We start from the raw sequence: 55,970 nt of genomic DNA, 5'->3' as shown, positions 1-55,970 counted from the left end.
GGGCGTCGGCGCGGCGGGTGATCGCCTCGCCGACCACCGCCTGCACATCGGCGTCGCGCAGTACGGTCAGCGCGCCGCGCAGCGCGGTGGAGAGCTCGGCGGTGACCCGGTCGGCGTTCCGGGGCTCGGCGAGCCAGCCGCCGACCCGGCGGCCGATGCCGACGGAGCGCAGCCGGCGGCGCACCACCTCACCGGAGAGGAAGTTCTCGCCGACGAAATCACCCAGACTCCGACCCAGTTGGTCCTTTTTGGTGGGGATGATGGCGGTGTGCGGGATCGGCAGGCCCATCGGCCGCTTGAACAGCGCGGTGACCGCGAACCAGTCGGCCAGCGCACCGACCATCCCGGCCTCCGCGGCCGCCGCGACAAATCCGGTCCAGCCGCCGGCCCCCTGGGCTCCGGCCCATTTCGCCAGGACGTAGACCAGGGCGACGGCCAGCAGCAGGCCGGTGGCCGTCGCCTTCATCCGGCGTACGGCGCGCCGGCGCTCCTCGTCGGCGGCGCCGTACGCGAAGCCGCCGCCCGGTGCGGGCCGGCCCGCCGGCCCCGCGCCCGGCCCCGGCACCCGCTCCGCTTTCGGCGCCGTATCGGCATTTGTGCGTTCCATCCGCTCCACCGCTCCCACCGTGCCCCCGCCATCCTCCGGACCGTCCCGCTCCGCACACACGGCCGCCGGTACGGACCTATATCCCACTGTGACCTACTCCTGGAACGCACCACGAGTTCCCGGCGTCCATGCCGGGGAGGCATCGAGCGGGGCGCCGGGCGGCACCCCGGAGGTCCGTGGGATCATGATGGACCGATCGGACCGCAACGGTGCCGCTGATCATCCGCTGCCCTTGCCCGCCCGGAGCGTGCTGCTCCGCTTTACCCAGGAGACCCCTCCCGCATGAAGAAAAGTGTGGGTTACTCCCTGCTCGCCGGTCTGGCGGCAGTGGTGGTGCTGATCTCGACCGCCATATTCGTCGGCTTCGGCGGCGACGACGGCGGGCTCGGCAGTTCCTCGCACAAGCCGCGCGACCCGGCCGCGCCGGCGGTCTCCGGGCAGTGGGTCGGCACCTGGTCGGCGGCCGCGGCGGCGGCCGAGCCCGGCACCCTGAACGGCTATGCGGGGATGTCGATACGCAACGTCGTGCACACCAGCGTCGGCGGGTCGGGCGTGCGCATCCAGCTCTCCAACCTCTACGGCACGCGTCCGCTGGTGGTGAGCCATGCCACCCTGGCGCTGGCCGCGGCCCCCAGCAACCCCACGGCCGCCGACGGCACCATGCGGCGGCTGTCCTTCAACGGCAAGCCCGCGGTGACCATCCCGGCGGGCGGCGCCGTCACCAGCGACCCGACCCGGCTGAAGGTGCCCGGCGACGCGGACCTGCTGGTCACGACGTACTCCCCGTCCCCCTCGGGGCCCGCCACCTACCACCCGTACGCCCGGCAGACCTCCTACCTGGCGCGCGGCGACCGGGCCGAGGACGCCACCGGCGCGGCCTACACCGAGCAGAGCCCGTACTGGCGCTATCTGACCGGTGTGGACGTGTGGAGCACCCAGGCCCGCGGCTCGGTCGTGGCGATCGGCGACTCGATCACCGACGGCATCACCTCCACCGCCGGCGCCAACCACCGCTGGACGGACTTCCTCGCGGCGAGGCTGCGCAACGAGCCCGGCGCGCCCCGCTACGGCGTCCTCAACCAGGGCATCAGCGGCAACCGCCTGCTGGTCAACGGCTCCAGGTTCTCCCCGAACAACGGGCCCAGCGTGCTGTCCCGCCTGGAGCGCGATGCGCTGTCGCGTACCGGGGTGAAGGCGGTGATCGTCGAGATCGGGCTGAACGACCTCTTCAAGACCCCGCGCCAGCTCGACCCGCAGAAGATCGTTGCGGGGATGCGGGAGATCGTCCGGCAGGCGCACGCCCGCGGACTGCGCGTCACCGGCAGCACCCTTACCCCGTTCGGGGGGCACCGCGGTTACTCCGACCTGCTGAATTCGGTGCGCGAAAGGGTCAACCGCATCGTCCGCTCCGGCACCGTCTACGACGAGGTCGTGGACTTCGACAAGGCGCTGCGCGACCCGTCGGCGCCGGTGCGGCTGCGGCCCTCCTACGACTCCGGTGACCATCTCCACCCGAGCGACGAGGGCTTCCGGGTGATGGCCCACGCGGTGAACCTCGCCCACCTCAAGCTGGCCGCGCCCGCCGCGCTGTAACGCGAACGGAGCAGCGACCGCCGCCTCAGCCCAGCTCCTTGCGCGGGTGGCCGTCGAGGCGGCGCCGCTCCTCCTTCGCACGGCGCTGCTCCTCCTTCAGGCGCCGCTTGTCGGCCCTCGGCAGCTTGCGCTCGACGCCGACGCCGCCCATCATCGCCACGCCGCGGACGATGACGCGGGGCGCGCCGGGCTCGCCCGGCACCCCCTCCTCGCGCGAGTCGAAGCCGCCCATGATGCCCACGCCGCGCACCTCGATCTCGACGCCCGGCGGCACCAGGATGTTCACCCCGCCCATGAGCGCCCAGCAGGTGATGACGACCTCGGGCCCGGCGAAGTGCGCCTCGCGCAGATCGATCTCGCCGCCGCCCATGAGGCAGGCCGCCGTGAAGCGGCGCCCGATCGTCCACCGTCCCTTGCGCTGGAAGCCGCCCATGAGGGCCAGGCCGACCGACGAGCCTTCGGTGCCGTCCACGATCCGCTCCGCCCACGGCGTGGAGGCCGCGCTCTCCTTGCGCAGCGACAGCGGGGCCGGGGCCGGGCCCGCCGTGGCCACCGGCAGATCGGCAGTGAGCGGCTCCAACTCCCGGTAGGTGCGGGCCTTGTACGCCGTGTCGAGCCGCTCGTCGAACTCCTCCATCGCCAGCCGCCCTTCCGCGACGGCGTCCCGCAGGATCTCGGCGACCCGTTCACGGTCGGCGTCGGAGGCGCGCAATTCAGGGAGTTCTTCAGTCATACGGACACATTAGAGCGCCGGGCCCCCGTTGCCCCCGCTCCGCCCGGTTTCCGGCCGCTTTCCCCCGCCCGCGTACAGCTCGGCGATCAAGGTCTCGATGTCCGGCTCCCGCACCGACAGATCCACCAGCGGATAGCGCGCGGCGACCGCCGCGACCAGCGGAGCCGCGCTCTGCGACGCCGGGAACGCCAGCCACTGCCGGGGCCCGTCGACCTTGACCGTACGGGCGCCCGGTACGCCCTCGATCGGGGGCAGTTGCCGCTCCAGGTCCACCACCAGCGTCCGCTCACCCTCACCGGCCGCCCGCAGCCCGTCGAGGCCGCCGTCGTAGACCAGCCTGCCGTGGTCGATGACCATCACCCGGCGGCACAACTGCTCGATGTCGGTGAGGTCATGGGTGGTCAGCAGGACCGTGGTGCCCCGCTCGGCGTTCACCTCGCGCAGGAACTCGCGCACCTTCGCCTTGCTGACCACGTCGAGGCCGATGGTCGGCTCGTCGAGGTACAGCACCTCGGGGTCGTGCAGCAGCGCCGCCGCGAGATCGCCGCGCATCCGCTGCCCCAGCGACAGCTGCCGTACCGGTACGGCCAGCAGCGGGCCCAGGTCCAGCAGCTCGACACAGCGTGCCAGGTTGGCGCGGTAGACGGCGTCCGGGACCCGGTACATCCGCCGCACCAGCTCGTAGGAGTCCTTCAGCGGCAGGTCCCACCACAGGGTGGTGCGCTGTCCGAAGACCACCCCGATCCGGCGGGCGAGCCGGGTCCGCCCGCGGTCGTGGCCCGCGCGGAGACCGGAGCCCGGGGACGGGTCGATGCCCGCGATCCGCAGCCGGCCGCCGCTGGGCACCAGGATGCCGGTCAGCATCTTGATCGTGGTGGACTTCCCGGCGCCGTTCGGGCCGATGAAGCCGACCATCTCGCCGCGCGGCACCCGGAAGGAGATGCCGTCCACGGCCCGGACCTCCTGCCGTACCCGCCGCAGCCGGCCCGCCTTGCGCCGCACCGAGAAGACCTTCTCCAGGCCGTCCACCTCGATCAGCGGCGCCGCCCCGGCGGTTTCGCTCACCACGCGTCCTCCTCTTCCGTCGTCCCGTCCCGTCCCGTCCCTGCCCGCCCTGCCCCGCAGGTGATGCCCCGTCAACTGCCGGTGCTCCGGTACGCCCGGAGCCCCCGCCGCCACGCCAGCCCGGCCCCCGCACACATCAGCGCCGCCACCACGGGGCCCATGAAGTCCACCCAGCCCGGCAGCCCCAGCGGATCGGGGCGGCCCAGCAGCCGCAGCGCGGGCAGCCAGTTCACAAAGGCCAGCGGGACGAGGAAGGTGACCCCGCGCACCAGCTCCTTGGCGAACACCGTCGGCGGGTACTGCAGCATCGCGTTGCCGCCGTAGGTGAAGGAGTTCTGCACCTCGGCCGCGTCCTGCGCCCAGAACTGGAAGGCGGCGCCCGCCGTGAAGACCGCCGCGAAGATGGCCGTTCCGCACACCGCCATCAGCGGCACCATCAGCACCCGGCCCACCGTCCAGTCCACCGGGAGACGGGACAGCGACCAGCCGAGCACCAGCAGCGCCTGGGTGAGCCGGCCCAGCCTGCGCAGCGCGAAGCGGTCCGCCGCGACCTGCGCGAAGACCGGCGCCGGGCGCAGCAGCAGGACGTCGAGGGTGCCGTCCCGCACCCGCCGGCCCAGCCCTTCGATGCTGCCCAGCAGCAGATCCGCAAGTCCCAGCGACACTCCGGACGTCCCGTACAGGAAGGCCACTTCGGGCAGCGAGAACCCGCCGAGGGCGTCGATCCGCGAGAACATCAGCATGATCGCGACGAAGTCCAGGGCGTTGGCCGCGAAGTTGCCGAACGCCATCATCAGGAACGAGGTCCGGTAGGCGAGGGCGGAGCGCATCCACATCCGCACGATCAGCCCGTACGCGAAGATCCCCTGGGCGACGCGGCCCCCGCCGCCGGCCCGCTCCCCCGGCCGGCCGCCGGGGGGTGTCTCCCCGAGACACCCCCTATCCACCGTGCACCACCACCTTGCGGGTCGCCGCCGACTGCACCAGCCGCCCCAGCGCCAGCAGCGCCACGGCCCACCCGGCCTGGAAGACCAGCCCCCGCAGCAGCGCGCCGCCGCTGCGCGCACCCACCAGCACATCGGCCGGCACCTGCAGGACCGCCGCCCAGGGCAGTAGTTGGGCGACCTCGCCCAGAGCGCCGGGGAAGACCCGCAGCGGCAGCACCATCCCCGAGAAGAACATGCAGGCCAGACCGCTGATCAGGGCCAGCCCCGTGCCGTCGAGGAGCCAGAACGACGCCAGTGCGACGAGATAGCGCAACGTGAAACTGACCAGCACCCCGAGCAGCACCGACAGCAGGAAACAGCCCCAGGTCAGCGCATCGCCGGGCAGGGCGAGCGGAAAGGCCAGGGCGCCCACCGCCATCGGCGCCACCCCGCGGCCGATCAGCTGCAGCGAGGCCCGCCCCAGATCCGCGGCGAGCCACCACAGCTGCAGATCCGCGGGCCGGTAGAGGTCCACGGCGATATCGCCGCTGCGGATCCGCTCCTGCAGCTCGTCCAGACCGCCGCCGCCCATCAGGCCCGTGCAGGCCAGCAGCGCCTGCCCGGTCCACACGAAGGCCAGCGCCTGCGTCTGGTCGTAGCCGCCCAGCTGCGGCCGCTCGTCCCACAGCGCGATATACGTGAAGGCGACGATGAAGCCGAAGACGGTGTTGGTGAACACGCCCGCCACGGTGGCGATGCGGTAGGTGGCGTACCGCCGGAAGCTGCCGGCTGCCACCGCGACGTACCACACGACGCGTTTCCCCCAGCCCCGTAGTCGTCGGACGGCCAAAGCACCGGAGCCTAGGCCCCGAGCACGGCAACCCGCCATCGCATTATCACCGCTTCGGGTGAGCCGTGGGCGCCGTTCAGCCGGTCAGCTGGCGGACTTCGGTGCGCGCCACCCCGCCCGACCGGGGCACATGATGCGAGAGTTTCCCCACGGGCGGCAGTTGCCCTTGCGGCATACCGCGCGCATCCCCCGACACGACACGACCGCCGCAGTACAACCTTCGGCGGCGGCCGAGGAGTCCATACCTACATGAGCGGACAACGCACAGGCTGGCGCCGTGTCCTCCCCACCTGGCGCACGGTGCTGGGCACCGTGCTGCTGTTCCTGCTGCTCATCGTCGGCGGGCTGGTCGCCGGCTATCTGCTCGTCGGGATCCCGCCGGCCAACAGCGCCGCGAAGGCCCAGAGCACCGTCTACCTCTACTCCGACGGCTCCGAGCTGGCCCGCGACGGCGAGATCAACCGGCAGAACGTCACCCTCGGCCAGGTCCCGAAATCCGTCCAGCAGGCCGTACTCGCCGCCGAGGACCGCGACTTCTACGCCGAGTCCGCGGTCGACCCCGCCGCGATGCTCCGCGCCGCCTGGAACACCGTGACCGGCAAGGGCAAGCAGTCCGGCTCCACCATCACCCAGCAGTACGTGAAGAACTACTACCTCGGCCAGGAACAGACCGTCACCCGCAAGGCCAAGGAATTCTTCATCGCCATCAAACTGGACCGCGAGGTGAGCAAGGACAGGATCCTGGAGGGCTACCTCAACTCCAGCTACTACGGCCGCAACGCCTACGGCATCCAGGCCGCCGCCCAGTCCTACTACGGCCGCAACGCGGAGCAGCTGACCTGCGCCCAGGGCGCCTACCTCGCCACCCTCCTCAACGCTCCCAGCGCCTACGACATCAGCGCCCACCCCGGCAACCGTGCGCGGGTGCTGGCGCGCTGGAACTACGTCCTGGACGGCATGGTCAAGCAGAAGTGGCTCACCAAGGACGATCGGGCCGCGCTGGAGTTCCCCCTGCCCAAGCCCGCCAAGCCCTCCACCGGGCTGTCCGGCCAGCGCGGCTACCTCGTCGAAGCGGTCAAGAACTACCTCACCGACAACAAGATCCTCGACGAGGACACCCTGCGGACCGGCGGCTACCGCATCACCACCACCATCAGCAAGAAACGCCAGAACGCCTTCGTCAAGGCGGTCAACACCCGGGTGATGGACCGCCTCGACGACTCCCGGAAGGTCGACCGCTACGTCCGGGCCGGCGGCGCCTCCATCGACCCCGCGAGCGGCCGGGTCGTCGCCCTCTACGGCGGCATCGACTACGCCAAGCAGTTCGTCAACGGCGCCACCCGCGCCGACTACCAGGTCGGCTCCACCTTCAAGCCGATCGTCTTCGCCTCCGCCGTACAGAACAACTCCACCACCCAGGACGGCGAGCGGATCACCCCCAACACCGTCTACGACGGCACCAACAAGCGGATGACGGTCAGTCACGGCACCCGCACCGGCTTCGCGCCCGCCAACGAGGACGACCGCTCCTACGGCCCGATCACCGTCAGCGAGGCCACCGACAAATCCGTCAACGCCGTCTACGCGCAGCTGGGCATCGACGTCGGCCCCGGCAAGGTCAAGGCCACCGCCGTCGACCTGGGCATCCCCGCCGGCACCCCCAGCCTCGCCTCGTCCCAGGGCGCGATCTCGCTGGGCACCGCCACCCCCAGCGTCCTGGACATGACCCAGGTCTACGCCACCCTCGCCCACCACGGCAGCCACCGGCCGTACACCCTGGTCGACAAGATCACCAAGAGCGAGGAGGAGGTCGAGCTGCCCGAGCGCGAGGAGACCACCGCCATCCCGCGCGCCGCGGCGGACACCACCACCTCCATCCTGCGCAGCGTCGTCGACGGCGGCACCGGCACCGCGGCCCAGGGCGCCGGGCGGCCCGCGGCCGGCAAGACGGGCACCGCCGAGAACGACAAGGCCGCGTGGTTCGCCGGCTACACCCCCGATCTCGCCACCGTCGTCGCGGTGCTCGGCCAGAACCCGGAGAGCGCCGCCCAGGAACCCCTCTACGGCGCCGGAGGGCTGGCGCGGGTCAACGGCGGCGACTACCCGGCCCAGATCTGGGCCGACTACACCGCGGCCGCGCTCAGCGGACGCCCGGTCCGCGACTTCGACCTGCAACTGGAGGAGGGCGCGGAGCCGGTGTCGCCCTCGCCGTCCGGCAGCGACTCGGCCTCCCCCAGCGTCTCGGGCTCGCCGTCCGACGGCGCGACCGGATCCACCCTTCCCACACCGCCCACCGGCGCCCCGACCCGGCCGACCGGCGAACCTCCCACGCCCACCGCTCCGGCCGAACCCACGCCGACCGCCGAGCCCACCCACGAAGCCCCGACGTTCGAGCCGCAGAGCGACGATCTGGAGCAGCGGCTGCGGTGGCGGTGGGGCGAGGGCGGGTAGCGGCCAGGGCGGGTGGGGCGGCAGAGGGTAGCGGCGCCAGAGGGTAGCGGCGCCGGAGGGCAGGGGCGGCGCCCCGAGCGGATGCGTACGCCCGTCAGTGCCCTGACGTCGCCTTGAGCCCGACCACCGCCACCAGCAACAGGCAGATGAAGAAGATCCGGGCCGCCGTGGCCGGTTCGCCGAGCACCATCATGCCGACCACCGCCGCACCGGCCGCCCCGATACCGACCCACACGCCGTAGGCGGTACCGATCGGCAGGGTCCGGGCCGCGTACGAGAGCAAGACCATGCTGGCGACGATGCCCGCGCCGGTGAACACACTGGGCCACAGCCGGGTGAAGCCATCGGTGAACTTCATCCCGACCGACCAGCCGACCTCCAGCAGTCCGGCGATCATGAGCAGGATCCATGCCATGACGGGCACCTCCGCGACAAGAGCTTCACCAGGGGTGCGTCGTCTTGTCGTGACCCGGTACGGCGCGTCTCGTCGGGTGCTCCCGAGGCTAGCAAAGGGCAGCGAAACGGGCGGTGACCCGGGTCACCGCCCATGGGGTACGGACAGGACTGCCGATGCCGACGGGGCGACAGCTGCAGGCAGGGCTACAGCTGCCGACAAGGGCTACAGGTACAGCCCGGTCGCGTCCTCCGCGCCCTCCAGCCGCTCCGCGGCCACCGCATGCAGATCGCGCTCGCGCATCAGCACATACGCCACCCCGCGCACCTCGACCTCGGCCCGGTCCTCCGGGTCGTACAGCACCCGGTCCCCCACCTCGACGGTCCGCACGTTCTGCCCGACCGCCACCACCTCGGCCCAGGCCAGGCGACGGCCGACCGCCGCGGTCGCGGGAATGACGATGCCCCCCGACGAGCGGCGCTCGCCCTCGGGGATGTCCGTCCGGACCAGCACGCGGTCGTGCAGCATCCGGATCGGCAGCTTGTCGTGGGTGTCCTTGGTGTTATTCGGGCTCACGGCATGACCGTACCTGCCCGGCGGCACCCGGCACGCACCGCGGCCGCCCCGGGAGGGCGCTCAGCGGCGCCGCCGGACGCGCAACGTCAGCAGACCGACCACGGCCACGCCGATCATCGCCACCGGAACGATCCGCTCCAGCCGCGGTGCCCCGTCCTCCGACACCAATTGGGCCCGCACGTCCGAGAGCGCACGATTGGCGGCCACATACGCCCGCCCCGCCGTACGGTCCACGGCGGTCGCCGCCCTCGCCTTGGCATCGTCCATGATCGTCTTCGGGTGCAGCCGCACACCGATCTCGTCGAGCGTGACGGCGAGCTCCTGCCGCCTGCGGACGATGTCCGCCTCGATCTGCGCCGGGGTCCTGGCTTCCGCCACCGCGCTGCCTCCGTCGTCTCGCGCCGATGCGTACGGGGGCCGGGCACGAGGCCCCGTACGGAACCGGCCACACAACTGACTGCCGATTCGTGATGGACAGTCTGTCAGCTCACGCCCCCCTGCGCCCCACAGCACCCCCGTTTCGCACGCCCCGGGACGCCCCGGGCACCCCTCCGCGCCCCGGCTGGCTAATGTCGGGGGCGTACGGACCCACACTTCGGGGGCGTACGGACCCACGCTAAGGAGAGTCATGAGCGAGCGACTGCAGCCCGGCGACACCGCCCCCGCCTTCACCCTGCCCGACGCGGACGGCAAGCAGGTCTCGCTCGCCGACCACCGGGGCCGCAAGGTCATCGTCTACTTCTACCCGGCCGCCCTGACCCCCGGCTGCACCAAGCAGGCCTGCGACTTCACCGACAACCTCGACTTCCTCGCCGGCCACGGCTACGACGTCATCGGCATCTCCCCCGACAAGCCGGAGAAGCTCGCCACGTTCCGGGAGAAGGAAGACCTGAAGGTCACCCTCCTCGGCGACCCCGGCAAGGAGGTCCTGGAGGCCTACGGCGCCTTCGGCGAGAAGAAGCTGTACGGCAAGACCGTCACCGGCGTCATCCGCTCCACCGTCATCCTCGACGAGGAGGGCAAGGTCGAGCGCGCCCTCTACAACGTCAAGGCCACCGGCCATGTCGCCAAGATCATCAAGGACCTGGGGCTGTAGCGCACGCCGCCCACCCGGTCCGGCAGCTCCAGACCCGGTCCGGCACCGGTCCGGCAGCTCCGGCACCGCCGGCGCCCCGCGTCAGGGTGGCCCGGGGCAGGAGCCGTTGTCGGTTGCGGCGAGTGGAATACCGGTTCCCGGCGCCGTCGCCGTGGAGTCCGGCAGTTCCAGCACGGCCTCGGCGCCGCCGTCCGCGGCGGCGCCGAAGTCCAGCCGCGCCCCCAGCACATCCGCCTGCCCGGCCGCGATCGTCAGCCCCAGACCGTGCCCGGTCCCCCGCTCCGGCGCCGCCGTACGGAACCGCCGCGGCCCCTCCGCACACAACTCCGCCGGATAGCCCAGGCCGTGATCGCGCACCACGATCCGCGACCCCGCCACCACCACCTCGATCGGCGGCTTGCCGTGCTTGGCCGCGTTCGCCAGCAGATTCACCAGCACCCGCTCCACCCGCCGCCGGTCCGTCTCCACGATCCGCGGCTCCCCCTCCACGGACACCGACACCTCGTCCACCCCGCGCTGGCGCGCCGCCCGCTTCACGATCCCGCGCACCAGCGACGGCAGCTCACAGGCGTCCAGATCCGCCCGCTCCACCCCCGCATCCAGCCGCGAGACCTCCAGCAGATCCTCCACCAGCCGCCGCATCGCCTGCGCCCGGTCCCGCACCAGCTCCACCGCCCGCGGCTGCGGCAACAACTCCGAGGCCGCGACCAGACCGGCCACCGGCGTCCGCAGCTCATGCGCCACATCCGCGGTGAACTCACGCTCCGCCTGCGCCTGGGCCGCCAGCGACGTCGCCATGTGATGCACACTCCGGCCCAACTCGGCCACCTCGTCGCGGCCATGACTGGCCAGCGCATCCGCGTCCGGTGCCTCACCCGCCGCGATCCGCCGCGCCGCCGCCGCGCTCAGCCGAAGCCGCCGCGACAGCCGCTGCGCGACGAACCACGACACCACCGCCATCAGCACGACCGTGCCGCACCCCGCGATCAGCAGCGCCCGGTCCAGCGCCAGCTGCGACGGATCGTCGTGCGGGTAGGCCGCGGACACCGACAGCGTCCGCGGCGGAGCGCCCTCGCCGGAGACCCCGACCCCGGTCGCCGCCCACACCCGGGGATCCTCACCGCCGCTGATATACGTCCCGGACCGATTCTTGAACACCGCGTCCCGCAACGGCGACGGCAAGGTCGCATCGTCCACCTGCGCCCCCAGCGCCCGCGTGCCGTCCCGCTCGTAGATCTGCAGCGCCGAACTCAGCCGGTCGTCCTGATACGCCCGCGCCGACCGCTCCCGCTCGGCGTCCGCTATGTGGTGCACCGCAAAACCGAGCACCACCACGGCCAGCGCCGTCATACCTGAAATGGCCAGGGCGATCCGGCCTCGAATGCCCATCACGCGAGGTTGTACATCTCCGTCGTGTCACCGAGCGGCGTAGAGCCCTCGTACCGCACCTCGAGACCGGTGAACACCAGCCCCCCGTCGACCGCCTTCGGAGCGAAGAGCCGGAAGGTCGCCGGGAAGCCGGAATCCGCACCGCCCCCCGTGGTCTTCTCCACCTGCACCACGCCGACGCCGAACGCCTCCCGCGCACCGTAGGACTTCCAGGTGATCCCGGTCGCCACCGTCCCCGCGTCCCGGCAGGCCAGCGTGATGACGTGCGGCCTGGACACCGGCGTGCCGAAGCCGCAGTCCCGCACCCCCGGCAGGCCGGAGGTCGGCCGGCCGTCCTCCTTCACGTCCTGCACCGCCGCCGTCTTCGGCGCGGCATCCACCGCCGACGCACGGTCCGACGCCTGGCCGAACCACACCCCGCCGGCCGCCAGCACCGTCACCGCGGCAAAGGCCGCCAGCGCGGTACGCGCCCGAAGCCGGCGAGACCTCTCGCGGTCGGTCATCACGATCTCCTCCCGGGGACCACGCCCCGTACCCCCACCCGGCACACAAGAATGCCGGACCCGGCGCTCCACTCTGCCGCCCCCCGGACACAGGCTGATTGCCCGGACGCTGCGGTGACCGCTCGGCTGTGTACCAGTCCTGTAACAAGCCCTGTCACGCCCCTGGCGTGAACCCCGCTCCGCCCCTGCCGGAACCCGCCCCGGTGGCCCGGTCGGCCCAGCCACGCGTGACGAATATCGCTTCATCGCTCCAGAGTGGTTTGAACCGGCGCTCCGCTGCGCAGACGCACCTGTCGTATCCCACCGCGCACCGCGCGGTGACCGAACCGAGAGGACCGTCTCGTGCCGACCGGCAGCACCGAAGCCGACCCCGCTCCCGACCAGGACCGGGAAGCGCTCAAGCGCCACCGGGTGCTCTTCCGTGCCGTCGCCCGGCGCAAGAACCCCAAACTGCGGCGCACCGACATCACCGTCACCGACGAACGCGTGGTCAAGCGTGCCGTGAAGGCCGCCGCGCTCGGCAACGCCATGGAATGGTTCGACTTCGGGATCTACAGCTACCTCGCGGTCATCATCGGCAAGGTCTTCTTCCCCGGCGGCAGCGACACCACCAGCCTGCTGTCGTCCTTCGCGACCTTCGCGGTGGCGTTCCTGGTACGCCCCCTGGGCGGCGCCTACTTCGGCCCGCTCGGCGACCGTATCGGCCGCAAGAAGGTCCTCGCCTTCACCATGATCATGATGGCGCTGGGCACCTTCTGCATCGGCCTGATCCCGTCCTACGCCACCATCGGCTTCTGGTCCCCGGTGCTGCTCATCCTCTTCCGCCTCGTCCAGGGCTTCTCCACCGGTGGTGAGTACGGCGGCGCCTCCACCTTCATCGCCGAGTACGCCCCCGACAAGAAGCGCGGTTTCTACGGCAGCTTCCTGGAGATGGGCACCCTCATCGGGTACACCGGCGCCGCCGGCATCGTGCTGCTGCTCAACACCACCCTCGGCGACGAGGTGATGCTCGACTGGGGCTGGCGCCTGCCCTTCCTGATCGCCGGCCCCCTCGGCCTGGTGGGTCTCTACCTCCGGGTCAAGCTCGACGAGACCCCCGCCTTCCAGAAGTTCGAGGCCGCCCACACCCACAGCGCCACCGGCTCCGCCGTCGAGGCCGAGGCCGAGTTCTCGCACCTGTCCGAGAACGCCCCCAAGAAGAAGATCAGCGAGATCTTCGCCCGGCAGTGGCCCACCCTCATCCTGTGCATCGCCCTGGTCGGCGCGTACAACATCGCCGACTACATGCTGCTGTCGTACATGCCGACCTACCTGACGGACACCCTCCACTACGAGGAGTCCCACGGCCTGCTGATCCTTCTCGGCACCATGGTCGCCCTGATGTGCGTCATCAGCACCATCGGCAAACTGAACGACCGCTACGGCCGCAAGCCGCTCCTGATGACCGGCATGCTCGGCTTCCTCATCACCGCCATCCCGGCCTTCCTCCTGGTCAACCAGGGCAGCCTCGGCGCGGTCATCGGCGGCATGGCCCTCCTCGGCCTCTCCCTGGTCTGCCTGCTGGGCACCATGTCCGCCGCCCTCCCCGCCCTCTTCCCCACCAACGTCCGCTACGGCTCCCTGTCCATCGGCTACAACCTGGCCGTCTCCCTCTTCGGCGGCACCACCCCCCTGGTGATCACCGCCCTGATGGACGCCTTCCACGGAAACGTCATGGTCCCCGCCTACTACACGATGGGCGCCGCCCTCGTCGGCGTCATCGCCGTGGCCTGCATGAAGGAAACCGCCCAGCAGCCCCTCGACGGCTCCCCGCCCTCCGTCGCCACCAAGAAGGAAGCCGTCGAACTCATCGAGTCCCAGACACCGGATCCGCGCTTCTGAGCTGCGCTGCACGGCACGGAAGGGCCCCCGGGGAATCCCCCCGGGGGCCTTCCTCCTTCCCCGCCCCCCGTAACCGGTTCCACGTTCGATCGTTGTTCTGTTCGAGAGGGTGCGCGGGGAGGGGCCTGCGCGCGGGACGGGGGAAAGCGTGCCGGTCAGTCCGTACACCCGGGAGCGCCTGGAGAAGGCGGCGGCCTCGTCGCGGACGCTGTCGGAGGCGCTACAGAAGCTCGGAGTGGACCCGAAGGGGGCGTCGGGGCGATATCTCCATGACCGAATGAGGTCAATGGGCTTGGATACATCACACTTTGAGCGTGAAGGGACACGCTGGACCAAGGAGCTCCTCGAGGATGTGGTGGCGCTGTCAACGAATATGTGCGAGGTCTTACGGCGGCTCGGTCTCGACCCGGTAGGCGGCCAGCACACCCACATCAGCCGACGCATCCAGAGCCTGGGGATCGACACCTCGCACTTTTCTCCGGTCGGCCGGAGGAAAACCAAGGCCCGCCGGCGGTGCAGCCCTGAGGAACTCCTTGTGCACGCGGAGAACCCCGGTCGACGAATGCCGAGCCACCGGCTCAAGGCTGCAATGCTCGCGCTCGGGGTGGACGAGCGTTGCGCCGTCTGCCGTACCGGGCCCGTCTGGCGCAATCGCCCGCTGCCGCTGGAGGTCGATCACATCGACGGAGACTGGCGTAACAACTGTCGGGAGAATCTGCGGTTACTGTGCCCCAATTGCCACTCGGCCACGGATACTTACCGCGGGCGCAACAAGGGAAATTGCGCCCGTGGCACCGGAACGGTGCAATGAGCGACAGCGTGCGCTACACCCGGGAATTGTTGACCGAAGCCGCAGGGCGTTGCACGGACATCGACGAAGTTATCGCGTTCTGCGGCAGCCGCTCCTACCATCAGCTGCGGCGGCATCTGTTCAGGCGCTTCGAACACTTCGGAATTGATGTATCGCACTTCAAGCCCGTCACACGGCGCGCCGCTCGTCTCCGCCGCCCCAGCAGGGACGCCCTTCAGGAAGCCGTCAGCGCCTCGTCTTCCATCGCCGCTGCCCTGCGGCATCTGGAGAGGCCCGACAACTCTCGCACTCGCACGCTGTTCCACCAGTGGGTATCCGACTACGGCATCGACACGAGTCAGCTCCTGGGGCAGGCACATATGCGCGGGAAGCCGGGGACCACACCGGTCAAGGGTCCTGAGCAGCTCCTCGTGAAGCACTGCGGGAAACGCCGGACGAGAACCGTCATGCTACGGCGAGCCCTGCGGCAGGTCGGCGTGCCGGAGCGATGTGCCGAGTGCGGGACAGGCCCCGCCTGGCATGGCAAGCCCATGACTCTGGAGATCGACCACATCAACGGCGACTGGCGCGACGACCGCCCCGAGAATTTGCGGCTTCTCTGCCCCAACTGTCATGCGGTGACCGACACTTGGTGTCGCGGCGGCCGATACCGGCGGTAGACCTCCCGATGCACCGACCAACAAGTACTATGGCCGTGGCAAGCGGCCGTGATGGAATTGGCAGTCATGCTGGCTTTAGGTGCCAGTGGGGTAACACCCGTGAGGGTTCGAGTCCCTCCGGCCGCACACCTCGGATATGAAGGCCCGGCCCCCGCCGAAGCGTGGGGCCGGGCCTTCGTCCTTCGTGTACGGGCCGCCTCAGCCCAGCAGCTCCCGCACCACCGGCGCCAAGGCCCGGAACGCGTGGCCGCGGTGGCTGATCGCGTTCTTCTCGGTGGGGTTCAGTTCGGCGCAGGTCCGGGTGTCGCCGAGGGGCTGGAGGATGGGGTCGTAGCCGAAGCCGCCGGTTCCGGCGGGGGTGTGGCGGAGGGTGCCTTCGAGCCTGCCCTCGACGACGCGCTCGGTGCCGTCGGGGAGGGCGAGGGCCGCGGCGCAGAAGAAGTGGGCGGCGCGGTGTTCGTCGGCGATGTCGGACAGCTGGGCGAGGAGCAGGTCGAGGTTGGCCTGATCGTCGCCGTGGGTGCCCGACCAGCGGGCGGAGAAGATGCCCGGGGCGCCGCCGAGGACGTCGACGCAGAGGCCGGAGTCGTCGGCGACGGCGGGGTGGCCGGTGGCCTCGGCAAGGGCATGGGCCTTGAGGAGGGCGTTCTCGGCAAAGGTGACGCCGGTTTCCTTGACGTCGGGGATCTCGGGATAGGCGTCGGCGCCGACAAGGTCCACATCGAGGTCGGCGGCCTCCAGGATGGCCCGGAGTTCGGTGACCTTGCCGGCGTTGCGGGTGGCCAGGATGAGGCGACGGGAGGCTGCGGGGCGTCCACCGGTGTGAGGCTGCATGGGCAGTGATTATCCCGGTGTGCAGATCCTGGTCATGTCACGGGCCCCGTCGACGATCGGCTGTATGTCGGGGGCCTTGTTGTTGTCGAGGTCCTTGCGTGCGGCCTTGATGCCGCTGTTCGTCTTGTCGACGGCCTTGGACAGCTCGGGGTCGTTCGCTTCCTTGCTGAGCTTTTGCAGGTTGGTGTCGATGTTGTCGAGGGCCTGCTGAGCCTTCTGCGGGTCGGTGAGGGAGTTGTCCGCGGCCTGCTGGAGCTTGTCGACGGCGTTGACGACGGAGGTGGCGGTCTTGGCGCAGTCCATGGCCTTCTGGACCGCCCCGCAGGCGGAGAGCAGCGGTATCGCAAGGGTCGCGGCGACTAATGCGGCGCATGCGGTGGTGACGGGGCGACGGGTGCGCGGGGCCATGGTGCGGTTCCTTCCCTCGGGTCATGCTCGGGCAAAGGAAGAAACGCGGGGTGGGGCTGTTTGGTTGCCCGGATACCGGCGCCGGGGGCGAGGATCGGACACCGGGGCGGGAAGCGGGGCCGGACGCGGGAGCCGTCCCGGCGGTCAGACGAGGCCGGTCTGGGTGAGCAGCATGGCGAGGACGACGACGAGAGTCCAGCCGAGGATGTTCTCCAGGAGCCGGGAGTCGTCCTGGGGCCCGCCGGTGCGGGCGCGGATGCGGGGCGCGGTCGCGGCAGTTGTGGACATGGCTCCACCATGCGACGGCCGTGGGAGCTTTTCCAGAGCGGGACCTCCCCTGAGAAAAGCCTCACAGGGGGAGGGTGCGGGTCCTCCCCCTGTGGCGTGGTGGTTGACGCAGGTGGCCGCCTCACGCAGGCGGCTGCCACACCGTGGGCGCCTCGCGCGGTGGGCCACCACCTCACGCCGTGGGCCGCCGCATGCCGTGGGCCACCACCTCACGCCGTGGGCCGCCGCATGCCGTGGGCCACCACCTCACGCCGTGGGCCGCCTCACGCGGTGGGCCACCACCTCATGCCGTGGGCCGCCGCATGCCGTGGGCCCGCCTCGCCCACCGGATCGCCGGACAGAGCCGGATAGCCGCCGGCCCGCCGGTCCACCGTCAGAGGCCGGAGCCTGCGGGCCGGAGCCGCACGCCGGCCCGCCTCTCCACCGCTCGGCCGCTCCGCCGCTCCGCCGCTCCGCCCTCAGAGCGTGCGGGCCAGCGCCGCCTGCTGGGCCTCGTCGAGTTCGGCGCAGCCGGCGACGGCGAGGTCGAGGAGGGAGTTGAGTTCCTCGCGGGCGAAGGGTTCGGCTTCGGCGGTGCCCTGGACCTCGACGAAGCGGCCGTCACCGGTGCAGACGACGTTCATGTCGGTGTCGGCGCGGACGTCTTCCTCGTAGCAGAGGTCGAGGAGCGGGGTGCCGCCGACGATGCCGACGCTGACGGCGGAGACGGTGCCGGTGAGGGGCTTGCGGCCGTGCTTGATGAGCTTCTTGCCCTGGGCCCAGGTGATGGCGTCGGCGAGGGCGACATAGGCGCCGGTGATGGCGGCGGTGCGGGTGCCGCCGTCGGCCTGGAGGACGTCGCAGTCCAGGACGATGGTGTTCTCGCCGAGGGCCTTGTAGTCGATGACGGCGCGCAGGGAGCGGCCGATGAGGCGGCTGATTTCGTGGGTGCGGCCGCCGATCTTGCCACGGACGGATTCGCGGTCGCCGCGGGTGTTGGTGGAGCGGGGCAGCATCGAGTACTCGGCGGTGACCCAGCCTTCGCCGGTGCCCTTGCGCCAGCGCGGTACGCCCTCGGTGACGGATGCGGTGCAGAAGACTTTGGTGTCGCCGAAGGAAATGAGGACGGAGCCTTCGGCGTGCTTGCTCCAGCCGCGTTCGATGGTGACCGGGCGGAGCTGTTCGGGGGTGCGGCCGTCGATGCGAGACATGGCGTAGACCCTATCGGGAATGGCGAGGGCCCCACTCCGGGGCGGTGGATCGTCCGGGGCGGGGCCGTCGGGAGCGGCCTGGCGGCCGGCTCGTCAGCTCACATCATGTCTTCGATCTCGGCGGCGATGGGGTCGGCGTCGGTGCCGATGACGACCTGGATCGCGGTGCCCATCTTGACGACGCCGTGGGCGCCGGCGGCCTTGAGGGCGGCCTCGTCGACGAGGGAGGAGTCGACGACCTCGGTGCGGAGGCGGGTGATGCAGCCCTCGACCTCTTCGATGTTGTCGAGTCCGCCGAGCCCGGCGACGATCTTCTCAGCCTTGCTGGCCATGTCCACTCCTGCTTGTCTCGGCCGCCGGCGGTTCCGCCGTGCGGTTTTCACACCGTAACGCACGTTCAGCCCAACAATATGGGCGTTTGTCCGGGGTCTCGCGAAGGATGGCGATCACCGGAGTGCGCACCGGGAACGGTCCGCACCATAAGTGGTCTACACCACCAGTATGCGGCAAGCACGAGGCCGGTTGCCGACGGGCCGACTGCCGGGAGGACACGGATGAGTTCGGACGCAGCGGCGGCGGCACCGGGGAAGAACTGGGGGGCGAATCTCTTCCAGGGTCTGCAGAAGATGGGGCGCAGCCTGCAGTTGCCGATTGCCGTCCTGCCCGCTGCGGGAATTCTCAACCGTCTTGGCCAGCCGGATGTGTTCGGCGCGGACGGGCTGGGCTGGGACGCCGTCGGCAAGGTGTTCGCGGCCGCGGGCGGTGCGCTGCTGGATTCGGGGCTCGGGTTGCCGCTGCTGTTCTGTATCGGTGTGGCGATCGGCATGGCCAAGAAGGCGGACGGCTCGACGGCGCTGGCCGCGGTGACCGGATTCCTCGTCTACTTCTCGGTCATGCATGCGTTCCCGGCGGGCTGCGCCGCGGGCCAGACGTACACCCAGGCGGGCCTGTGGAGCGGGGTGTGCGTGGACCGGAAGCTGACGGTGACGCAGGCCTCCTTCCAGAATCCGGGGGTGTTCGGCGGCATCGTCATGGGGTTTCTGTCCGCCTGGCTCTGGCAGCGCTTTCACCGGGTGAAGCTGGTGGACTGGCTGGGGTTCTTCAACGGCCGCCGGCTGGTCCCGATCATCATGGCCTTCGTGGGCCTGGTGTTCGCGGTGCTGTGCCTGTTCGTCTGGCAGCCGATCGGTGATGCACTGACGAGCTTCAGCGAATGGCTGACGGGGCTGGGGGCGTGGGGTTCGGGGATTTTCGGTGTCGCCAACCGTGCGCTGCTGGTGATCGGCCTGCATCAGTTCCTGAACACCTTCGTCTGGTTCCAGTTCGGCAGTTTCACCAAGCCGGACGGCACGGTCGTCCACGGTGACATCAACCGGTTCCTGGCGGGCGATCCGACTGCGGGGCAGTTCACCACCGGATTCTTCCCGATCATGATGTTTGCGCTGCCGGCCGCGGCGCTGGCGATCGCGCACTGTGCCAAGCCGCACCGCCGCAAGGAGATCGCGGGCATGATGCTGTCGGTCGGTCTGACGTCGTTCGTGACGGGCGTGACCGAGCCGATCGAGTACTCCTTCCTCTTCGTGGCGCCGGTGCTGTACGCGATCCATGCCGTGCTGACGGGTGTGTCGATGGCGGTGAGCTGGGCGCTGGGGGTGCACGACAGCTTCAGCTTCTCGGCGGGCCTGATCGACTACGTCATCAACTGGGGACTGGCCACCAAGCCCTGGCTGATCATTCCCATCGGACTGTGCTTCGCGGTGGTCTACTACGCCCTCTTCCGTTTCGTGATCACGAAATTCCACCTGGCGACGCCCGGCCGCGAGCCGGACGAGGTGGGGGACGAGATGGAGCGGGAGAACGTGAAGTAGGGGGACGGGGGGACGGGCAGGGGGCGGGACGGGGGGACGGGCAGGGGGCGGGACGGGCGCGAAAGCGCCTGCCGGGGGCGGCCTCACCGACTCCCTTCGCCTGCCCCCCTCGCCTGCTCCCCTCGCCCGGCCGCTCACCGGCCGCCCCCTCCCCGGCCCCTCACCTGCCCCCCGCCAGGCGCCTCCCGGCCCCTCATCGCCCCCTCATCGCCCCCTCTCCGGCACCTTCGCCACCCCCTCGCCCGCCCGCTGTCCGGCCTTCCGTGCCGCGCCGCCGGCCCCCGGATTCCGCTACCCGGGGGCCGGTCGTCATGTGGTCCACACCACTTGGAAGAATGGATTCCTTTATGTCAGGTCTACGTGCTAAGAATGGTCTAAACCACTAGTGGTGTAGACCAAGGTGTAGACCAAACGCGGGCCGTCCCCCCTTTTGAGTGCCCGCCTCACCAGGAGGAATCCGATGAGTTCGGCCACCGCCACCAAGGCGGCCCCCGCGAAGAAGCGGGGGTCCGGCCTGTTCCAGGGCCTGCAGAAGATCGGCCGCAGCCTCCAGCTGCCGATCGCCGTACTGCCCGCGGCAGGCATCCTCAACCGCCTCGGCCAGCCGGACGTCTTCGGCGAGAAGGGCCTCGGCTGGGTCGACGTCAGCAAGGTCTTCGCCGCCGCCGGCGGCGCGGTCTTCGACAACCTGCCCATGCTGTTCTGCATAGGCGTCGCCATCGGCTTCGCAAAGAAGTCCGATGGCTCGACGGCGCTCGCCGCTCTGGTCGGCTTCCTGGTCTACAGCAATGTCCTCAAGGCATTCCCCGTCACGGAAGGCCATATCGAGAAGGGCAAGTGGGTCGAGCCGGTCCTCAACAACCCCGGGGTCCTCGGCGGCATCATCATGGGGCTGCTCGCCGCGACCCTGTGGCAGCGCTATCACCGCAAGAAGCTGGTGGACTGGCTGGGCTTCTTCAACGGCCGACGGCTGGTCCCGATCATCATGGCCTTCGTGGGCACCGCCGTCGGCGTGCTCTTCCTCCTGGTCTGGGAGCCCATCGGCAGCGCCATCACCAGCTTCGGCGAGTGGATGACCGGCCTGGGTGCGGCAGGATCCGGGCTGTTCGGCCTGATCAACCGGGCGCTGCTGCCGATCGGCATGCACCAGTTCGTCAACACCGTCTCGTGGTTCCAGCTCGGTGACTTCACCGACGCCGCGGGCAAGGTCGCGCACGGCGACATCGGCCGCTTCTTCGCCGGTGACCCGTCCGCCGGGCAGTTCATGTCCGGCTTCTTCCCGATCATGATGTTCGGTCTGCCGGCCGCCGCCCTCGCCATTGCGCACTGCGCCCGCCCCGAGCGCCGCAAGGCCGTACTGGGCATGATGATCTCGCTCGCGCTGACCTCCTTCGTCTGCGGTATCACCGAGCCGATCGAGTTCTCGTTCATGTTCATCGCCCCGGTGCTGTACGCCATCCACGCGGTGCTGACCGCGCTGTCCATGGCCCTGACCTGGGCACTCGGCGTGCACGACGGGTTCACCTTCTCCGCCGGCTTCATCGACTACGCACTGAACTGGAACCTGGCCACCAAGCCCTGGATGATCATCCCGATCGGCCTGGTCGTGGCGGCCGTCTACTACGTGCTGTTCCGCTTCGCGATCACCAAGTTCAACCTCACCACCCCGGGCCGGGAGCCCGAGGAGGAGATCGAGGACCTGACGAAGGCGTAAGCCGCGCAGGCCACGGCACGGCGAAGGGCCCCGGGACCGCAGCACGGTTCCGGGGCCCTTCGCCATGGCGCGCGGCGCGCCCGCCCAGCTCTCGTCGACGCAGCTCTCGTCGACGCAGCTCTCGTCGACGCAGCTCTCGTCGACGCAGCTCCCGCAGACACTCAGACGCTGTGGACGCTCAGGCCCCGTGGACGCTCAGACCCCGTGGACGCCCGGACCCCGTTGACGCTCTGAGCCCGCCGGCCGCCCGGACCCGTTGGACACTCAGATGTCGTAGGCCGCGCCCGCCTTGGCGACCTCGACCGGCCCGTCATAGGCCTTCTGGGCGTCACGGATGCTGATGGCCGGGTCGGTCCACGGCGGGATGTGGGTCAGTACCAGCCGCCCCGCACCGGCCCGCTGGGCGATCTCACCGGCTTCCCGGCCGTTGAGGTGCAGATCCGGGATGTCTTCCTTGCCGTAGGTGAAGGACGCCTCGCACAGGAAGAAGTCGGCGCCCGCGGCGAGGCTCTCCAGCGCGTCGCAGGGGCCGGTGTCCCCGGAGTACGTCAGGGACCGGCCGCCGTGTTCGATACGGAAGGCGAAGGACTCCACCGGGTGGCTGACCCGCTCCGTGCGGATCGTGAACGGCCCGATGGTGAAGGTGCCCGGCGTCAGGGTGCGGAACTCGAAGACCTCGCTCATGGCGCCGTCGTACGGCAGATCGGCGTGCGCGACGGTCAGCCGGCGCTCGGTACCGGCCGGCCCGTAGACCGGCATCGGCGCGCAACGTCCGCCGTCCGGGCGGTAGTAGCGCACCACGAAGTAGCCGCACAGGTCGATGCAGTGATCGGCATGCAGATGCGACAGGAGTACGGCATCCAGGTCATAGAGGCCGATGTGGCGCTGCAGCTCGCCCAGGGCGCCGTTGCCCATGTCGAGGAGCAGCCTGAAGCCGTCGGCCTCCAGGAGGTAGCTCGAACAGGACGATTCCACGGAAGGGAACGACCCCGAGCATCCGACGACGGTGAGCTTCATAGCGGGCGTGAACCTCCGTGGGCGGGGGCGGCGGTATAGCGGTCTTCCCTGCTCGAACACCGGAGAACTCGGGGAAGGATCCATGCCGGGATTCCCGGCGGGGCCTTGCCGGGTGGTGCCGGGTCCTCGGCGGTCGGTGCGGTGCCCCCGAGCGTAAGGCGCAAAAGGTCCTGTGGCGCCTCCAGCGGGGCGAGCTGTGGGCGGAATCACCAGTCTGGGCTGTCGCCCCGTACGCCCGTACGCCCGTACGCCCCGGCCGGTACCGCCTGCTACTCCGCCGGACCCCAGGTCACGGGGCCGATCGCCGCGGCGAGGAGAATATTTACGGGGGCGCCCGGCCCTCGCCTACGCGCCCCCGGGAAAGTCCGGCCGGCGCGCCTCCGGGACACGAGTCCCGCCGCCGCGCCCCGGGAAAAGTCCCGCCGCCGCGGCACGGAACCACGACGGCGGATGCGTACCGGACACGGCGCTCACGGCCCGCTCTTCCGGCTGTTCCCGCCGACTGATCCACCGGCAGGCGGCTACGCCCAGAGCTGGCCGTGCAGCGTTTCGATCGCCGCTTCCGTGGACTCGGCGGTGTACACGCCGGTGGAGAGGTACTTCCAGCCGCCGTCGGCGACGACGAAGACGATGTCGGCGCTCTCCCCCGCCTTGACGGCCTTCGTGCCGACGCCGATCGCGGCGTGCAGCGCCGCGCCGGTGGAGATGCCCGCGAAGATGCCCTCCTCGGCGAGGAGTTCACGGGTGCGGCGGACCGCGTCCCGGGAACCCACCGAGAAGCGGGTGGTGAGCACGGACTCGTCGTAGAGCTCGGGGATGAAGCCCTCGTCGAGGTTGCGCAGACCGTAGACCACGTCGTCGTAGCGCGGCTCGGCGGCGACGATCCGGACGCCGGGAACCTGCTCGCGCAGATAGCGGCCGACGCCCATGAGCGTGCCGGTGGTGCCCAGCCCGGCCACGAAATGGGTCACGGAGGGGAGGTCGGCGAGGATCTCGGGGCCGGTGGTGGCGTAGTGCGCACCGGCGTTGTCGGGGTTCCCGTACTGGTAGAGCATCACCCAGTCGGGGTGCTCGGCGGACAGCTCCTTGGCCACCCGGACGGCCGTGTTGGAGCCGCCCGCCGCGGGCGAGGAGATGATCTCGGCGCCCCACATGGCGAGCAGCTCGCGCCGCTCGGAGGAGGTGTTCTCCGGCATCACGCACACGATGCGGTAGCCCTTGAGCTTGGCCGCCATGGCGAGCGAGATGCCGGTGTTGCCGCTGGTCGGCTCCAGGATGGTGCAGCCGGGGGTGAGCCGGCCGTCCTTCTCGGCCTGTTCGATCATGTGCAGCGCGGGCCGGTCCTTGACCGAGCCCGTGGGGTTGCGGTCCTCCAGCTTCGCCCAGATGCGGACGTCGTCGGAGGGTGACAGGCGCGGGAGGCGGACGAGAGGGGTGTTCCCGACCGCCGCCAGCGGGGAGTCGTACCGCACGTCACACCATTCCGCCGGCCACGGCCGGAAGGATCGTCACGCTGTCGCCGTCGGCGAGCTTGGTGGAGATGCCTTCCAGGAAGCGGACGTCCTCGTCGTTGAGGTAGACGTTCACGAAGCGGCGCAGCTGCTCGCCGTCGACAAGGCGCTCGCGGATGCCGGTGTGCCGGCTCTCCAGGTCGGTGAAGAGGTCGGCGAGGGTGTCTCCGCTGCCCTCGACGGCCTTCTCGCCGTCGGTGTAGGTGCGCAGGATGGTGGGGATTCGGACCTCGATGGCCATGAGAGTGCTCCTGTCGGAGTGCGGTGGCGGGGCTGTGGGTCCCGTGTGCACGGCGTTACCGCGTGCCGGGAGGGCGTCGGGTGACGCCGGAAGTGCGGGGCTGTGGACGGCGCGCGCCGCACGCCCTTACGGGCCGGCTCAGGCGGCGGCGCAGCGCGGACAGATGGCGCTGGAAAGGCGGCACAGATCGACGTGCAGCCGTGCGGCTCCGCAGCCGAACGCGCCCAGCAGTGCGGATGCCGAGCGACGCGTGGCGAGCGGAGCGAGCAGCAGCACGCCCGGCCTCTTCTCGCTCACGTCGTGGTCAACCATGCGGTCATCGTATCGATTCCCGGTCCGGGTATTGGAACCTCGTCCCATCATGCGGACGATTGGTGTACACCAGGTGGGACGGCCTCAGGAGTAGGCCGCCACGACCTCGACTTCTTCCTCGGTGACCGCGCCGTTCACGATCCGGTACGAGCGGAACTGGAAGGGCCCGGCGTCGTCGGTGTCGGCGGTGGAGACCAGGACATAGTGGGCGCCGGGCTCGTTCGCGTAGGAGATGTCGGTACGCGAGGGGTAGGCCTCGGTGGCGGTGTGCGAGTGGTAGATGATCACCGGCTCCTCGTCCCGGTCGTCCATCTCGCGGTAGAGCCTGAGCAGGTCGGCGGAGTCGAATTCGTAGAACGTGGGCGACCGGGCGGCGTTCAGCATCGGGATGAACCGCTCGGGGCGGCCACTGCCCGCCGGGCCCGCGACCACGCCGCAGGCCTCGTCGGGGTGGTCCTGGCGGGAGTGCTCGACGATCTGGTCGAAGAGCTCCTTGGTGAGGGTCAGCATGGCGCCAAGAATAAACAGCGGGCCCGCGCGTACCGAAGAGTGGTACGCGCGGGCCCGCATGCTGGACGCCGAGGGAATGCGCCCCGTTCCGTCCGGGTGGTGCCTCAGCCCTTGGTGTTCTTGGTGTCCTCGGTGGAGGCGCCCTGCGGCGCCGCGCCGGCCGTCAGGCCGTTCGCCGCGTCCCGCCGCTTGATGCCGAGGTAGCCCACGCCCAGGATGAGCGCCCACACGGGAGCCGCGTAGAGCGAGATCCGGGCGTCCTGGTCGACGCCCATCATCACGATCACCATGGCGATGAAGGCCAGCGCGAAGATCGAGGTGTAGGGGCTGCCGGGAGCCTTGAACTCGGACTCCGGCAGCTCGCCGCGGTTCGCCTTGGCGCGGTAGCGCAGCTGCGAGGCCAGGATGACGATCCACGCCCACATACCGGAGATGGTGGCGAAGGAGACGACGTAGTTGAACGCCTCGCCGGGCCACTGGTAGTTGATGTAGACGCCGAAGAGCATCATCGCGACCGAGACGCCGGTGCCCCAGGTGGGCAGGCCGTTCTTGCTGAGCTTGGTGAAGAACTTCGGGCCCTGGCCGTTGAGCGCGAGGTCGCGCAGCATCCGGCCGGTGGAGTACATACCGGAGTTGGCCGAGGAGAGCGCGGCGGTCAGCACGACGAAGTTGACGATGCCGGCACCGGCCGGCAGGCCGATCTGCTGGAAGGCGGCGACGAAGGGGCTGACACCCGGCTTGAAGACCGTCCAGCTGACGACGGACAGGATGATGATCAGCGCACCGATGTAGAAGAGGCCGATCCGCCACGGCACGGTGTTGATCGCCTTGGGCAGGACCTTCTTGGGGTTGGTCGCCTCGCCCGCGGTCACACCGACGAGCTCGACGGCGAGGAAGGCGAACATCACGATCTGCAGCGTCATCAGCGTGCCGCCGATGCCCTTGGGGAAGAAGCCGCCGTGGGACCACAGGTTGGTGAAGGAGGCGGTGTCACCGGCGTCGGAGAAGCCGAGGGTGATCACGCCGAGGCCGATCAGGATCATGCCGATGATCGCGGTGACCTTGACCATCGAGAACCAGAATTCCAGCTCACCGAAGATCTTCACGGAGATCAGGTTGATACCGAAGAGCGCGCACGTGAAGACGAGTGCCGCAGCCCACTGCGGTATGCCCTTGTTCCAGTACTGCACATACGTGGCCGCGGCGGTCACTTCCGTGATGCCGGTGACGACCCAGAACAGCCAGTACGTCCAGCCGGTCACAAAGCCGACGAAGGGGCCGAGGAATTCCCGGGCGTACTCCGAGAAGGAGCCGGAGACGGGCCGGTACATGAGCAGCTCGCCCAGCGCCCGCATGATGAAGAAGATGACCAGACCGACGATGGCGTAGGCGAGGATGATGCTCGGCCCGGCCATCGAGATCGCCTTGCCGGCTCCGAGGAAGAGGCCGGTACCGATGGCGCCACCGATGGCGATCATCTGGATCTGACGGTTTCCCAGACCGCGCTGATAGCCCTCTTCGGGGGCCTCGCCAGCTGCCTCGTTGCCGTCGTGCTGCTTGTCGACCTGCACAGAGGTCATGTGTGGTGCGCCTTTCTCCATACCGACCCGGCCTGTCCGGATCGGGTCCCGATCCCCCCGGATGGAGTTCCTGCACGCCGACGGTCGGCCGGCAGTAGCGCTCCCGCGGCGACAGGGGTGGCGTCGCTCACGGCAGGTCGTGAACATGTATCACGGCGTCTCATGGACCGCCTAGGGATGGCGTGAATCAAACCATGAGAGAAAGGGGACAAGGCCCCTGAAGTGCCGCAATTCACATGGCTGGGGTGATGCGATCGTTATCCGGATTTGAGCATCCGCTGAGCGAACACTGCGGTAACCACCGGAGAAGTACGCCCTGATTTCAGCCCATCAGAGACTCGACAAGAGTCTCCTGGAGCCCTCCGAGCCAGAGGTAAGCCATCACCATCGGCTTGCGCGGATCGCTGTCCGGGAGCCGCAGCAGTTCTCCGCCATCTTCTTCATCGGTCACTTCAAGCCGAGTTCCGATGGCCAGCCTGAGGTCGTTGAGGGCTCCCAGCCACTGCCGGCACTCACCGGGGTCGAGGCGGAGCAGCGCGCTGTCCCCGGCGGGCGCCAGGGCGTCCAGCGCGCGGATCAGTGCCAGGGCGTCCTGGCGCTTGCGCGCACGGAGATCGTTCTCGGTGTAGCGGCGGAATTCGGCGGAGGCGGCGCGTACATCGTCGTCGGGGACGAGATCGGGTCCGCCGTAGGCATCGGGGAAGAAGCGGGCCAGCACCGGGTCGGCGGGCGGCTCGCTGGGGCCGTCGTTGAAGATCGACGCCAGCAGGTCGTCGCTCTCGCTCTCGCCGGCCTCCTCGCCCGGACCGATCAGCTCCATCAGCTGGACGGCGAGGCTGCGCAGGATGGAGATCTCGACCTCGTCGAGGGGTACGGCGGCGCCGCCCCCGGGCTGCGGCTCGAAGTGCCCGGTCATCGGCGGTCCTGCTGGAGGGTCGCCCACAGGCCGTAGCCGTGCATGGCCTGCACGTCGCGCTCCATTTCCTCGCGGCTGCCGCTGGAGACCACCGCGCGGCCCTTGTGATGGACGTCGAGCATCAACTGATGGGCCTTGTCCTTGGAGTAGCCGAAGTACGACTGGAAGACGTACGAGACGTAGCTCATGAGGTTGACGGGGTCGTTGTGGACGATCGTCACCCACGGGACGTCGGGCTCGGGGACCTCGAAGGGAGCCTCGCTCGACTGGGGGCGCTCGGTCTCGACCGGGACACTGAGGGTGCAGCGATACGGCCGGAGCGTGATCGTGGGTGACGGGTGGGCGCTCACAGGCCCCATGCTGCCACCCGGGGGCGGGTGACGCACAAATGCCCCTCGCGCGGGCCGCGTCGGCGAGGGGCACACGGCGGCCGCGGGCGGTCTTTTGTCGCTCCCGGAGCACTATCGTCAGAGTGACGAGTATCGGAGGTAGCATCTCTCCCATGAACACAGCAGACCTGGGGCTGCCGGTGGCCGTGCCGTCGACTGCGCTCTTCACCGACCAGTACGAACTCACCATGCTGCAGGCCGCGTTGCGGTCCGGCACCGCGGACCGGCGGTCGGTCTTCGAGGTCTTCACCCGCCGGCTTCCCGAGGGTCGCCGCTACGGCGTGGTGGGCGGCACCGGCCGGGTGCTGGACGCGGTGGAGAACTTCCGCTTCGACGAGACGATCCTCGGCTTCCTGCGCGAGCGCGCCATCCTCGACGAGCCGACGCTCCAGTGGCTGGCCGACTTCCGCTTCCGCGGCGACATCTGGGGCTACCCGGAGGGCGAGGTCTACTTCCCCGGCTCCCCCCTCATGCGGGTCGAGGGCACCTTCGCCGAGGCGGTCCTCCTGGAGACGGTCATCCTCTCGATCCTCAACCACGACTCCGCGGTGGCCGCGGCCGCCTCCCGGATGTCGGTGGCGGCAGGCAGGCGCCCGCTGATGGAGATGGGCGCCCGGCGCACCCATGAGCTCTCCGCGGTGGCCGCGTCCCGCGCCGCCTACGTCGGCGGCTTCCACACCACGTCCGACCTGGCGGCCGGCTTCCGCTACGGCATCCCCACCGTCGGTACCAGCGCCCATGCCTTCACCCTGCTGCACGACACCGAGCGGGACGCCTTCACCGCGCAGGTCGACAGCCTCGGCAGCGGGACGACCCTGCTCGTGGACACCTTCGACGTCGCCGAGGCGGTGCGCACCGCGGTGGAGGTGGCCGGCCCCGGTCTCGGCGCCGTCCGGATCGACTCCGGCGATCTGCTGCTGATCGCCCACCGGGTGCGCCAGCAGCTCGACGAGCTGGGCGCCACCAAGACCAAGATCGTGGTCACCAGCGATCTGGACGAGTACGCGATCGCCTCGCTGGCCGCCGCGCCGGTGGACGCGTACGGCGTCGGCACCCAGCTGGTGACCGGCAGCGGGCACCCGACCTGCTCGATGGTCTACAAGCTGGTCGCCCGCGCCGACAGCGAGGAGCCGGGCGCCCCGCTGCGGCCGGTCGCGAAGAAGTCGATGGGCGCCAAGAGCTCGCTCGGCGGCCGGAAATGGGCCGCGCGCCGGCTCGACGAGGACGGTGTGGCGACGGCCGAGGTCATCGGCACCGGGCCGGTCCCGGCGGAGCTGGCCGACCGGCAGTTGCTGGTGCCGCTGGTGAGCGCCGGCACGGTGGTGGCCCGCGAGCCGCTGGACGCCGCCCGCGACCGGCATATCGCCGCCCGCGACCGGCTGCCGCTGTCGGCGACCCAGCTCTCCCGCGGCGAGCCCGTCCTGTCGACCGAATACGTCTGACCTGTCCACCGCGTACGTCGGGCCCGGCGCCGCCGCCCGTGAGCGGGGCGCCGGGCGGGCGGCCGGGCGGGGTGCACCGCCGCCCGGCATCCGCCGCACTGCGGGGCTCCGCACCACTCCCGCAATCCCCCTCCAGTGGCTACCCTCGGTCACACCACCACTCCGCGCCCCTCCCCCGATTCCAGCCGGAAGGCACGCACCATGCACCGGGCATTGATCGTCGTTGATGTGCAGAACGACTTCTGCGAGGGCGGCAGCCTCGCGGTGGCGGGAGGTGCGGATGTCGCGGCGGCCATCACCGATCTGATCGGCCAGGCGGCCGGCGGCTGCTACCGCCATGTCGTGGCCAGCCGGGACCACCACATAGATCCCGGCGAGCACTTCTCCGACACCCCCGACTACGAGAGCACCTGGCCGGTGCACTGCGTGGCCGGCACGGAAGGCAGTGGCTTCCACCCCAATTTCGCCCCGGCACTCGCCTCCGGCGCCGTCGACGCGGTCTTCGACAAGGGCTCCTACACCGGCGCCTACAGCGGTTTCGAGGGCGCGGACGAGAACGGCAGCTCGCTCGCGGACTGGCTGCACGCGCACCGCGTCAGCGAGGTCGATGTGGTCGGTATCGCCACCGATCACTGCGTACGCGCCACCGCCCTGGACGCGCTCCGCGCCGGGCTGCGCACCCATGTCCTGCTGGATCTCACCGCCGGCGTGGCCGCACACACCACCCAGCGGGCGCTGGAGGAGCTGCGGGCGGCCGGTGCCGAGCTGACCGGCAAGCCGGTGGTCCCCGGCGGCTGAGCCGCCCGCGGGGCCCGTCAGGCGGCCGATGCGGGGCGCTCGTCGTCGTCCGGGCCCTCCCCCCGCAGCGGGAGGGCCGGTTTCCGCAGCAGCGCCCGTATCGGGTGCCACGACTCGGTGTCGTCCTCCGGGGTCTCGCGCCAGACCAGGCCGTCCGGATGGTGCAGTACGGCCGTGATCTCGTCGGGTGTGGGCGGCTCGGTGTTGCCGCGCAGGTAGACGGCCCGCAGCCCGAGGTTGCGCAGCCTGGTCAGGGCGCGCTGGCGGTTCACGGCATGGACCAGGACCCGCACCCGGCAACCGCAGTCGTACAGGCCGGCCCGCGCCCCGTGGGGCGGTCTGGGCAGCGCGAGGGCGACCACCACGCTTCCGCCGGGAAGCCTGGTGAAACCGCCGCCGGACATCTTCATATCTCCCCCGTGAGACTTCGCGTCAACAAGGAACTGTTGAACGCATCTAAACGCGAATCGGCCGCCGCCCGCTAGGGGGCGGCGGCCGCGTAGGTCCTGACCTGCGATTTTACCTTTTACTTACCGGCAGGGCCGACCTGAAGCGTCACCGAGGAGCCGTCCCTGGCCTCCTTGGTGATCTTGATCCGGGTGTTGGTGTCAGGGACGATCACACCGCCGGTCGGGTTCGCCTTGTCGTAGTAGACGCCGTGCCGGTCGTCGAAGAGCGTCACGCCCGGCTTCGACTTGATCGTGACCTGCTTGCCGTCCTTGTGGAGGGTCAGGGCATCGGTCCGGAAGCGCGTGAAGGTCGAGTCGTAGGACTGGAAGCGGTTGCGCATCAGCTTGCCGTCGGTCCAGCGCTCGGCCTTGGGGTGCGCGTCGACCGGCAGGATCTGGCCGTAGCCGGGGTGCCGGCCGACGTTGTTGTCCGGCTGCGAGGTGTCCCACAGCCAGATCAGCACGCCGTTCTGGTACGGGAAGTGCTCCACCCAGCCCGGCTTGGCGGTGGTCCAGCCGAAGTTGTACGGGCCGGCCTTGAGGGTCTTGTCGTACGACACGTACTGGCGGTTCTCGGCGAGGTAGTACTGCGGGTAGTCCTTGGTGAAGGACGCACCGATGCGCGAGAAGCCCTTGCTGGTCCAGCCGTTGTCGCCGCTCTCGGCGTTGTCGCTGAAGAGCGCCTTGCCGTCGGCGGTGACGCCGATGCCGTCGGCCGCGAAGCCCTTCTGCGCCGCGCCGCCGTCGGTCTGGTAGCGGAAGCGCAGGTCGATCTTCTTGCCCGCGTAGGCGTCCAGCGGGTAGGCGAGGTCCTGGTAGGCGGCGACGGTGCCGGTCAGGGCGGGCTTGTCGCTGCCGTCACGCGGGATGGCCTTGCCGTTCGCGGTGCCGTCCAGCGCCGTCCAGTTGCTGCCGCCGTCGGTGGAGACCTCGGCGTAGAGGTAGTCGTAGTCCTTCTCGATGTCCCACCAGCCCTTGAGCGTCAGTGCCGCCTTGGACTTGCCGGTGAGGTCCACCGGCCGGGACAGGGTGTTCTTGAGGTCGTTGCCCATGTCGCTCCACCACTGGTGGGAGCCTTCCGCGGGCGCGACGATGTCGGTCTTGACCTTCTTGGCGGGCAGTTCGACGACCACCGCCTGCTTGTTCTTGGTGTTGTACTCGGCCACGCCCAGCTTGTGGCTGGACTTCTTCGCGGCCTTCGCCTTGCCGTAGTTGAGCCAGCCCAGCTGCAGCTTGTCCCAGGCGCTCATGTCGCCGGGCAGGTCGCCGATGGAGTCCTTGCCGGTGCCGAGCCAGGAGCCGCCCGACATCAACGACCAGAAGTCCACCGAGGACTCGCCGGTGCCGGTGGTGTCGTACTCGTCCGGCAGGCCCAGGTCGTGGCCGTACTCGTGGGCGAAGACGCCGAGTCCGCCGTTCTCCGGCTGCATGGTGTAGTCGCCGACCCAGATCCCGGTGTCGCCGATCTGGGTGCCGCCCGCCTTGTTGGCGCCCGGACCGGTCTTGCCGGCGTCGGTGCCGTACGCGTACCAGCGGTGGGCCCAGATGGCGTTGGTCTTCTGGACGCCGCCGCCCGCGGACTCGTCCTCGCCGGCGTGCACGATCTGGAAGTGGTCGATGTACCCGTCGGGCTCGTTGAAGTTGCCGTCGCCGTCCTGGTCGTAGCGGTCCCACTGGTCGTACTTGGCCAGGTCGGCCTTGATCTGGGCGTCGGTGCGGCCCTTGGCCTTCTGGTCCTTGGCCCACTGGTTGACGCCGTCGCGGATCAGGTCCCAGGCGCTGGCGCAGTTGGTCTGGCCGCAGTAGTTGGAGCCGTAGCGGGCCTCGTTCGAGTCGACCTTGACCCAGTCGGAGACCTCGCCGTTGACCGAGTAGCGGCCGGAGGACTGCTTCTCGTAGTACTTGGCCAGCGACTGCTTCTTCTTGTCGTGCGAGAAGTAGAGGTCCTGGAAGTGCTTCTGGTTGAAGTCCTTCTGCCAGGCCGTGCTGTTGTCCTTGGCACGGTCCGGCCGGGCTATCTTGTTGTGCGCCGGGCCGGGATCGCCGCCGTACTTCTTCACCGGCGGCTTGGGACCGTCGCCGTCCGGGTCGTACATCGTGGTGTCGTCGACCTTGTCGCCGAAGTCCACGAGGATGGTGAAGATCTTGTCGGTCTTCTGCCGGGCGAGCTCGACGTACTTGCTCTTGCCGAGCTTGACGACCTGGGAACCGCCCCGCACGGTCGCCTTGGCGTCACCGGAGATGACCTGCTGGAGCGCTTCCTTGCGCTCGGCCGCCTGCCGGTCGCTGAAGGGCCCCTTGAGGTCGTGGTCCACGGTCCGCTCGGGGGCCGGGTCATGGCGCCTGGCGACGGGCGACGGACCCTGCGGGTCGGCCGAGGCCACCCCCGAAGACAAAGCGGCCGCCCCGATCGCGGCGATTGCCGTGGCCAGGGCGGCCGATCTGAACACCGTTCTGTTGTCTCTCACTTGGCGCTGTCCTCCCCTTCGAACCGGTCACTGTTCGACGGCATTCGACCGGAAGTACGGGGAAAAAGACAGATCTTGACTTGGCCACGTCAGCGAAGTACGTTACTCGGCTCGCGAGTTACGGCTATCGGACAGCGCACGACAGCATCGTTCCGGGTGCCCCCTCACCGGGCAGAGACCCGGTGTATATGCCCGCCGGGCATGCGCCCCCGCCCCCAACAGCCATGACGGCACGGGACCTACGCACGGGCGCCGGCATTGTGCGCCCCCTGTGCACCGGAACCGTGGGTTAGGTCACGCTTACTTGGCGTTCCGTTCGGGCAGTAAGGGCCGTAGGCTCGTTTGATGGCGCGCCCTTGACCGACACCCCCTGCCGACCCTCCGAGGACGGATCCCGCCATGCCTCGTCCGACCCCCGCACAGCTCGCCTACGGTTCGGCCACCGTCTTCCTCTCCACCCTCGCGATGCTGCTGCTCTCGCAGACGCAGACCGGGATCGGGGTCGCGGTCATCGCCATCGCCGGGCTCGGGCTCGGACTGCTGGTCGCCATGACGGTCCCGATGCCCGGGGTGCCGCGGGTGGTCCGCCGGCATCTCGTACGGGGCGAGGCGCCCGCCGCGCCCGCCCCGTTGACGGCCGTACCGTCGCCGCCCGAGCACCTGAGGCCGGTGGCGGCGTCCTCCCCCCGCGCCCCCTGGGGCGGCTTTACCGAACCGGCTGCCGCCACCGCGGACACCCGGATCGGCGAGCACTCACGCTGAGGCCAGCACTCACGCCGGAGCGAGCACTCACACTGAGGCGAGCACTCACGCCGGGGCGAGCACTCACGCCGAGCGGGCTTCAGCCGTCTGTGTGGACACCACCACGGTCTTCGCCGCCTTGTCGTGCAGACACTGGTGATACGGCTGGTCCCAGGTACACCACAGGACGTTGACCAGCCAGAAGATAAAGCCGCAGCACGGCACGATCTCCGGCAGCGTATAGACCGCGGCCCGGGTCCAGCCCGCCTGCGCGGTGGGGATCGAGCCGTTCGAGAGCATCGCCACCCGGATCTTCATCGCCATCTTGCCGAGGGTCTGGCCGCGACTGGAGAGCATCAGCCCTTCGTAGACGAGATACACCAGCATGGTGACGCCCGATACCGTCGACTGCCTGCCGGCCTCCACGCTGTCGGTGCTGAAGTAGTCCACCCCGCCGACGATCAGCGTCATGATCACGGATACCGGTACCCCGATGATGATCGCGTCGATGATGCGGGCCACGAGCCGGCGCCCGCGGTTCGCCAACGGCGGCATACCGGCCAGCGGGTCGGCCGGACCGGGCTGCCCGCCGTAGGGGTCACCGGCATACGGGCCGCTGCCGTACGGGGCGCCCGCGTAGGGCGGCGGGGTGCCACCCGGAGGCGGGGTCCCACCCGGAGGCGGAGTCCCACCCGGCGGCGGGGGGCCGCCTTCACCGGCGCCCGTACCGTTGCCGCTCGTACCGTTGCCGCGCGGAGCATGGTTACGGGGGACGCCGTTCTCACGGGGCGAGCTGTTACGGGGAGCGCCGCCCGCCGGGGGCTCCTGCGGCTTCTTCAGGAACGGGTCGTCCTCCGGCGGCTCACCGGAACCGGGCCGGGGCTGGTCGGTACTCATGGCCCGAGTCGACCCCTAGTCGCGGCCCGCCGCATCCGGCGAAGTCCGTTCGGGGGACGGCTACCCGCCCGTCGGGGCCACGGTGCGCCGTGGCGGCGCCCGGCCACCGCGGCAGGGGCCCGGAAGGGGCGGCGGGCACCCGGGCCCGAGGAGAGGACGGCGGGCACCCGCGGCAGGGACGGCCGGGCGGGCGGCCCGGCGAGGGGCCTCAGCCGGAGGCGACGAACGTCCGCGCGACCTTGTCGTGCCAGCACTGGCGCCACGGCTGGTCGAACAGGCACCAGAGCACGTTCAGTACGCCGACGACGAGCACGCCGAGCACGCTGTAGACGAACCAGCGCCTGAGCGCCGCGCCGAGGGTCGGGGTGTCATGGCTCTCGATGTCGAGGACCCGTACGCCGCACAGCTTCTTGCCCAGGGTGCGGCCCCATTTGAGGGTCGGCAGCGCCTCGTAGAGCGCACCGCCGATCAGCAGGACGGCCAGGATCGTGGCGAAGACCGGGATGGTGGTGCCGTCGATCAGATAGACCGTCATCTGGCGGCCGGACTGCTTGGCCGCCTCGACCTTGGCGTCGATGTGGTCCGTGACGGTGCTCCACAGGGGAACGGCCACCGCGGCGGTGAACGCCCCCAGCACCAGCGTGTCGATCAGCCGGGCCGCCAGCCTGCGGCCGAGGCCCGCCGGGTGGCCCTGCGCGGCCTGCGCCAGCGCCGAGAAGGGGTCGGCGGCGGCCGGCGGCTTCCAGGGGATGACGCCGTCGGCGTCGGCGCCCTGCGCGCCGGATCCGGCCGGTGCGGCACCGCCCTGCGCCGGGAAGCCGGCCGAGGGCGCGGAAGCCTGCGGGGCGGAAGCCTGCGGGCCGGGGGTCTGCTGTGCCGGGCTCTGCGGGGCGGGATGCGGCGCGGGGCTCGGGGGAGCCTGGTGCTGCGGGGCCTGCGGGGCCTGGTGCTGCGGGACGGGGCCCGGGGTCTGCTGCGGCGCCGGGCGGCCCTGCTGCCGGTCGCCGACGGACGGCAGGGCCTGTGGGGAGCCGTCACCGGGAGCGGCGGACGGGGTGCGGTCGCCGCCCGCGACACGGATCGCCATGGTCTCGCCGCCCTTGGCGGGCTGTGCGCCGCCGGGCCGTACCGCACGGATGGCGGTGGTGCCCTGGTCTTTGGAGTTGTTGCCGCGGCGCGCGGCCGGGTTCACGGCCCGGATGGCGACCGTCCCGTCCGATGGGCCCTCGGGGCGCGCGGCGGGCGAGGACGCGCCGGGCGCCTCGCCGGCCGGGGCCTCGGCGCCGCCCTGCTCCTCGCGCTGCGGCGGCACCCCGCCCCAGGAAGCGGCGCCCGACGGGGTACCGGCGGGCGCCGGGTCCGGGGAGCCCCAGGAGATCCGGCGGTCGGTCTCGGCGCCGTAACCGCCCTGCCGGGAGGCATCGGCCTGCCAGGAGGCCGCCGGTTCGGGGCTGGTGCCGTGCAGCCGGGCCGGGTCGTCCCAGCCGACGGCGGGCCGGGCCTCGACCTCGCCGCTCTGGCGGACGGCCGGCACCGCGGAGCCGCCGGCCGCCCCCTCCTCGTCGAAAAAGACCGGCCCGGTCTCCTCGACGGCGGGTGCGGGTCCGCCCTGCTCGAACGGAGCCGAGAGCTGGGGGGAAGACGGCGGGGCCACGCCGGGCGGCGGTGCGGGCATCGCCTCGCCCTCGGCGGGGGCGGGCCGGCTGGTGCCCGGCACCCATGCGGCACCGTTCCAGTACCGGATGTAGCCGGGGATGGACGGGTCCGGGTAGAAGCCTGGCGTAGGGCTACCGCCGGCGGATCCTGAGGTAGGGGCGCTCATGTCCGAAGTCCCGTATCTGTACTCGGCCTGGTGGATGTGGGGTGCAGTCTGCCGCAACGCGGCGTCCACATCTATCAGACCCCGGCTGCCGGTATACCCATGCCCGCCCACGACCACCTGGAAGAGGCGCGGGAAAAAAGTTGTACGAAGTCGTGTAATGGTCCGGCGTCCGGCGCCTCTTGCTCTACGCGGGCCCGGTACCGGGTGTCCGCGGGGCGCGAAGAGAGGCGGACGTCATGCACACCGTGGTGGAGCGAGAGCTGGAGCTGGGCCTGGTCCTGTCACCGGAGCGGAGTGTTCCGGTCCCGGCCCGGCTGACGTACCGGACGGACGACCCGTACGCCGTCCATGTCACGTTTCATATCGGTTCCCACTCCCCGGTCCGGTGGACCTTCGCCCGCGAACTGCTCGTCGAGGGCGTGTTCCGGCCGTGCGGCGACGGCGATGTACGGGTGTGGCCGACCAAGCGCGACGGGCGCAGCCTGGTCTGTATCGAGCTGGACTCGCCGGACGGCCAGGCGCTGCTGGAGGCACCGGCCGCCGCGGTCTCCGCATGGCTGGAGCGCACGTTGCGGGTGGTGCCGCCGGGGTCCGAGCAGGGGCATCTGGGCCTCGACAAAGGGCTGAGCGAGCTGCTCGCCATGGCGCCGACGGAGGCGACGGATGATCCGCGGCCGGGCGGCCCCCGGTCCTCGGACGAGTTCCCCGAGCCCGGGGCGTAGCGGGTGACGGAGGGGGCCTTCGGGGGACGGGGCGTGACGAGGAGGCCGGCGCCGCAGCGCGCCGGCCGGGCCGGTGGAATGTTCCCGTGCGCCGCGCTGTTGGGCGCGGTATGAACGAGAGCTGCCGCGCACGGACCGAGCGGGGCACCGGCCGCACGGCGTACGGGACCGGTGTCGCGGCGGATGACACCGGCGCCGCGTCGTACGACGCGGGCTCCACGGCGTACGACACGGGCTATGACACGGGCTCTGACGCGGGCTATTACGAGCACGGGATCGCCGCCGACCGCTGGGCGCGGGCCCAGCTGTTCTTCGAGGCGAAGGACTTCGCGGCCGCGGCCCGCATCCTGCGCGGCCTGGTGGACGAGGACCCCCAGCCGGTCGCGCCGCGGCTGCTGCTCGCCCGCGCCTACTACCACTCCGCCCAACTGGGACGCGCCGAAGCCGAGTTGCGGGCGGTGCTGGACCGCGATCCGGTCGAGGCGTACGCCCGTCTGATGCTCGGCCGCACCCTGGAGCGCCAGGGGCGGGCCGACGACGGCGCCGGGCAGCTGCGGATCGCCGCGGCGCTGGGCGCGGACGGCGCCTGACCGGCGCGGCCCGGCTGCGGCGCGGCCCGGCTGAGAGGCGGCCCGGCTGAGAGGCGGCCCGGCTGCGGCGCGGCGCCTCAGCCGCGGTAGGCCTCCAGCAGCCGCAGCCAGACCTCGCTGATCGTCGGGTAGGAGGGCACCGCGTGCCACAGCCGCTCAAGGGGGACCTCGCCGGCCACCGCGACCGTCGCGGAGTGCAGCAGCTCGGCGATCCCGAAGCCGACGAAGGTGGCGCCGAGCAGCACCTCACGGTCCAGATCGACGACCATCCGGGCCCGGCCGCGGTAGCCGTCCGCGTACAGGGAGGCCCCGGCGACGGCCGCCAGGTCCTGGTCGATCACCCGGGTGCGGTAGCCGGCCTGTTCCGCCGCGGCGGCGGTCAGGCCCACCGACGCGGCTTCGGGGTCGGTGAAGACGACCTGCGGGACGGCGAGGCGGTCCGCGGTGGCGGCATGCGCGCCCCAGCGGTCGGACTCCAGGATCGGGACGCCCCGGGCACGTGCGGAGATGGCGGCGCCGGCGATCCTGGCCTGGTATTTGCCCTGGTGGGTCAGGAGTGCGCGGTGGTTGACGTCGCCGACGCCGTAGAGCCAGCCGCCGGTCACGCCCGTCACCCGGAGGCTGTCGTCGACGTCCAGCCAGGAGCCGGGGGACAGACCCACCGTATCCAGGCCGATGTCCTCGGTGCGCGGGGCCCGGCCCGTGGCGATCAGCAGCTCGTCGGCGATGATCTCGTCGCCGGGGGTACCTCCCGGGCCGCCGGACCCGGGGGGAGAATCCAGCAGGACGGTGACCGGGCCGCCCGGGGCCTCCCGGCGTACCTCGCGCACCTCGACGCCGGTCCGCAGGAAGACCCCGGCCTCGGCGAGCGATTCCGCGACCAGGTGGCCGGCGAACGGCTCCATACGGGGCAGCAGCCCGTCGCCGCGCACCAGCAGCGTCACGGAGGAGCCCAGGGCCCGCCAGGCGGTGGCCATCTCGACGCCCACCACGCCGCCGCCGACCACCACCAGACGGCCCGGGACGGCCTTGGCGCTGGTGGCCTCGCGGCTGGTCCAGGGCCTGGCCTCGGCGAGCCCGGGGACGGGGGGCAGCACCGCGCGGCTGCCGGTGCACACCGCGACCGCATGCCGGGCGGTGAGCACCCGTCCGCCGTCGACGACCACCCGCCGGGGCCCGGCCAGCCGGCCGTGGCCGCGCACCAGGTCGATGCCGGCCGAGTCCAGCCAGCGGACCTGTCCGTCGTCCTTCCAGTAGGAGACGAACTCGTCACGGTGGGCGAGCACCGCCGGCACGTCCAGCGGCACATCCGCGGCGTCCTTGAGGCCGGGGACCCGGCGCGCCTCGGCGCGGGCGGCGACCGGGCGCAGCAGGGCCTTGCTGGGCATACACGCCCAGTAGGAGCATTCGCCGCCCACCAGTTCGCTCTCCACGACCACCGCGCTCAGCCCGGCGGCGTGCGCCCGGTCGGCGACGTTCTCACCGGTCGGCCCCGCCCCCAGCACGATGACGTCATACGCCTCATCAGCGGCTTTGGTCGCTTCGGTGGCTGCCATCGGCTCTCGCTTCCTGCGTGCGCATGAGGGGGCCCGGTGGACAGGGGGCCCGGTGGGCCCGGCGGGTCCTTCCGGCCATCCTCTGCCCAACGGGCCGTCAGCGCATCCGGCGTTCGACCGCTTCCTTGGCCTCGGCGAGTCCGGAACCGGTCACCTCGCGGTGCACCTTGATCGCCTGGATCTTCTTGCCCTGGGCCAGCAGGGCGTCCAGCTCGGCCATCCTGGGGTCCTCCGGCTCGACGATCCCGGCCTGCGCGAGCAGCAGGTCCACCTTGCGTTCCAGCCGCTGGAGCCGAGCGTCCTGCCGCTTGGCTCGCAGGTCACCCGCCCTGGCGAAGCCCGAGGCACCGATGAGGAGGAAGACTGCGGCAATGAGGGGTGCGGAATCCATGACGGAACTCTACGAGGCGGCGGCGCGTGCCATGAACACGGCAGTTGCCGCGGGGCCGTGCACACTGCCCCGGACGGCCGGTGCGCCGTCCGTGAGGATCTCGCATTCGGCGTGGGCGTCCGGCCCTTCGAGGGTGAGGGTGAGCATCGGCATCGCGCCCACACCCCGTGCGTCGGTCACCACGAACCACGGCAACTCGGGCCGGACCACCTGCTGTTCGCCCCCGGAGTCACCCGGCGCCTGGACGGCGTAGGTGAGGTCGTCGACGCCCTTCCCGGTCACCCGGAAGGTGACCATGCCCTCGCCGGATCTGTGCGGATCGTTGATCGTCATGGGGGCAGTCAACCGTCCCTCCCCCTGCCGTGTACATCCGGGCCGTGGCCCGGCCGGGCGGCGCGCGCGGGGCCTCGGCTCGGGGCAGCTGCCGGAGCCGGTTCGTCACGGCATGGAAGACCGCGGGCCCGTCGCCACCGCCGCGCTGTCGCCGAGCCGTCGGTAAATGCGCTCCGGTGTCAGGGGCAGCGTGCGGCAGCGGACGCCCGTGGCGTCGTGAAGCGCGTTCGCCAGCGCCGGGGCCACCGGGTTGATACAGCATTCCGCGATCCCCTTCGACCGCAGGGGCCCGACGGAATCCGCCGAGTGCACCAGCAGCACCTCGGTACGGGGGATGTCGGCGTAGGTGGGGATGCGGTAATTGCGGAGGTTCGGGTTGGCCATGACGCCGTGCGCGTCGACCTGGTGGTGCTCGGTCAGTGCGAAGCCGATTCCCTGGGCGACACCGCCTTCCACCTGTCCCCGGACCTGCGCGGGGTTGATGATGACGGCGGCGTCGGTCGCCTGGACGCTGTAAAGGATGCGGATCTCCCCCGTCACCGGGTGGACGGCGATACGGAACCCCTGCGTATTGGAGGTGACGCTGCGGGGCGAGCCGTAGGCCCTGCGGGCGGCGGTGAACCGGATTCCGCGCGCCCGGGCGGAGGCGACGAGCTCCGCCAACGGCACCCGCCGGTCACCGCAGCGGACGCTGTCGTCGTCCATCGAGCACATCACGACATGTTCGCCCGTGGCGGCAGCAGCGCATTCCAGGATGCGGTCGCGCACGGCATTGGCCGCGCGGAGTACCGCATTGCCCGCCACGAACAGGCCCGCGCTCGCGAAGGCGCCGGTGTCGAATCCCGTGCGGTCGGTGTCGGACTGCACCAGGCGGATCCGCGACGGCGTCGTGCCCAGTTGGTGGGCCGCGATCTGGACATGCGCGGTCGAGGTGCCCTCGCCGAATTCGACCGTGCCGACGGCCACTTCGTACACGAGGTCGTCGCCCAGCGTGACCCAGGCCTCGGAGAGGTGCTCGGTCGGCGGCGCGGTCTCGTGCAGGGAACTCGCGACACCGGCCCCGACGAGCCACCCGGGGCCGGGCGGCGGCTCCTCGGCGGAACGGGCCATGGCCTCGTCCACCAGGTCGAGGCACGTCGCGAGTCCGTCCTCGGTGAACACCACGTCGTCGGGCCCCTCGTGCAGGGCGAGGAGCGGGTCGCCCGGTCGCACGATGTTGCGCCGTCGCAGTTCGAGCGGATCCAGGTGCAGGGCGCGGGCGAGTTCGTCCATCGCCGATTCCACGGCGAACGCCGACTGCGTCATCCCGTAACCGCGCAATGCCCCGCTCGGCACGGTGTTGGTATAGACGGAGAACGCGTCGTATTTCTTGTGGGGGCAGCGGTAGATCATGACGGCGGCGCCGCCCGCATGGAGCGTTTCGCCGGCGTGGTTGCCATAGGCGCCCGTGTTCGACACATTGCGGACCTGGAGGGCCGTGAGCGTGCCGTCCGCCGTCGCGCCGAGGGTGACCGTCAGGGTCATCGGATGCCGTGGCGAAGCGCTGGTGAACTCCTCCTCCCGGGTGTACTCGAAGGAGACCGGCCGGCCGGTGTCCAGGGTGGCGAGCGCGACCAGATCCTCCGAGATCACTTCCTGTTTGCCGCCGAAGCCGCCGCCCACACGCTTGCAGAACACCCGGAGCCGGTCCGGGCGCAGCGCGAACAGACGGGCCAGTTTGAGCTTCGCGATCGACGGCGACTGCGAACTCGTGCGGACGTTCAGGCGGCCGTTGTCCATCCAGGCGATCGAGCCGTGGGTCTCCAGGTGCGCATGCTGCACCCGCGGGGAGGAGTACGTGCCTTCATGGATCACGTCGGCCTCGGCGAACCCCGCCTCGATATCGCCGATATGCGCATGGATTTCCACCACGATGTTGTGGACGGGGTCGAGGATGAAGGGATCCACCGGGCCGTGCAATTGTGGCGCCCCCTCGGCCATTGCCTCGTCGGGGTCGAATACCGCCGGCAACACCTCGTATTCCACGACGACCCGACGGCAGCCCTCTTCCGCCGCCCCGACGGAGTCGGCCAGGACGACGGCGACGCGCTGGCCGACGAAGCGGACGGTGTGGTCGAGGAGGTAGGTGTCGTCCGGGTCCACGAGATGGTCGGTGTGGATCGCTGTGCTGAAGCGCCTGTGCGGCACGTCCTCCCAGGTGTAGACGCGATGTACGCCGGGAACCGCGAGCGCGGCGGACGTGTCGATCGAGACGATCCGGGCGTGTGCGTGGGGGGAGTGCAGCACCTTGAGGTGCAGCATGCCGTCGAGGTGCGTGTCCATGGTGAACTCGGCGCGACCGGTCACCACGTCCTCGGCCGCCGGCGCACCGACGCTCGTCCCGACGGCCTTTCCCGGCGCGGCCTTCGCCACGCCGGCGACGCCGTTCACGGCGTCCTCGATCGCCCGGTAGCCGGTACAGCGGCAGAGGTTGCCCTTCAACGCCCGCGGCAGGTCCGCCTTCTGGGCCTCGGTGAACGTCGCCGACGTCATGATCATCCCTGCGGTGCAGAAACCGCACTGGAATCCCGGGGCGTCGCGGAACTGCCGCTGCACCGGATGCAGGTTTCCGGGGGATCCAAGCCCTTCGATCGTCGTCACCTGACGGCCGTCCGCGCGGAAGGCGGGGGTGATGCAGCTGTGTACCGGACTGCCGTCCAGCCATACCGTGCACGCGCCGCAATCGCCCGCGTCGCACCCCTTTTTGACGCCGTAATGGCCGAGCCCGCGGAGAAAGGTGCGCAGGCACTGACCGGGGTCCGGTTCTTCGTCGAACCTCTTGCCGTTCACGCGACAGGTCATACCGGGCCCCCGGCCATGAGTTCGCGACGGATCTCCTCGGCGAAGTGCCGTGTCAGATGCCGGCGGTGATCGGGGGTCCCGTTGGGGTCGGCGAACCAGATGTCGGCGGGGAGAGCGTCGATGTTCTGCCGCAGTGTCCGGGCGTCGGGCATGGCGTCGAAGGCGAGACGCACCGGCCGTGTGGTGCCGGCGGTGACGGTGAGCAGGAGATCGCTCGTTCCCGGCGTCTGCGTACCGATGAGGAATACCGTCGAACGGCCGAGGCGGGTCAGCGAGAAACGGCGCTGCGCGGTGCGTTTCCGCAGGGCGTGCGCCGGAATGTCCATGCGCCGCAGAATTTCCCCGGGGGCCAGAATGTTCTGGTGGTTTCCGGTCACGAAGGCGAGGGCATCGACGGTGCGCACGGACCCGTCGGGAGCCCACAGCTCGTACTGTGCCTCCAGTGCGACCGTCAGCGTGATCATGGGGCCGGCCGGCAAGGACAGGCAGATATTGCCGCCGACGGTCGCCGCACCCCAGACTTTGAACGAGGACAAGAACGCCTCACAGCTTTTCGTGACGAGGCGGCCCACGGTCCACTCGTCCGGCAGCGCACAGGCGTACAGCTCGCGGATGGTGCAGGTGGCGCCGATGGCCAGGCCCGCACCGCTCGGGACGAGGGATTCCCAGCGCAACGCCGTCAGGTCGATCAGGCGGCGCAGGTGCGGCTGCTCCGCGGAGAACAGCCATGTCCCGCCGGCGAGCCAGGCATCGCCTTCCCGCCAGTCCGCGCCCGGCCGGTCGGGCGGTCGCCGGACGACTTCGGTGACGGTGTGGAGGTCCATGGGAATTGATCTCCCTCACGGCGAAAATCGTGCGCGCCGGGAACGGCACAACCTCAGCGACGGAATCCCTCTATGGCCGCCACGTCGAAATACGGCCGCTGTTCGGACTCCTCGGGAAGGACCGGCGGGCGCAGATATTCCTGTTCAGGATATGCAGAGAGACCCGCGCTCGCCATGTCAGAACCTCAGGGCCGTCCCTCACGATATCCAAGGGCTGCCCGTCACGATTTCTGCGCGTGCGCACAACGGCGAGCAGCATGCGCAAACCGCCGGCAAGGAACAGCGCCGGGGCCCGTGCCGTCAGAAGAGCTTTCCCGGATTGAGAATGCCCAGCGGGTCGAAGACGTCCTTGATGCCGCGCTGCAACTCCACACCCACCGGCCCCAGTTCGCGCGCGAGCCACTCCTTCTTCAGGACACCGACGCCGTGCTCACCGGTGATGGTGCCGCCCAGTTGCAGGCCGAGCGCCATGATGTCGTCGAAGGATTCCCGGGCCCGGCGGGACTCGTCGGGGTCGGCGGCGTCGAAGCAGACCGTGGGGTGGGTGTTGCCGTCCCCCGCGTGCGCGCAGACACCGATGGTCAGGCCGTACTTCTCGGCGATGGCGGCGGTGCCGTCGAGCATCTCGGCGAGCCGGGAGCGCGGCACACAGACATCGTCGATCATGGTCGCGGACCTGACCCGCTCCAGCGCGGTCAGGGTCAGCCGGCGGGCCTGCAGCAGCAGGTCGGACTCGGCAGCGGTCTCGGCCGGCACCACCTCGGTGGCGCCCGCGGCGGTGCACAGCGCACCGACGGCGGCGAGGTCGGCGGCCGGATCGGGGGTGTCGAAAGCGGCCAGCAGCAGCGCCTCGGTGCTGTCCGGGAGACCCATCTGCGCCATGTCGTTGACCGCACGGATGCTGGTACGGTCCATCAGCTCCAGGAGCGACGGGGCGTGACCGCGGGCCATGATCTCGCAGACCGCCTCGCAGGCGGCCGCGGTGGAGGGGAACTCGGCGGCCAGCGCGAGCTGTTCCGGCGGCTCCGGCTTGAGCGCGAGAACGGCACGTACGACGATGCCGAGGCTGCCCTCGGAGCCGACGAACAGCCGGGTGAGGTCATAGCCCGCGACACCCTTGGCGGTGCGCCGGCCGGTCGTCAGCAGCCGCCCGTCGGCGAGGACGACGTCCAGGCCGAGGACATACTCGGCGGTGACTCCGTATTTGACGCAGCACAGGCCGCCGGAGGCGGTGCCGATGTTCCCGCCGATGGAGCACTGCTCCCAACTGGAGGGATCGGGCGGGTAGTAGAGCCCGTGCTCGTTCACCGCGCGGGACAGTACGGCGTTGATGACACCCGGTTCGACCACCGCGATCCGGTCGACGGGGTTGATCTCGACGATCCGGTCCATCTTGACCAGGGAGAGCACGATGCAGCCGTCGGAGGCATTGGCAGCGCCCGACAGCCCCGTGCGCGCCCCCTGTGGGACGACCGGGACCCGCAGCTCGGAGGCCGTCCGCATGACGTGCTGGACCTGCTCGACGGTACGCGGCAGCACGACCACGGCGGGCGTCCCGGCCTCGCAGAAGCTCGCCATGTCGTTGGCGTAGGAGCCGGTGACATCGGGGTCGGTGAGGATCGCTTCCCCCGGGAGCCCGGCGCGCAGACGTGCGATGAGGTCCATAGCTCCCAGCCTCGCATCCATGGGCCGTACACGGAAGATCACCGAACGGCCGGGACACCACGGACACCCGCCGACCAGCAGCGCTGAAGGGCACGCCCGGACGAGACGGAAAGCCGCCGACCGACCGGAGGGCGCGGGCCGGAGGGGCCGGGTGTGGGGGCTTTGCTTCCGAAGGCTCAATCAAGGAGCAAAGGCGGAGCGCAGCGGAGCGTAAAGCGAAGCAGTCCCCCACACCCGACCGACCGGAGGCCCGCGCCCGTCACCCACCACCGGCCGTGGGCGCATCACCCCGCCGCAAGGCTCACAGGTTGCCGCGCCGCTCCTGCTCCCGCTCGATCGCCTCGAAGAGCGCCTTGAAGTTGCCCTTGCCGAAGCCCATGGAGCCGTGCCGCTCGATCATTTCGAAGAACACGGTCGGCCGGTCCTGGACCGGCTTGGTGAAGATCTGCAGCAGATAGCCGTCCTCGTCGCGGTCGACCAGGATCTTCAGCTCACGGAGCGTCTCCACGGGCACCCGGGTCTCGCCGGCCCACTCGCCGAGGGTGTCGTAGTAGGAGTCGGGGGTGTTGAGGAACTCGACGCCGGCGGCGCGCATCGCCCGGACACTGGCGACGATGTCATTGGTGGCCAGCGCGATGTGCTGGACGCCGGGGCCGCCGTAGAACTCCAGGTACTCGTCGATCTGCGACTTCTTCTTCGCGATCGCGGGTTCGTTGATCGGGAACTTGACCTTGAGCGTGCCGTCCGCGACGACCTTCGACATCAGGGCGCTGTATTCGGTGGCGATGTCGTCGCCCACGAATTCCTTCATGTTGGTGAAGCCCATGACGTTGTTGTAGAAGGCCACCCACTCGTTCATCTTGCCGAGTTCGACGTTGCCGACGCAGTGGTCGATGGCCTGGAAGCGCCGCGGGCCGGGCTCCACCAGCGGCTCGGCGGCGACGAAGCCGGGCAGGTAGGGGCCGTCGTAGCCGGAACGCTGGACGAGGGTGTGCCGGGTCTTGCCGTACGTGGCGATCGCCGCCAGGACGACGGTGCCGTGCTCGTCCCGGACCTCGTGGGGCTTCTCCAGGCCGGTGGCGCCGTGGGCGAGGGCGTGCTCGTAGGCGGCGCGGGCGTCCGGGACCTCGATGGCGAGGTCGATGACGCCGTCGCCGTGCGCCGCGACATGGTCGGCGAGGAAGCGGCCCCACTCGGTCGTGGGCTTGACGACGGAGGTGAACACGAACCGGGCGCCGCCGGATTCGAGCACATAACTCGCGGTCTCGCGGCTGCCGTTCTCCGGGCCGGAGTAGGCGACGCGCCGCATGCCGAAGGCGGTCGAGTAGTAGTGCGCGGCCTGCTTGGCGTTCCCGACGGCGAAGACGACCGCGTCCATCCCCTTGACCGGGAAGGGGTCCGCCTGCCGGGCCGCGTCGGGGGCTGCGGGCTGGGTCTGGGTCCGGGTGTGCATCGTGGTGTCTGCCATGGTCGCAGAGTCCCTCCGATCCACAAGGTGCGCAATAGTTCGCGAATCTTCTGGGCATTATGCATAGCGGAAGGGCGAAGTCGCCCGGCGATCTGTACATGATGACCATCACCAAGGGCGGTGCGAACGATGGCGATCGATCATTTGGACGGGGCGCTGCTGGAGCTGCTCGCCCAGGAGCCGCGGATCGGCGTCCTGGAGGCGTCCCGGCGGCTGGGAGTGGCCCGCGGGACGGTCCAGGCCAGGCTCGACCGGCTTCAGTCGAATGGAGTGATCCGGGGCTTCGGACCGGATGTGGACCCGGCGGCCCTCGGTTATCCGGTGACCGCATTTGCCACTCTGGAGATCAAACAAGGGCAAGGAAACGACGTACGCGCCCACTTGGCGACCGTTCCCGAGGTGCTGGAGCTGCATACAACGACGGGACATGGGGACATGCTCTGCAGGCTCGTCGCCCGGTCCAACGCCGATCTACAGCGGGTGATCGACCGGGTTGTGGGCTTTGATGGGATCGTGCGGGCGTCGACGGCAATCGTCATGGAAAATCCGGTTCCGTTGCGGATCGTCCCGCTGGTGAAACAGGCATCGGCAGACTGACCGAGGAGACCGAGTGAGCTTCTGGGAGTACGTCGGCACCCGGCACGCCCAGCTGCTGACGGACACATATCAGCACGCCAGTGCCGTCTTCCAGTGCATGGTGCTCGCCACCCTGCTGGGCGTCTTCATTGCCGTGGTGACCTACCGCAGTGAATGGGCGGGCAACCTCGCCACCACCTCGACCGCCACCATCCTGACCATCCCGTCCCTGGCCATGATCGGTCTGCTGATCCCGATCGTCGGCCTGGGCGTCCCCCCGACGGTGATCGCGCTGACCCTGTACGGACTGCTGCCGGTGGTCCGTAACGCCATCGTCGGACTGCGCGGGGTGGACCCGGACCTGGTCGATGCGGCCAACGGCATCGGGATGTCCCGCACCGCCCGGCTCTTCCGCGTCGAACTGCCGCTGGCCTGGCCGCCCATCCTCACCGGCATCCGGGTCGCCACCCAGATGCTGATGGGCATCGCCGCCATCGCCGCGTTCGCCTCCGGCCCCGGCCTGGGCAATGAGATCTTCCGCGGGATCGCCTCGCTGGGCAGCGCCAACTCCCTCAACCAGGTGCTCTCCGGCACCCTCGGGATCGCCATCCTCGCTCTTCTCTTCGACGCCGCCTACGTCCTGATCGGACGCCTGACCATCTCCAGGGGGATCCGTGCCTGAGACGCCCGAGAACGCCGCCACCACCGGGGCGAGGATCCAGCTGGAGAACCTGACGAAGATCTATCCGGGGAACCCCGTCCCCGCGGTGGACAACGTCAACATGGAGATCAAGGCCGGCGAGATCGTGATCCTCGTGGGGCCCTCGGGCTGCGGCAAGTCCACCACCCTGAAGATGATCAACCGGCTGATCGAGCCGAGTTCCGGGCGGATCCGGATCGGCGACGAGGACGTCACCGACATGGACCCGGTCAAGCTGCGCCGCAAGATCGGCTACGCCATCCAGGCGTCCGGCCTCTTCCCGCACATGACGGTCGCCCAGAACATCGCCCTGGTCCCGAAGATGATCGGCTGGTCCCAGTCGAAGATCAGGAACCGGGTCGAGGAGATGCTCGACCTGGTCGGCCTGGACCCGCGCGAATTCCACGGCCGCTATCCGCGCCAGCTCTCCGGCGGCCAGCAGCAGCGCGTCGGGGTGGCCCGGGCCCTCGCCGCCGACCCGCCCGTCCTGCTGATGGACGAGCCGTTCGGCGCCGTCGACCCGATCACCCGAGACCACCTCCAGGACGAGCTGATCCGGCTCCAGCACGAGCTGCACAAGACCATCTGCTTCGTCACCCACGACTTCGACGAGGCCATCAAGATCGGCGACCGGATCGCGGTGCTCCGCGAGCGCTCGCACATCGCCCAGTTCGACACCCCCGAAGCCATCCTCACCAACCCGTCCGACGACTTCGTCTCCGGCTTCGTGGGCGCCGGGGCGGCGCTCAAGCGGCTGAACCTGACCCGGGTACGGGACGTGGGCGTGGTCGACTTCCCCACCGCCGCGACCGATGACCCGCTGGAGTCCATCTTCGACCGGGTGCGCGCCGGCGCCCACAACGAACTGCTGCTGCTGGACCCCAACCGCCGCCCGTACAAATGGCTGCGCCGCGGCGATCTGGCCCTGGCCAAGGAGTCGCTGGCGCGGGCCGGGACACCGGTACAGCACACCGTGACCCGGGATGCGACGCTGCGCGACGCGCTGGAGGCGGTGCTCACCGACAGCGCGGGCCGGGTCGCGGTCACCGGGCGGCGCGGCGAGTACATCGGCGTGGTCGACATGGAGACGCTGATGAACAACGTGCAGGAACTGCTGGAGGCGGACCGGATGGAGGCCCTGGAGCACCAGCACCAGCTCCAGGAGCTGCGCTCCCGCCAGACGCAGCTGGAACAGGAAGGCCTGGAGGCATGAGCCCCCGCGACGGGAGCAGCCCGCGGCACGGCGAGCGTCCGACGGGCGACCACGAGGCCTTCGCCCTGCGCGACGACGTCGAGATGCAGGCGCGGGAGGGGGCGGCCGGTGAGGCGCCGGTCCCGTCCGCCACCCAGGGCCGGCGCCGGATCAGCTGGCAGAAGTGGACCTTCATGCCGGCCTTCCTGGTCCTTGCGCTGCTCGCCACCTGGCTGTGGTTCCGCGGCGCCCGCCTGGACTCCATCGCCCACCAGGCGGTCGACAACGGCAAGGTGTGGCTGGCGCTGCGGCAGCACATCCAGCTCACCGCGATCTCCACCTTCTTCGTGCTGATCATCGCGATCCCGCTGGGTATCGCGCTGACCCGGTCCAAACTGCGCCGGGCCACCCCGGTCGCCATGGCCTTCGCCAACCTCGGGCAGGCCGTGCCGGCGCTGGGTCTGCTGATCCTGCTGGTCATCTGGCTGGGCATCGGGGCCCGTTCGGCGATCGTCGGCATGGTCATCTACGCCGTGCTGCCGGTCCTCGCCAACACCATCGCCGGGCTGCGCGGCATCGAGCCGACGCTGACCGAGGCCGCCCGGGGCATCGGGATGTCCCCCACCCTGGTGCTGACCAAGGTCGAACTCCCGCTGGCCGTACCGCTGATCCTGGCCGGCGTCCGCACCGCGCTGGTGCTGAACGTCGGCACCGCGACGCTGGCCACCTTCGGCGGGGGCGGCGGCCTGGGTGACCTGATCTCGGCGGGCATCGTCACCCAGCGCATGCCCGTACTGATCCTCGGTTCGGTGCTCACCGTGGCGCTGGCCCTGCTGGTCGAATGGCTGGCGTCGCTGGCCGAACTGCTGCTGAGGCCGCGCGGACTGGAGGCGACGACATGAGGACCCACCCGCGTCCGGGCCCCCGCCGCCGCCCCGGAAGGCGCCGGGGCGCCCGCTTCCTCGTCACGCTGCTCGCCACCGTGCTCAGTGCCTGCGGCCTGGTCAGCGGCAGTGCGATGAGCGACAACGTGCTGCCGGGGCCGAAGGCCGGCTACCCGGGCCGCCCGCTCACCGGAGCACAGCTGACCGTGACCTCGAAGGAGTTCACCGAGCAGATCATCCTCGGCCAGATGATGGGCATCGTCTTCGAGGCGGCCGGCGCCAAGGTCATCGACAAGACCAGCATCCAGGGCTCGATCGGCGCACGGGAGGCCGTCAAGTCCGGCACGGCGGACGCCGCGTACGAGTACACCGGCACCGGCTGGATCACCTACCTCGGCCACACCAAGCCGATCGTCAACCCGCAGCAGCAGTGGAAGGCGGTCCGCGACGAGGACCGGAAGAACGGCATCGTCTGGCTGCCGGCCTCGACGCTGAACAACACCTACGCACTGGCGCTGAACACCGCCAACCAGAAGAAGCTGGGCGTGCACAACCTCTCGCAGGTCGCGGCGCTGTCGCACAAGAACCCCGGCGCCGTCACGATGTGCGTGGAGAACGAGTTCGCCACCCGCAACGACGGCCTGCCGGGTATGGCGCGGGCGTACGGCATGAACGTGCCCTCCGGCAACATCCGCAAGATGACCGGCGGCGTCGTCTACACCGAGACGCAGAAGGGCACCTGCGCGTTCGGCGAGGTCTTCACCACCGACGGCCGGATCAAGGCGATGCATCTGCACGTCCTCGCCGACGACAAGCACTTCTTCCCCAACTACAACGTCGCCCCCGAGATCAACGCCGAGGCCCTGAAGAAGTACCCGGCGATGGCCAAGGTCCTGGCCCCGGTCACCAAGGCCCTCAACAACACCGTCGCCCAGGAGCTCAACCGCAAGGTCGACGTGAACGGCGAGGACCCGCACGAGGTAGCGAAGGACTGGTTGATCCGGGAGGGGTTCATCAAGGAGGGGTAGGGGTGAGGCACGGGACGGCCGGGGCGGCGGGACGGCGGGGGTAAGGCACGGGACGCTCGGGCGGCGGGACGGCCGGGGCGAGGCGGCGCGCCGGAGCGGCGGGCCGCTCAGCAGCGGGGCCGCGCCGCAGTGAGTGCCCCCAGCAGCGAGGCCGCCCAGCAGTGAGGCCGCTCAGCAGTGGGGAACGTCGCCCCCGGTCCGCAGGGCCTTCAGGGCGTCCACCGCGCCGTCGAGCGTGCTGACCGGGATCAGCCGCATCCCCTTCGGCAGCTCCGCCCGCGCGTCGGTGCACTCCTTGCGCGGGACCAGGAAGACCGAGGCGCCGTCCCGGTGCGCGGCCTGCGTCTTCAGCGGGACCCCGCCCACCGCACCGACCTTCCCGCCGGCGGTGATGGTCCCCGTACCGGCGATGGTGTGCCCGCCGGTCAGGTCGTGGCCCGCGCCGTCGCCGTCCAGCTTGTCGACGATGCCGAGGGCGAACATCAGCCCGGCGCTCGGACCGCCGACGTCCGCGAGGCTCAGCTTGACCTTGATGTCCTTGGCGGACTTGCCGAGCTGGCCGAGCGCGGCGCTGGTGGCGGTGTCCTGCGACTGCTCCATCTGCTTCGCGTTGTGCTCGGCGATCTCCTCGGTGTTGTTGCCCACCGGGTAGACCGCCTCCCGCGGCATCACGGCCTCGTCCGTACGGAACCAGCCCTCGATGACGTCCGGCAGATGGACGGAGGCGTCCGGGCCGGTGGCCACGATCGAGGTCATCCGCAGCTGTCCGCTCGTCTTACGGGTCCCGGCGCCGGTGACGGTGATCACCGGCTTGCCCTTGTCGTTGCCGAGGACATTCGCGGTCATGCCCGGATAGGCGACCGCATACGGCAGCGGGGCGAGGGCCGCGGTGAGGAGGAGGGCCAGGACGAGGGCGGTGCAGACCGCCAGGGCGCGGGTGCGTGAGGACACCCCGTCAGCCTAATTGACCCCCGCCCCACCAGGGCCGCAGAACGCTGCGGCCTCACCACACGGCCACCGCCTCTTCACACCCCGTGACCTCGACCGTCCCCTCGGCCTCAGCGCAACGCCTCCGACACCTCCCGGGCCGCGTCGACCACCCGCGGACCGATCCGCTCGGAGACGGTGTCCGCGAGCATCACCACGCCCACGCTGCCCTCGATGCCGCTCACCCCGAGCAGCGGTGCCGCCGCGCCGCTCGCCCCGGCCTCCAACTCCCCGTGGGTCAGGGCGAGTCCGGCGTCCTGGATACGGCCCTGCCGGGCCTTGAGGATCGCCCGGCCGGCGGCCCCGCGGTCCAGCGGATGACGGAATCCCGCCCGGTAGGCCACGTGGTAATCGGTCCAGGTCGGCTCCACCACGGCGACGGCCAGCGCTTCCGTGCCGTCGACGAGAGTGAGATGCGCGGTGGCCCCCACGTCCTCGGCGAGCGACCGCAGCGCGGGCAGCGCCGCCTCCCTGACCAGCGGATGCACCTGTCGGCCCAGGCGCAGCACGCCCAGGCCGACCCGGGCGCGGCCGCCCAGGTCGCGGCGCACCAGAGCGTGCTGCTCCAGCGTGGCCAGCAGACGGTAGACCACGGTGCGGTTGACACCGAGCTTGTGGGAGAGCTCGGTGACGGTCAGCCCGTGGTCGGTGTCGGCAAGCAGTTTGAGGACGCGCAGCCCTCGGTCGAGGGTCTGGGAGGTCTCTGCGGTCACGACGCCTCCTGGGTGAGTGGCGGCACTCGGACGCGACGCGCTGCGAGTCCCGGAGCAGCGCGCGCTAGAGGCCGCCGGCCGCATGGCACCGGCTGCGCTCCGCGGCGGCGCTGCCACGGGGCGTGTGCGTGACCGGGACAGTAGCGAGCCAGTCCGGTGAGCGGAAGAGTCCGTCCAGAATCCGGGCTTTCCCGCCCGGAATATCCCCGTAGGTCCGTCCAGAACGTCCCTTGGTGTTTCAGGTAGGGCTACAGAGCCGTTCGGGCGGTATGGGCGGAAGCGACGGGGCACGGCCGCCGGCGCCTCCGGGCACGCCGGGCCGGAAACGACGGCGGGGCGGCGCGCCGCACAACCGGCACACCGCCCCCACCCACGGGCCATGCGGGGCACCGGCCCCGCCCCGGGTCACAGACCACGGACCACGGGCCACAGGTCACGAGCCACGGGCCACGGGTCACAGGCCACGAGCCACAGGTCATGAGCCCACAGGTCACGAGCCACAAGCCACCCGCGGACTCACTTCATCCGCGTGGCCCACTCCCGTACCTTCTTGATCCGCTCGCCCAGCTGCCCGGCGGTGGCCTCCGCGCTGGGCGGCCCGCCGCACACCCGCCGCAGCTCGGTGTGGATCACGCCATGCGGCTTCCCGCTCTGGTGGACATACGCCCCCACCAGCGTGTTCAGCTGCTTCCTGAGCTCCAGCAGCTCCTTGTGCGTGACCACGGGCCGCCGCTCGGCCGGCAGCTCCAGCAGATCCGCCTCCTCGTCCGGCCGCTTCTTGCTGTGCGCGATCTGCCGGGCCTGCCGCTTCTGCAGCAGCATCTGCACCTGGTCGGGCTCCAGCAGTCCGGGGATGCCGAGGTAGTCCTGCTCCTCCTCGCTGCCCGCATGGGCCTGCATTCCGAACTCGGCACCGTCGTAGAGCACCCGGTCGAAGACCGCCTCCGACTCCAGCGCCTCGAACGAGAACTGCTCCTGCTCGCCGGTGTCCTCGTCCTGCTCCTTGTTCGCCTCCTCCATCTCCTTCTCGGATTCGGCGTACGGGTCTTCCTCCCCGTCCTTCTTCGGCTTGTCCAGGACGTGGTCGCGCTCGACCTCCATCTCGTTGGCGAAGCCGAGCAGCATCGGGACGGTGGGCAGGAAGACCGAGGCGGTCTCGCCGCGCTTACGGGACCGCACGAAACGGCCCACGGCCTGCGCGAAGAACAACGGCGTCGAGATCGTGGTGGCGTACACCCCGACCGCCAGCCGCGGCACGTCGACGCCCTCGGACACCATCCGGACCGCGACCATCCAGCGGTCCTGGGAGTACGCGAAGTCGTCGATGCGCTGCGAGGCCCCGGTGTCGTCGGACAGGACGAGGGTGGCGCCCTCGCCGGTGATCTCCCGGATCAGCTTGGCGTACGCCCGCGCCTGCTCCTGGTCGGAGGCGATCACCAGCGCTCCGGCGTCCGGGATGGACTTACGGACCTCGCTCAGCCGCCGGTCGGCGGCGCGCAGCACATTGGGCATCCACTCGCCGCGCGGATCCAGCGCGGTACGCCAGGCCTGCGAGACCGCGTCCTTCGTCATCGGCTCGCCGAGCCGGGCCGCGATCTCGTCGCCCGCCTTCGTCCGCCAGCGCATATTGCCGCTGTAGGAGAGGAAGATGACCGGCCGGACGACGCCGTCGCCGAGCGCGTTGCCGTAGCCGTAGGTGTAGTCGGCGGAGGAGCGCCGGATGCCGTCGTTGCCCTCCTCGTACGTCACGAACGGAATCGGGTTGGTGTCGGACCGGAAGGGCGTACCGGTCAGCGCGAGCCGCCGGGTGGCGGGCTCGAAGGCCTCCAGGCACGCCTCGCCCCAGGACTTCGAGTCACCGGCGTGGTGGATCTCGTCGAGGATCACCAGCGTCTTGCGCTGCTCGATCCGGTTGCGGTGCAGCATGGGCCGTACGCCCACACCGGCATAGGTGATCGCGACGCCGTGGTACTCGCGGCCCAGCGGCCCCGCGCTGTACTCCGGGTCGAGCTTGATCCCCAGCCGTGCCGCCGCCTCGGCCCACTGCTTCTTCAGATGCTCGGTCGGGGCGACGACCGTCACCTGCTGCACGACGTGGTGGTGCAGCATCCACGAGGCGAGCGTGAGCGCGAACGTCGTCTTGCCGGCTCCGGGCGTCGCGACGGCGAGGAAGTCTCTCGGCTGTGCCTGGATGTAGCGGTCCATGGCCGCCTGCTGCCAGGCACGCAGCTTGTTCGCGGTACCCCAAGGGGCCCGTCCCGGGAATGCCGGGGACAGGTGATGGTTATTGGTGGCGCTGGTGGTGGTAGTCACGGTCTCCGTCGGCTGAACTCGGCGATCGGCAACCGCGTCAGCCTACCCGTGCGCCGGTTCACGCTCCGGGGTTACGGCACCGGCTCACCCTGCGGTGGGACCGAGGTCACATTCGCCGTCCGGCCCCGGATGAGGGTGATTTCGCAGGTCGGGCCGGTGAAAGGGCATCGCGCGACGCCCTCACGACGCCCTCACTACGCCCTCACTACGCCCTCACACCCGCTCCGGTCGCAACCGGCTCGTGACACCGGCGCCGGC

Annotated in this window: 56 protein-coding genes, 1 tRNA gene and 1 riboswitch (2 of these 58 cut by a window edge); of the genes, 19 read left to right on the top strand and 38 right to left on the bottom strand. The window is 70.5% G+C overall.

Translation table 11 applies throughout. The features are described from left to right. Positions 1–607 carry the 5' portion of a DUF445 domain-containing protein gene (locus ACF088_RS10630; RefSeq protein WP_392375214.1) on the bottom strand. It extends 746 nt beyond the left edge of the window, so only the first 607 of its 1,353 coding nucleotides appear in the window; it begins with the start codon at positions 605–607; its stop codon lies off the left edge, out of view. Positions 608–889: 282 nt separating this feature from the next. On the opposite strand from ACF088_RS10630, the gene ACF088_RS10625 reads away from it, so the two are divergent. Further along, complete coding sequence (locus ACF088_RS10625; protein ID WP_392375212.1) at positions 890–2,200, top strand: SGNH/GDSL hydrolase family protein; 1,311 nt, start codon at positions 890–892, stop codon at positions 2,198–2,200. Positions 2,201–2,225: 25 nt separating this feature from the next. On the opposite strand, the gene ACF088_RS10620 is transcribed toward ACF088_RS10625, so the two are convergent. From ACF088_RS10620 to ACF088_RS10605, 4 genes are all read right to left on the bottom strand, one after another. Further along, complete coding sequence (locus tag ACF088_RS10620; protein WP_392375210.1) at positions 2,226–2,933, bottom strand: DUF1707 domain-containing protein; 708 nt, start codon at positions 2,931–2,933, stop codon at positions 2,226–2,228. A 9-nt stretch (positions 2,934–2,942) separates the two neighbouring features. After that, positions 2,943–3,998 carry an ATP-binding cassette domain-containing protein gene (locus ACF088_RS10615; RefSeq protein ID WP_392375208.1) on the bottom strand — a complete coding sequence of 352 codons (1,056 nt, stop codon included), beginning with the start codon at positions 3,996–3,998 and terminating at the stop codon, positions 2,943–2,945. A 71-nt stretch (positions 3,999–4,069) separates the two neighbouring features. Beyond that, the gene (locus ACF088_RS10610; protein ID WP_392375581.1) at positions 4,070–4,834 is read right to left on the bottom strand and encodes an ABC transporter permease; all 765 of its coding nucleotides are present in this window, start codon (positions 4,832–4,834) and stop codon (positions 4,070–4,072) included. A 103-nt stretch (positions 4,835–4,937) separates the two neighbouring features. Further along, positions 4,938–5,735: an ABC transporter permease gene (locus ACF088_RS10605; protein WP_392375206.1), complete on the bottom strand. Its 798-nt coding sequence runs from the start codon at positions 5,733–5,735 to the stop codon at positions 4,938–4,940. Positions 5,736–6,023: 288 nt separating this feature from the next. On the opposite strand from ACF088_RS10605, the gene ACF088_RS10600 reads away from it, so the two are divergent. Further along, positions 6,024–8,225: a transglycosylase domain-containing protein gene (locus ACF088_RS10600; RefSeq protein WP_392375204.1), complete on the top strand. Its 2,202-nt coding sequence runs from the start codon at positions 6,024–6,026 to the stop codon at positions 8,223–8,225. 94 nt (positions 8,226–8,319) lie between these two features. Here the strand turns inward: ACF088_RS10600 and ACF088_RS10595 are convergent, their stop codons facing one another. The 3 genes from ACF088_RS10595 to ACF088_RS10585 all read right to left on the bottom strand — a co-directional run bounded on the left by ACF088_RS10595 (position 8,320) and on the right by ACF088_RS10585 (position 9,573). Continuing rightward, positions 8,320–8,640 carry a DMT family transporter gene (locus tag ACF088_RS10595; RefSeq protein ID WP_392375202.1) on the bottom strand — a complete coding sequence of 107 codons (321 nt, stop codon included), beginning with the start codon at positions 8,638–8,640 and terminating at the stop codon, positions 8,320–8,322. Positions 8,641–8,673: 33 nt separating this feature from the next. Beyond that, a riboswitch (guanidine-III (ykkC-III) riboswitch) is annotated at positions 8,674–8,744 on the bottom strand. Positions 8,745–8,844: 100 nt separating this feature from the next. Then, positions 8,845–9,147 carry a co-chaperone GroES gene (locus tag ACF088_RS10590; RefSeq protein WP_048828920.1) on the bottom strand — a complete coding sequence of 101 codons (303 nt, stop codon included), beginning with the start codon at positions 9,145–9,147 and terminating at the stop codon, positions 8,845–8,847. 108 nt (positions 9,148–9,255) lie between these two features. Further along, positions 9,256–9,573: a DUF3618 domain-containing protein gene (locus tag ACF088_RS10585; protein ID WP_392375200.1), complete on the bottom strand. Its 318-nt coding sequence runs from the start codon at positions 9,571–9,573 to the stop codon at positions 9,256–9,258. Positions 9,574–9,823: 250 nt separating this feature from the next. Here ACF088_RS10585 and bcp point away from each other — a divergent pair, with 250 nt between their 5' ends. Then, positions 9,824–10,291, top strand: coding sequence for a thioredoxin-dependent thiol peroxidase (gene bcp / locus ACF088_RS10580; RefSeq protein WP_392375198.1), 468 nt, complete (start codon positions 9,824–9,826; stop codon positions 10,289–10,291). A gap of 81 nt (positions 10,292–10,372) precedes the next feature. Here the strand turns inward: bcp and ACF088_RS10575 are convergent, their stop codons facing one another. Both ACF088_RS10575 and ACF088_RS10570 read right to left on the bottom strand, forming a co-directional pair. After that, positions 10,373–11,680: a histidine kinase dimerization/phospho-acceptor domain-containing protein gene (locus tag ACF088_RS10575; RefSeq protein ID WP_392375196.1), complete on the bottom strand. Its 1,308-nt coding sequence runs from the start codon at positions 11,678–11,680 to the stop codon at positions 10,373–10,375. Continuing rightward, positions 11,680–12,183, bottom strand: a complete 504-nt coding sequence (locus tag ACF088_RS10570) for a hypothetical protein (protein ID WP_392375194.1) — start codon at positions 12,181–12,183, stop codon at positions 11,680–11,682. The genes ACF088_RS10575 and ACF088_RS10570 overlap by 1 nt, the downstream gene beginning before the upstream one ends. Positions 12,184–12,525: 342 nt before the next feature. Here ACF088_RS10570 and ACF088_RS10565 point away from each other — a divergent pair, with 342 nt between their 5' ends. From ACF088_RS10565 to ACF088_RS10550, 4 genes are all read left to right on the top strand, one after another. Then, positions 12,526–14,064, top strand: a complete 1,539-nt coding sequence (locus ACF088_RS10565) for an MFS transporter (protein ID WP_392375192.1) — start codon at positions 12,526–12,528, stop codon at positions 14,062–14,064. Between the two features lie 148 nt (positions 14,065–14,212). Then, on the top strand, positions 14,213–14,875 hold the full coding sequence (locus ACF088_RS10560; protein WP_392375190.1) for an HNH endonuclease signature motif containing protein: 663 nt from the start codon (positions 14,213–14,215) through the stop codon (positions 14,873–14,875). Then, positions 14,872–15,534 carry an HNH endonuclease gene (locus ACF088_RS10555; protein ID WP_392375188.1) on the top strand — a complete coding sequence of 221 codons (663 nt, stop codon included), beginning with the start codon at positions 14,872–14,874 and terminating at the stop codon, positions 15,532–15,534. Before ACF088_RS10560 ends, ACF088_RS10555 begins: the two co-directional genes overlap by 4 nt. Before the next feature lie 42 nt (positions 15,535–15,576). Further along, positions 15,577–15,660, top strand: a tRNA-Leu gene (locus tag ACF088_RS10550). A 72-nt stretch (positions 15,661–15,732) separates the two neighbouring features. Here the strand turns inward: ACF088_RS10550 and rdgB are convergent. From rdgB to ACF088_RS10525, 5 genes are all read right to left on the bottom strand, one after another. Beyond that, positions 15,733–16,368 carry an RdgB/HAM1 family non-canonical purine NTP pyrophosphatase gene (gene rdgB / locus ACF088_RS10545; RefSeq protein ID WP_392375186.1) on the bottom strand — a complete coding sequence of 212 codons (636 nt, stop codon included), beginning with the start codon at positions 16,366–16,368 and terminating at the stop codon, positions 15,733–15,735. A 9-nt stretch (positions 16,369–16,377) separates the two neighbouring features. Continuing rightward, the gene (locus tag ACF088_RS10540; protein WP_392375185.1) at positions 16,378–16,776 is read right to left on the bottom strand and encodes a hypothetical protein; all 399 of its coding nucleotides are present in this window, start codon (positions 16,774–16,776) and stop codon (positions 16,378–16,380) included. 144 nt (positions 16,777–16,920) lie between these two features. Continuing rightward, entirely contained in the window at positions 16,921–17,064 is a 144-nt protein-coding gene (locus ACF088_RS10535) for an SCO1431 family membrane protein (RefSeq protein ID WP_392375183.1), read from the bottom strand. Positions 17,065–17,522: 458 nt separating this feature from the next. Beyond that, entirely contained in the window at positions 17,523–18,254 is a 732-nt protein-coding gene (gene rph, locus ACF088_RS10530) for a ribonuclease PH (protein WP_392375181.1), read from the bottom strand. A gap of 98 nt (positions 18,255–18,352) precedes the next feature. Further along, entirely contained in the window at positions 18,353–18,592 is a 240-nt protein-coding gene (locus ACF088_RS10525) for a glucose PTS transporter subunit EIIB (protein ID WP_208683897.1), read from the bottom strand. Positions 18,593–18,808: 216 nt separating this feature from the next. Here ACF088_RS10525 and ACF088_RS10520 point away from each other — a divergent pair, with 216 nt between their 5' ends. Next, positions 18,809–20,122 (top strand): PTS transporter subunit EIIC, encoded by a 1,314-nt coding sequence (locus ACF088_RS10520; RefSeq protein ID WP_392375179.1) that lies wholly within the window; start codon positions 18,809–18,811, stop codon positions 20,120–20,122. Between the two features lie 460 nt (positions 20,123–20,582). Continuing rightward, positions 20,583–21,836, top strand: coding sequence for a PTS transporter subunit EIIC (locus ACF088_RS10515; RefSeq protein ID WP_392375177.1), 1,254 nt, complete (start codon positions 20,583–20,585; stop codon positions 21,834–21,836). A gap of 264 nt (positions 21,837–22,100) precedes the next feature. Here the strand turns inward: ACF088_RS10515 and ACF088_RS10510 are convergent, their stop codons facing one another. The 8 genes from ACF088_RS10510 to clpS all read right to left on the bottom strand — a co-directional run bounded on the left by ACF088_RS10510 (position 22,101) and on the right by clpS (position 28,273). Next, the gene (locus ACF088_RS10510) at positions 22,101–22,853 is read right to left on the bottom strand and encodes an MBL fold metallo-hydrolase (protein WP_392375175.1); all 753 of its coding nucleotides are present in this window, start codon (positions 22,851–22,853) and stop codon (positions 22,101–22,103) included. A gap of 521 nt (positions 22,854–23,374) precedes the next feature. Then, positions 23,375–24,325, bottom strand: a complete 951-nt coding sequence (locus tag ACF088_RS10505; RefSeq protein ID WP_392375173.1) for a PLP-dependent cysteine synthase family protein — start codon at positions 24,323–24,325, stop codon at positions 23,375–23,377. Between the two features lies 1 nt (position 24,326). Beyond that, entirely contained in the window at positions 24,327–24,605 is a 279-nt protein-coding gene (locus tag ACF088_RS10500) for a MoaD/ThiS family protein (RefSeq protein ID WP_392375171.1), read from the bottom strand. A 138-nt stretch (positions 24,606–24,743) separates the two neighbouring features. Next, positions 24,744–24,917, bottom strand: coding sequence for a putative leader peptide (locus tag ACF088_RS10495; protein WP_392375169.1), 174 nt, complete (start codon positions 24,915–24,917; stop codon positions 24,744–24,746). A gap of 84 nt (positions 24,918–25,001) precedes the next feature. After that, on the bottom strand, positions 25,002–25,427 hold the full coding sequence (locus tag ACF088_RS10490; RefSeq protein ID WP_392375167.1) for a Mov34/MPN/PAD-1 family protein: 426 nt from the start codon (positions 25,425–25,427) through the stop codon (positions 25,002–25,004). 104 nt (positions 25,428–25,531) lie between these two features. Beyond that, positions 25,532–27,007 carry an amino acid permease gene (locus ACF088_RS10485; RefSeq protein ID WP_392375166.1) on the bottom strand — a complete coding sequence of 492 codons (1,476 nt, stop codon included), beginning with the start codon at positions 27,005–27,007 and terminating at the stop codon, positions 25,532–25,534. 322 nt (positions 27,008–27,329) lie between these two features. After that, positions 27,330–27,923 carry a DUF2017 domain-containing protein gene (locus ACF088_RS10480; protein WP_392375165.1) on the bottom strand — a complete coding sequence of 198 codons (594 nt, stop codon included), beginning with the start codon at positions 27,921–27,923 and terminating at the stop codon, positions 27,330–27,332. Then, positions 27,920–28,273, bottom strand: a complete 354-nt coding sequence (gene clpS / locus ACF088_RS10475) for an ATP-dependent Clp protease adapter ClpS (protein ID WP_392375164.1) — start codon at positions 28,271–28,273, stop codon at positions 27,920–27,922. Before clpS ends, ACF088_RS10480 begins: the two co-directional genes overlap by 4 nt. A gap of 152 nt (positions 28,274–28,425) precedes the next feature. Between clpS and ACF088_RS10470 the strand changes: the two genes are divergently transcribed. Next, positions 28,426–29,754, top strand: a complete 1,329-nt coding sequence (locus ACF088_RS10470; protein WP_392375163.1) for a nicotinate phosphoribosyltransferase — start codon at positions 28,426–28,428, stop codon at positions 29,752–29,754. Between the two features lie 201 nt (positions 29,755–29,955). Then, on the top strand, positions 29,956–30,552 hold the full coding sequence (locus ACF088_RS10465; RefSeq protein WP_392375162.1) for an isochorismatase family protein: 597 nt from the start codon (positions 29,956–29,958) through the stop codon (positions 30,550–30,552). A gap of 17 nt (positions 30,553–30,569) precedes the next feature. Here ACF088_RS10465 and ACF088_RS10460 read toward each other — a convergent pair whose 3' ends face one another. Beyond that, entirely contained in the window at positions 30,570–30,956 is a 387-nt protein-coding gene (locus ACF088_RS10460; RefSeq protein ID WP_392375580.1) for a hypothetical protein, read from the bottom strand. A gap of 122 nt (positions 30,957–31,078) precedes the next feature. Then, the gene (locus ACF088_RS10455; RefSeq protein WP_392375161.1) at positions 31,079–33,469 is read right to left on the bottom strand and encodes an immune inhibitor A domain-containing protein; all 2,391 of its coding nucleotides are present in this window, start codon (positions 33,467–33,469) and stop codon (positions 31,079–31,081) included. Positions 33,470–33,868: 399 nt separating this feature from the next. Between ACF088_RS10455 and ACF088_RS10450 the strand changes: the two genes are divergently transcribed. Then, the gene (locus ACF088_RS10450) at positions 33,869–34,231 is read left to right on the top strand and encodes a hypothetical protein (RefSeq protein ID WP_392375160.1); all 363 of its coding nucleotides are present in this window, start codon (positions 33,869–33,871) and stop codon (positions 34,229–34,231) included. Positions 34,232–34,294: 63 nt separating this feature from the next. On the opposite strand, the gene ACF088_RS10445 is transcribed toward ACF088_RS10450, so the two are convergent. Both ACF088_RS10445 and ACF088_RS10440 read right to left on the bottom strand, forming a co-directional pair. Next, positions 34,295–35,107 carry an RDD family protein gene (locus ACF088_RS10445; protein ID WP_392375159.1) on the bottom strand — a complete coding sequence of 271 codons (813 nt, stop codon included), beginning with the start codon at positions 35,105–35,107 and terminating at the stop codon, positions 34,295–34,297. 208 nt (positions 35,108–35,315) lie between these two features. Beyond that, on the bottom strand, positions 35,316–36,929 hold the full coding sequence (locus ACF088_RS10440) for an RDD family protein (RefSeq protein ID WP_392375158.1): 1,614 nt from the start codon (positions 36,927–36,929) through the stop codon (positions 35,316–35,318). Positions 36,930–37,165: 236 nt separating this feature from the next. Here ACF088_RS10440 and ACF088_RS10435 point away from each other — a divergent pair, with 236 nt between their 5' ends. Together ACF088_RS10435 and ACF088_RS10430 are read left to right on the top strand one after the other, a co-directional pair. Further along, positions 37,166–37,651: an SsgA family sporulation/cell division regulator gene (locus ACF088_RS10435; protein ID WP_392375157.1), complete on the top strand. Its 486-nt coding sequence runs from the start codon at positions 37,166–37,168 to the stop codon at positions 37,649–37,651. 275 nt (positions 37,652–37,926) lie between these two features. Further along, positions 37,927–38,241, top strand: coding sequence for a tetratricopeptide repeat protein (locus tag ACF088_RS10430; RefSeq protein ID WP_392375579.1), 315 nt, complete (start codon positions 37,927–37,929; stop codon positions 38,239–38,241). A 77-nt stretch (positions 38,242–38,318) separates the two neighbouring features. Here ACF088_RS10430 and ACF088_RS10425 read toward each other — a convergent pair whose 3' ends face one another. The 7 genes from ACF088_RS10425 to hppD all read right to left on the bottom strand — a co-directional run bounded on the left by ACF088_RS10425 (position 38,319) and on the right by hppD (position 47,319). Beyond that, a complete protein-coding gene (locus ACF088_RS10425) occupies positions 38,319–39,797 on the bottom strand; it encodes a dihydrolipoyl dehydrogenase family protein (RefSeq protein ID WP_392375156.1) in 1,479 nt (492 codons plus the stop codon). Positions 39,798–39,894: 97 nt separating this feature from the next. Further along, complete coding sequence (locus ACF088_RS10420; protein ID WP_392375155.1) at positions 39,895–40,188, bottom strand: ribosomal protein L7/L12; 294 nt, start codon at positions 40,186–40,188, stop codon at positions 39,895–39,897. A 9-nt stretch (positions 40,189–40,197) separates the two neighbouring features. Beyond that, a complete protein-coding gene (locus ACF088_RS10415) occupies positions 40,198–40,521 on the bottom strand; it encodes a hypothetical protein (protein WP_392375154.1) in 324 nt (107 codons plus the stop codon). Between the two features lie 105 nt (positions 40,522–40,626). Next, positions 40,627–43,362: a molybdopterin-dependent oxidoreductase gene (locus ACF088_RS10410; RefSeq protein WP_392375153.1), complete on the bottom strand. Its 2,736-nt coding sequence runs from the start codon at positions 43,360–43,362 to the stop codon at positions 40,627–40,629. Then, positions 43,359–44,186 (bottom strand): FAD binding domain-containing protein, encoded by an 828-nt coding sequence (locus tag ACF088_RS10405; protein ID WP_392375151.1) that lies wholly within the window; start codon positions 44,184–44,186, stop codon positions 43,359–43,361. Before ACF088_RS10405 ends, ACF088_RS10410 begins: the two co-directional genes overlap by 4 nt. Positions 44,187–44,486: 300 nt before the next feature. After that, positions 44,487–45,851: an FAD-binding oxidoreductase gene (locus ACF088_RS10400; RefSeq protein ID WP_392375150.1), complete on the bottom strand. Its 1,365-nt coding sequence runs from the start codon at positions 45,849–45,851 to the stop codon at positions 44,487–44,489. A 301-nt stretch (positions 45,852–46,152) separates the two neighbouring features. After that, positions 46,153–47,319: a 4-hydroxyphenylpyruvate dioxygenase gene (gene hppD / locus ACF088_RS10395; RefSeq protein WP_392375148.1), complete on the bottom strand. Its 1,167-nt coding sequence runs from the start codon at positions 47,317–47,319 to the stop codon at positions 46,153–46,155. 129 nt (positions 47,320–47,448) lie between these two features. On the opposite strand from hppD, the gene ACF088_RS10390 reads away from it, so the two are divergent. The 5 genes from ACF088_RS10390 to ACF088_RS10370 are packed head-to-tail and all read left to right on the top strand — an operon-like array spanning position 47,449 to position 51,699. Next, positions 47,449–47,916, top strand: coding sequence for an Lrp/AsnC family transcriptional regulator (locus ACF088_RS10390; RefSeq protein ID WP_392375147.1), 468 nt, complete (start codon positions 47,449–47,451; stop codon positions 47,914–47,916). 13 nt (positions 47,917–47,929) lie between these two features. After that, on the top strand, positions 47,930–48,577 hold the full coding sequence (locus ACF088_RS10385; RefSeq protein WP_328386586.1) for an ABC transporter permease: 648 nt from the start codon (positions 47,930–47,932) through the stop codon (positions 48,575–48,577). Further along, positions 48,570–49,808, top strand: coding sequence for an ABC transporter ATP-binding protein (locus ACF088_RS10380; protein ID WP_392375146.1), 1,239 nt, complete (start codon positions 48,570–48,572; stop codon positions 49,806–49,808). The genes ACF088_RS10385 and ACF088_RS10380 overlap by 8 nt, the downstream gene beginning before the upstream one ends. Continuing rightward, complete coding sequence (locus tag ACF088_RS10375; protein WP_392375145.1) at positions 49,805–50,689, top strand: ABC transporter permease; 885 nt, start codon at positions 49,805–49,807, stop codon at positions 50,687–50,689. The genes ACF088_RS10380 and ACF088_RS10375 overlap by 4 nt, the downstream gene beginning before the upstream one ends. Further along, positions 50,686–51,699 carry a glycine betaine ABC transporter substrate-binding protein gene (locus ACF088_RS10370; protein ID WP_392375144.1) on the top strand — a complete coding sequence of 338 codons (1,014 nt, stop codon included), beginning with the start codon at positions 50,686–50,688 and terminating at the stop codon, positions 51,697–51,699. The genes ACF088_RS10375 and ACF088_RS10370 overlap by 4 nt, the downstream gene beginning before the upstream one ends. 171 nt (positions 51,700–51,870) lie before the next feature. On the opposite strand, the gene ACF088_RS10365 is transcribed toward ACF088_RS10370, so the two are convergent. The 4 genes from ACF088_RS10365 to ACF088_RS10350 all read right to left on the bottom strand — a co-directional run. Next, positions 51,871–52,650: a S16 family serine protease gene (locus ACF088_RS10365; RefSeq protein ID WP_392375142.1), complete on the bottom strand. Its 780-nt coding sequence runs from the start codon at positions 52,648–52,650 to the stop codon at positions 51,871–51,873. 107 nt (positions 52,651–52,757) lie between these two features. Next, entirely contained in the window at positions 52,758–53,399 is a 642-nt protein-coding gene (locus ACF088_RS10360) for an IclR family transcriptional regulator (RefSeq protein ID WP_392375140.1), read from the bottom strand. Positions 53,400–53,915: 516 nt separating this feature from the next. Beyond that, complete coding sequence (locus tag ACF088_RS10355; protein WP_392375138.1) at positions 53,916–55,712, bottom strand: DEAD/DEAH box helicase; 1,797 nt, start codon at positions 55,710–55,712, stop codon at positions 53,916–53,918. Positions 55,713–55,925: 213 nt separating this feature from the next. Then, positions 55,926–55,970 carry the end of an MFS transporter gene (locus tag ACF088_RS10350; protein WP_392375136.1) on the bottom strand. The gene runs 1,695 nt beyond the window's last position, so only the last 45 of its 1,740 coding nucleotides appear in the window; the start codon falls outside the window, past its right edge; it ends in the stop codon at positions 55,926–55,928.

It is taken from the genome of Streptomyces sp. NPDC015125 (genome assembly GCF_043080045.1).
In the GTDB taxonomy this organism is placed as follows: domain Bacteria; phylum Actinomycetota; class Actinomycetes; order Streptomycetales; family Streptomycetaceae; genus Streptomyces.
This window is presented reverse-complemented; position numbering and strand designations above follow the sequence as displayed.

Coding starts and splice junctions, on each gene's coding strand:
- ACF088_RS10410 (WP_392375153.1), bottom strand. CDS start 43,362: ATGACCTGTCGCGTGAACGGCAAGAGGTTCGACGAAGAACCGGACCCC.
- ACF088_RS10515 (WP_392375177.1), top strand. CDS start 20,583: ATGAGTTCGGCCACCGCCACCAAGGCGGCCCCCGCGAAGAAGCGGGGG.
- ACF088_RS10390 (WP_392375147.1), top strand. CDS start 47,449: ATGGCGATCGATCATTTGGACGGGGCGCTGCTGGAGCTGCTCGCCCAG.
- ACF088_RS10600 (WP_392375204.1), top strand. CDS start 6,024: ATGAGCGGACAACGCACAGGCTGGCGCCGTGTCCTCCCCACCTGGCGC.
- ACF088_RS10540 (WP_392375185.1), bottom strand. CDS start 16,776: ATGGCCCCGCGCACCCGTCGCCCCGTCACCACCGCATGCGCCGCATTA.
- rph (WP_392375181.1), bottom strand. CDS start 18,254: ATGTCTCGCATCGACGGCCGCACCCCCGAACAGCTCCGCCCGGTCACC.
- ACF088_RS10445 (WP_392375159.1), bottom strand. CDS start 35,107: ATGAGTACCGACCAGCCCCGGCCCGGTTCCGGTGAGCCGCCGGAGGAC.
- ACF088_RS10535 (WP_392375183.1), bottom strand. CDS start 17,064: ATGTCCACAACTGCCGCGACCGCGCCCCGCATCCGCGCCCGCACCGGC.
- ACF088_RS10490 (WP_392375167.1), bottom strand. CDS start 25,427: ATGCTGACCCTCACCAAGGAGCTCTTCGACCAGATCGTCGAGCACTCC.
- ACF088_RS10520 (WP_392375179.1), top strand. CDS start 18,809: ATGAGTTCGGACGCAGCGGCGGCGGCACCGGGGAAGAACTGGGGGGCG.
- ACF088_RS10435 (WP_392375157.1), top strand. CDS start 37,166: ATGCACACCGTGGTGGAGCGAGAGCTGGAGCTGGGCCTGGTCCTGTCA.
- ACF088_RS10480 (WP_392375165.1), bottom strand. CDS start 27,923: ATGACCGGGCACTTCGAGCCGCAGCCCGGGGGCGGCGCCGCCGTACCC.
- ACF088_RS10375 (WP_392375145.1), top strand. CDS start 49,805: ATGAGCCCCCGCGACGGGAGCAGCCCGCGGCACGGCGAGCGTCCGACG.
- ACF088_RS10405 (WP_392375151.1), bottom strand. CDS start 44,186: ATGGACCTCCACACCGTCACCGAAGTCGTCCGGCGACCGCCCGACCGG.
- ACF088_RS10370 (WP_392375144.1), top strand. CDS start 50,686: ATGAGGACCCACCCGCGTCCGGGCCCCCGCCGCCGCCCCGGAAGGCGC.
- ACF088_RS10590 (WP_048828920.1), bottom strand. CDS start 9,147: ATGCTGCACGACCGCGTGCTGGTCCGGACGGACATCCCCGAGGGCGAG.
- ACF088_RS10625 (WP_392375212.1), top strand. CDS start 890: ATGAAGAAAAGTGTGGGTTACTCCCTGCTCGCCGGTCTGGCGGCAGTG.
- ACF088_RS10465 (WP_392375162.1), top strand. CDS start 29,956: ATGCACCGGGCATTGATCGTCGTTGATGTGCAGAACGACTTCTGCGAG.
- ACF088_RS10470 (WP_392375163.1), top strand. CDS start 28,426: ATGAACACAGCAGACCTGGGGCTGCCGGTGGCCGTGCCGTCGACTGCG.
- ACF088_RS10570 (WP_392375194.1), bottom strand. CDS start 12,183: ATGACCGACCGCGAGAGGTCTCGCCGGCTTCGGGCGCGTACCGCGCTG.
- ACF088_RS10610 (WP_392375581.1), bottom strand. CDS start 4,834: ATGTGGATGCGCTCCGCCCTCGCCTACCGGACCTCGTTCCTGATGATG.
- hppD (WP_392375148.1), bottom strand. CDS start 47,319: ATGGCAGACACCACGATGCACACCCGGACCCAGACCCAGCCCGCAGCC.
- ACF088_RS10440 (WP_392375158.1), bottom strand. CDS start 36,929: ATGAGCGCCCCTACCTCAGGATCCGCCGGCGGTAGCCCTACGCCAGGC.
- ACF088_RS10510 (WP_392375175.1), bottom strand. CDS start 22,853: ATGAAGCTCACCGTCGTCGGATGCTCGGGGTCGTTCCCTTCCGTGGAA.
- ACF088_RS10400 (WP_392375150.1), bottom strand. CDS start 45,851: ATGGACCTCATCGCACGTCTGCGCGCCGGGCTCCCGGGGGAAGCGATC.
- ACF088_RS10495 (WP_392375169.1), bottom strand. CDS start 24,917: ATGGTTGACCACGACGTGAGCGAGAAGAGGCCGGGCGTGCTGCTGCTC.
- ACF088_RS10450 (WP_392375160.1), top strand. CDS start 33,869: ATGCCTCGTCCGACCCCCGCACAGCTCGCCTACGGTTCGGCCACCGTC.
- ACF088_RS10420 (WP_392375155.1), bottom strand. CDS start 40,188: ATGGATTCCGCACCCCTCATTGCCGCAGTCTTCCTCCTCATCGGTGCC.
- ACF088_RS10460 (WP_392375580.1), bottom strand. CDS start 30,956: ATGTCCGGCGGCGGTTTCACCAGGCTTCCCGGCGGAAGCGTGGTGGTC.
- ACF088_RS10620 (WP_392375210.1), bottom strand. CDS start 2,933: ATGACTGAAGAACTCCCTGAATTGCGCGCCTCCGACGCCGACCGTGAA.
- ACF088_RS10595 (WP_392375202.1), bottom strand. CDS start 8,640: ATGGCATGGATCCTGCTCATGATCGCCGGACTGCTGGAGGTCGGCTGG.
- rdgB (WP_392375186.1), bottom strand. CDS start 16,368: ATGCAGCCTCACACCGGTGGACGCCCCGCAGCCTCCCGTCGCCTCATC.
- bcp (WP_392375198.1), top strand. CDS start 9,824: ATGAGCGAGCGACTGCAGCCCGGCGACACCGCCCCCGCCTTCACCCTG.
- ACF088_RS10575 (WP_392375196.1), bottom strand. CDS start 11,680: ATGGGCATTCGAGGCCGGATCGCCCTGGCCATTTCAGGTATGACGGCG.
- ACF088_RS10485 (WP_392375166.1), bottom strand. CDS start 27,007: ATGACCTCTGTGCAGGTCGACAAGCAGCACGACGGCAACGAGGCAGCT.
- ACF088_RS10415 (WP_392375154.1), bottom strand. CDS start 40,521: ATGACGATCAACGATCCGCACAGATCCGGCGAGGGCATGGTCACCTTC.
- ACF088_RS10555 (WP_392375188.1), top strand. CDS start 14,872: ATGAGCGACAGCGTGCGCTACACCCGGGAATTGTTGACCGAAGCCGCA.
- ACF088_RS10500 (WP_392375171.1), bottom strand. CDS start 24,605: ATGGCCATCGAGGTCCGAATCCCCACCATCCTGCGCACCTACACCGAC.
- ACF088_RS10425 (WP_392375156.1), bottom strand. CDS start 39,797: ATGGCAGCCACCGAAGCGACCAAAGCCGCTGATGAGGCGTATGACGTC.